Source organism: Carboxydocella sporoproducens DSM 16521, from assembly GCF_900167165.1.
Classification (GTDB): domain Bacteria; phylum Bacillota.
The window spans coordinates 1-46,369 of the sequence record NZ_FUXM01000015.1 but is presented as its reverse complement, the minus strand read 5'-3'; the positions used below and the strand labels follow the sequence as shown (position 1 = coordinate 46,369).

The window sequence follows — 46,369 nt, the reverse complement described above, 5'->3', positions numbered from 1 at the left end:
TGTGAGAACCATGACCGATAGGAGTCGTCCTGCTCGCCCAGGACTTCCTGAGCAGACTGGGAAGGCAGGAGCCTGTACCAGCGGTTGATTTTAAGCTCCCGGCACTGCTCGGCGAAACCGGGTATTCTACCAGTTACGTTCCAAACAGTGCGCCGGTGGTGGTTAGCTACGTTCCACAGCTTGGTGGCGAAAAAACCCAGCAGGCCCAGGAGCAGGGCGTCCCGGTCGGAAAGGTTGATGACTTTGGCCCTGGCTGTGAGAGTCTGCGTTGGCATGCCGTTACTGGACTTCTTTTTGCGTGCCAGCTCAATCACCCCCTTAGATGGATATACATTTGTGTCTATATTTTTATTCCATAGCTATATTATACCAAATTTATACAATACAAGGAAGACATTCCGGCAAAAACTTAGCCGGGCTTTCATCCCACGGGTGAACCCGTGGGATGAAAGCCCGGTTTTTGTAATAATGACCTCTTCCAGGTTAGTATCCAGAGGGTGAATACAGGCAAAGGGAATGAATTGCGAATACTGCTGACATACTTCTCGCACCCAGCGATTTAACTCCAGGGAAATATCCGGTTTATGGGCATAAGTGAGCAAAAAAGCCCGCTCCATCCCCATTTTCTGCAAATAAGCCACATATTGTTCCAGCTCCCAGTTGGCAAAGGGTATTTCCCAGCCAGCTTGAGCAAACCAGCGCCAGATCGCCTTAAATATTCGCTCCGGGAAGAGATGGACATGGGCATCCCAGAATTTTTTCATCTCTGGTACTCCTTTTTCTAGCTCTATTAAAATTATTATATTATATCAAATATTTCCATTCAAGATTAAAACCTCTATCTTGCCTCCTAACCAAACCGGTGTTGAATCCAGCCAATACACTGTTCCCGGTTTCACCTGATAGAGCCACCGGCCACTGCTAAGCTGCCCCTCCCCCTTTAGACCGACCAGGAAAAACCAGGAACCGCCGGGGGATAGTTGCATCTGCCCTTGCAAATTGAGTTTCTGTAATCTGAAAGCCGGACAATGCAATTCCGTCAGCTGCCGTTCCAGGGTAGACACCACGATATTTTCTTCTACAGCAGCAGTGTTAAGCAGCGCCAGTCCTTTCTCTATCTGCAGTTTCCTGCCCCGTCCCCAGTCGTACAGCCGGTAGGTCAGGTCTACCGCAGTTTGTACTTCCACCAATCTTACCCCGGCGCCAATGGCATGGATAGTCCCGGGAGGCACAAAGATCATATCCCCGGCCCGCACTTTCACTTTTTTCACCAGTTTTTCCAGCTGGCCCGCGCGAATAGCCGCTTCCACCTCTTTTTTTTCCACTGGACGCTGAAACCCATAATAGATATACGCTCCTGGTTCAGTGGACCAGATATACCAGGCCTCCGTTTTACCCCTTTTGCCCTCACGCTGCCAGGCCTGGGCATCGCCCGGATGGACCTGCAGGGAAAGGGGTGCCGCTGCATCGATAAATTTCACCATCAGGGGCATACCCGGTACCGTATACCACATTTCCCCTATCCGTCTTCTCCCCTCCTGGTGCAGTCCCTGGCGCCAGAACCAGGTACCGCCCCACAGGGTTTCCTTTAACTCAGGCTGGACTGGAAGAATGCTCATTCACTGTCCCCTCGATTGTGCTGTGTGTGATTGTGTAATATACTATCGGGGACCAGGAATCCGGGTGCCAGTCCCATTGCTTTTGCCCGGTTAATCAGTCATAATAGAAGTGTGAAGAAGTCCCAAAGGAAGGAGACGCTCATGAGAGAAAAAGCTAAAAAGCTGTTGCGCCTCAGCCTGGGCCTGATTTTTCTAATCCTGGGCATCGCCGGTCTCTTTTTACCAGTTCTGCAGGGAATTCTGTTTTTGCTGCTGGCCCTCTATTTGCTGGCCCCCGATTGGCCCTGGGCCCGGAAATGGCAAAAAAAATTACAGGCCAGATATCCCGGCCTGGCTAATAGATTGCGTTTCTGGAAGGGACGGCTGAAAGGCATTTACGGCAAGTAACAGCTTTCCCCCCATTCCACCTGCAGCTGTCCCTGCCCCAGTTCCGCCACTTCCTTTTCCAGCTTGTTTTGCAGCTCAGGGAGTAACCAACCCCTTACCTGCACTTCTGCTCCATAAAGCGGTTCTTCCAGTTTACCCTCCAACTTTTCCAGCAGATGGAGGATGGAGCCCAAAAGCGGGTAAGGAACTATAATGGTAAATCGCCGATAAAGGTGATAGGTAACAATCCCGGCTGCCTCCAGCCCCTTAACGGCACTTTCCGTATAAGCCCGCACCAGGCCCCCTGCTCCCAGCAAAGTGCCGCCAAAATAGCGGGTCACTACCAGTACGCAGTTGGTTACCTCCTGTTTGCGCAATACCTCCAGTACCGGCATGCCGGCTGTTCCCGCCGGTTCGCCATCATCACTGAACCTTTCTGCCGGTACCGGCATTCCCACCCGCCAGGCTGGAACATTGTGAGTAGCATCCCAGTGTTTTTTGCGAATAGCCTCGACAAATTCCTGGGCTGCCTCGGCAGTTTCCACAGGCTTTACATAACAGATAAACCGGGATTTTTTGATCACAATTTCCGCCACCGCTTCCCGGCCTACCGAACGATAGCTGTCCATCCCTTGTCCTTCCTTTCTCTTTCTGTTTTCCTATGGCCAGAGACTGAGAAAATAACGTCCTTCCCGCAACAGATGTTCCGGCCAGTCAGCCGGAAAAACCGCCAGCAACTGACACCGTCTGGCCCGCCGCGCTACTTTTTGTTTGTATTTCAACACCGCCAGCACCGTTTCCCGGCTATCCGCCAATGCCTGGCCCAGGGTGAGGGGGAAATCTCTATCCTGCCCCACCAGAGACTCCCAGTTACTCAGAGTCAGGCGACATCGTTCCAGTCGCCGCAACAACAGGGCTGCTTCAGCCTGAAGTAACTGTTCCGTAGGATCCAACTGCTGGCTGAGCAGTTGCAGGTGTTCAGCAAAAATACGTAACCAGAATAAACTCTCCCTTAACTGTCCCAGGCGGGCATGGGGGTTACCGGTGGCACTCAACCGCAATAACTGACAGAAAAAGCGGGTCTCCCGGGCCCAGTGGTCCACCAGCAGGGGATACAGGCTGGCCTGCACCTGACAGCGCAACATGCGATAAAGCAAACGCTGCAGCCAGCGGCAGGTTTCCCGGGCCAGAGCCAGAATATCTGCCTTGCTGACAAAATAGCCTCCCCGCAGCTGGTCCTGCACGGCCTGGAGGCGTTGTTGAATTTGTTCCGCCTCCTGCCGCCAGGCTTTTTCCCCTTCCGCCAGCCGGTTTTTCGCTGTCTGCAGATGTTCCTGTAATATTCCCAGCCAGAAGATTAGTTCTTCCTGTGGCATTTTCCTCCCCCCAGTACCTGTCTTCTGCTTCAATGTATGCACCCCTGGGCAGGATAGTGCATATATTGCCAGTGTAAAGGGGAGTAGTTGGTGGTATTAACCTGCCACAGGCAGAATCGACATACTGGTAGCAATACCCGGTTCTGCCACCGTCCAAACCCGGGGACGGGCAACGAGACCTTTACCTCGACTGCAGGTCGGGGTAAAGGTCTTTTTTCTGTGAAAAGGGGAAATGGGGGGCTCACCCCCCAAAACCGCTCAATAATAGTATGCCGTTAAAAGCCAGCACCACAGTCACCACACTCCAGCCCAGCAGCTGTTCCCAGGGCCGGTCCGCCAGTTCCCCCAGTAAATCCCGGCGCCGGGTCAGCAGAAGCAGCGGCACAATCGCCCCTGGCAGGGCAAAACTCAAGACCGCCTGGCTGAACACCAGGGCCTGCAGGGGATCGGCTGCCCAGAGCAAAACCGCCAGAGCCGGGCCCATGACCAGAAGCCGTCGCCAGGTCACAGGCAGGTCAAGGCCGATAAAGCCTTTTAGCACCAGCTGGCCACTCATCGTCCCCACCACAGAGGAGGAAAGGCCGGAAGCCAGCAGGGCAATGCCAAACACCAGCTGGGCCAGACTGCCCAGCATTGGCTGTAAACTGTGGTAAGCACCGGTCAGACTGTTTACTGCAATCTCCTGCCGGTGGAAAACTGCCGCTGCCACCACCACCATGGCCCAGTTGATGAAAAAGGCGGTATTCATGGCCAGGGCAATATCCCGGCATTCCCAGCGAAACAGCTGGCGTAAAAAATCTGCAGATGCTCCCTGGGGGCGTCGGTCCAGCACCAGCTGAGAATGCAAAAACACTACATGGGGCATTACCGTTGCCCCCAGCATAGCCACCGCTACCAGAATCGAGCCGGCAGGCAAACGGGGAATTACTGTATGGGCCAGCACCTGCGGCCAATCAGGTTTGGCCAGAAACAATTCTATCACATAACAGAACCCAATTAAAGCTACAATGGTGCCTATCACTATTTCCAGCAGTCTTTGCCCATAGCGTTCCAGGGCCAGAATGGAAACAGTCACCACCGCTGTCAATAGCCCGGCCAGCCAGAGGGGAACCCCCAGCAGCAAATAAAACCCCAGGGCCGCTCCCAGAAATTCAGCCAGATCAGTAGCCATAGCGGCGATTACCGCCAGTAACCATAACAGGCGATTGACTCCTGGCCGAAACTGTTCCCCGCACAGTGTGGCCAGGTCTTTCCCGGCGCCAATCCCCAGTTTGGCTGACTGGCGCTGCAGAAAAATTGCCATTAAATTGCTGAGCAGCAGTACCCAGAGCAGGCTGTAGCCGAAACGGGCTCCCCCTTCCAGGTTGGCAGCAAAATTGCCTGGATCGACATAGGCCACCGCTACCACCACGGCCGGGCCCAGGCTGGATAGCCAGCTGCGGCGGGCAGGTACAGCTGCCAGATATGTCGCTGTCTTCAACCGGCATCACCCCCCGTTCTGTCAGGACTTCATTTCAGCCTATGACAGAGGGGGTAAAAGGGTGCTATTGCCTACAAAATAACAATCGTTATTCCCGGATTACCCCGGTCCAGGTCCCGGTCCCCTTTCAGTTCCGGCACCAGTTCCAGAGCCCTCCGCCCTTCCGGCGTAAAGATGGACCATTTATCACCGGAAACAAAGTGACGAATTAAGCCTGAGCGGCGGTGAGCAGCCAGGGCTTTTTGCATTTCCCCCCGCAAAGTGCCACCCACCCCACTGGAACCGTAGCCGTGGATTACTTTTACTGCCTTGGCCCGCCGGGCTTTGGCACCCCGCAGGGCCTGCAGCAAGCGCAGCCGGGCCTGCTCCACCGTGGGCATGCCTTGCTCAATATTGGCTGTTTCCAGAATCGCCATCAGTGGTCACCTCGTGTCATAATATCTCCCCTAACATTATTTTAACTCTAAAGAGTCGTAGTGTCTTCTTTTTTTTTGCAATATCATACCTAAGAACTTTGAACCTTAGCAAACATTAAAAAGTGTTAGTTATCTAAAATAGAAGACTTCTCAAAAACTTCATGCTTCAGCGCTGACTTTTCAATAAATGATTGACAAAGCGAATTTAGTGAATTATAATAATAAAAGAATACATATACGGGGTATATGTAATAACTTAAAATACGGATTAAGTAGTATGATAAAGTTTTCCCTGCGTCAAATAATTTATGAAAACAAAAATATAAAGTGACGGGGGAAATTTATTAAAACTTACATAATACCAATCTAAGATGTATCAAGGTGGTGAGAATCTCAAAAAGGTAAGAAAATTTTTCAAATAAAAAAGCGGTTGAAAAGATTCACAAAACTAAACTAAAAAAGGAGAGAAGATAAAATGGAACAACCAAAATTAACTGTTATCCTTATTTCCGGAGAAATGGAAAAATTACATGCAGGTTGCTTGGTGAGTTCAGTAGCTGCCGTATCCGGCATGGAAGTAAACATTTTTGTAACAATGGATGCACTTAAAGCTTTCCGCAAAGATGTAATTGAATCCAAAAACTTCAAAACCGGTGAAATTGGCCAGGAGATGCTCAATAAGAACGTTGAACTTTTTTATCAGTTGTTAGAAAATGCAAGAGATATGGGCACCTGTAATGTATACGGTTGCGCAATGGCAATGGACTTAATGGAATGGAAGAAAGAAGATTTAGTAGACGTATTTGATGATATTATCGGTGTCACTGCTTTCCTTGGTAAAGCTGTAGGCAGTCAAATTATTGTAATGTAAATTGAAGGAGGTTAATAATATGTCTGAAGTACAAATTACAAAAACTATTGATGCTCGTGGTGCATTTTGTCCAGGACCATTGATGGAGTTAGTAAAAACAATTAAAAGAGGTAACGTTGGCGAAGTATACGAATTGTTATCCAGTGACAGTGGTTCGGCTAAAGATGTTCCGGAATGGGTTAGCAAGATGGGACATGAGCTTGTTTACAGTAAGCAAGACGGGAATTTTTGGCGTATAGCTGTTAAAAAATTGAAGTAATTTATTTTTTATTTTCGCACAGGGAGGTGAACCTGATGGCCAAACGCATTATCGTTTTAGGGAGTGGCGTGGCTGGTAGCATGGTGGCCAACCGCTTGGCAAAATCCATGCAAAAGGAAATATATAGTGGCGAAGTAGAAGTGTTGGTTATTGGGAACAAAAAACAGCACCTTTATCAACCTGGTTTTTTATTTATGTCCTTTAACGAAGGCACATTAGAGCAATTTTCCAGGGAACAAAAACATCTTTTACATCCAAAGGTTAAGTTTATACTTGAAGAAGCAACAAAAATTGATACAGCCAACAACACTGTAACCACTACTAAGCAATCCTATAATTATGATTTTCTGGTGATTGCAACGGGGTCGTACCCGGATTTCAATTCAGTTCCCGGGCTGGCTGAGGCTTCACATAATTTCTATACGCCTGAAGGTGCTGCGAAGTTACGTGATGAACTCTTCAAATTTAAAGGTGGTACAATCTTAATGACCATAGATGTTCCACACAAGTGTCCTGTTGCTCCGCTTGAGTGGATTTTTATGGCAGATGAACTGTTCAGAGATTTAGGAATTCGCGATAAAGTAACACTTAAGTATACTTATCCTATTGGCCGTATTCATTCTCTGGAACCTGTTGCCGAATGGGCAGAGGCGGAATTTGAAAAACGCGGCATCGAGTATGAAGTTTTCTTTAATCTTGAAGAAGTTGATCCAAACAAAAAACTGGCATACAACATGGACGGAACCGCGCATCCTTATGATTTGCTTATCTCCGTACCGGCGCATGTCGGAGCAAAAGTGGTTAGGGATTCCAATATTGGAGATGAAGACGGATTTATTCCCACTGACCGTTACAGTTTAAAAATGATTGGTCAAGACAATGTTTATGTTTTAGGTGATGCAACCAATCTTCCAGTAAGTAAAGCTGGTTCTACTGCCCATTATCAGGCGGATGTAGTTGTTAAAAATATTATTAGCCAGATAAAAGGACTCCCTGCTTCTCATCGTTACAGCGGTAAAGCGTTTTGCTTTATTGAGTCAGGTTTGAATGAGGCAACCTATATTTGGTTTGATTATAAGACACCACCTCAACCTATGCCATCTTCTGAAATGTTGCACTGGTTTAAGCTTGCTTACAATGAATTGTACTGGTTATCCGTTCGTGGGATCATGTAAAGGGGGTGGTGAACCATGTCCCAACCCGCACAAAATGTTGTACACACCGTTCAAAATGACTCTGAAGCAGCAGGAAAAACCAATCAGCTGTTAGGCCTTATCAATGCCGCCATTGATTCAATGGATGCTTCGGTAGTGCAAAACCTGGTCAGTACCGTGGTTCAAATCGGTGAAGTTGCCGATGAATTAAATACGCCGGAAATGATTGAGCTTTTGCGAGAGGTTCAAAAGGCCGGTAAAAACCTCCAGTCTTTAATTGCTGAAGTAAATAAACTGCAGGAATCAGGCGCATTTGATGTTTTAATTGAACTAGTAGGAATAGTAAAATCTGTAAAAGATTCTTCTACAGCAGGGGTTGTTACTGATATTCTGAAACAAGTAGTGGAATTAGTTTCGATGCTGGACCAAGTACTGGCTTTAGGTGGCGGCAAGCTTTTACTGGGTATGATAAATTCTTTGAATGAAGCCATAGAAGAAAACAAAAACAAACAACCCAAAAGCATGTTTGCTATAATACGGCAGTTGAATTCAGATCCTGATATCAAGAAGAGTGTGAATGTGCTGGTTTCATTCCTGAAAAAGTTTTCAGCTCATTTGAATCTGGAAAGGTAAGATAAAAATAAAACGTGTAATTGACCTTACCATAATTTTGCGGACCCTTATAACAGACAAAATACTAAAAACCCCCACCGGTCCAGTAAACCGATGGGGGTTTTCCTGCTTAGCCAAGAATCGCTTTCAGGTCTTCTTCCGGAGTTGTGATCAGCTGCAGGTTGTAGTTTTCCTGCAAGACCTTGAATACATTCGGAGTCACAAAAGCCGGAGGAGTAGGACCTAAGCGCATATTCTTGATACCCAGGTAGAGCAGGGTGGTCAGGATAGCAACGGCCTTCTGTTCAAACCAGGACAGCACCAGGCTCAGAGGCAGGTCGTTGACTCCGCAGTTAAAGGCATTGGCCAGGGCCAGAGCGATCTGGATCGCAGAGTAGGCGTTATTGCACTGGCCGATATCGATCAGGCGGGGAATACCATCGATATCCCCCAGATCCAGGTGGTTGAAGCGATATTTACCACAGGCCAGGGTGAGGATAACGGTGTCCTTAGGAGCCTTTTCCACGAATTCAGTGTAGTAGTTACGTCCCGGCCTGGCACCATCGCAGCCGCCTACCAGGAAGAAGTGCTTGATTTTGCCTGCTTTCACCGCTTCAATGATCTTATCGGCCAGGCTCAGTACCGGCACATGATGGAAGCCGGTGGAAAGAGTGCCTTTAGGCGCTTCCGGCAAGGGCGGCAGGGATTTGGCTTTTTCAATTACCTGAGAGAAATCCCGGTTCTGAATATGGGGTACACCGGGCAGCTTCGCTACACCACAGGTGAAAATCCGGTCTTTATAGGCTTCAGCTGGCAATAGCACACAGTTGGTGGTTACCAGGATAGCGCCAGGGAACTCGGACCATTCTTTTTTCTGGTTCTGCCAGGCAGTGCCCCAGTTGCCCACCAGGTGGGGGAATTTCTTCAGTTCCGGATAAGCATGGGCCGGCAGCATTTCACCATGGGTATAGATATTGATCCCGGTGCCTTCAGTTTGCTTCAACAGCTCATACAGATCCAGCAGGTCATGGCCGGTGACCAGGATACCAGGGCCAGGCTTGCTGCCGGTTTCAACAGTGGTAGGTACGGGAGTACCAAACCGTTCGGTATTGGCCTTATCCAGCAGCTCCATAGCCTTCAGGTTAATACGACCAGCTTCCAGTACCATTTCGATATGATGGTTCAGGTCAAAGTCCACGTTGGTAAGAGTAGTGAACATTGCTTTTTCCATAAAAGCATCAATTTCTTCATCGACATAACCTAATTCCCGGGCATGATAGGCATAGGCAGCAATTCCTTTGAGGGCAAAGACCAGCAGGTCCTGCAGAGCCGCAATATCTTCGTTCTTGCCACAGACCCCTACAGTGGTGCAGCCTTTGCCGCCAGCGGTTTGTTCACACTGGTAACAGAACATGTTTCCATCATCCTCCTCTTATCTTTTCTTGTAGTGGTAAGCTCTGGCTAAATTGTAACACAGTCCAAATAAAAAAAGTGTGACCGTAGCCACACTTTGAAATGTTTTTTCGCACTAGATGTTTTTACTGATATTATCGATCACAGCATCCAGGAGATCTGCATCATCGATAATTCGCGGCCGGGCGATATTTGGATCCTTCAACTCGCCACCTTCCTGGCGTAGCAGCTGGCGCGCCTCTTCTGCTTTGCCCTCTTCTACCTCCACAATTACCTTGCAGTTAACATCAGCTATTTCCTCGAACCGCCCATAACCACTGGCCATGGGGCTGGCCGCTGCCAGGGGAGATTTGCTCATATCCACCGCATGAGCGGCAGAGCGCAAAGTCAGGCCAGCCAGACTGGGTGCTCCCTCAGCACCGGCCAGATTGGTGTCCACATTTAGGTCTTCATTGTAATGGTCATTGATATCCATATAAACTTTGTTAAAGCCAGCAGCTTTCAAGCGGGCTACCGTTTCACTGGCCCGTTTGAGATTGCCAAAATAGGCCTCAATTTGCATACACACCCCTCCAGCATTGCTGTTTAATGATAGTGTGGCCGGAGGGGTGTAGAAAGATACTAAAGGGAAATTTTTCCCTCGGTCATTATATCTGCCCCCCATCGCGGAACAAAATCCGCCTAGCGCAGCTTGCCACCAAACTCCGCAGCTACAGCAGTCAGGATCCGCTCCTGCCGGGCATTTACTTCTTCATCGGTCAAGGTACGGTCAGCCGCCTGGTAATAGAGGCTGAGAGCCATGCTCTTCCATCCCGCCGGCACCTGGGTCCCCTGGTAGACATCGAAGATTTCCACCCGCTCCAGGATTTCATCGCCCTGTTCCCGCACTACCCGCAACAGTTCTTGCGCCGGGGTTTCCACCGGTACCAGCAGGGCCAAATCCCGGGCAATGCCGGGGAAGCGGGCCAGGGGCTGGTATTGTTTCACTCCACCTGCAACAGCAAAGAGATTTTCCAGATACATTTCGCCAGCTACAATCTCCCCGCTCAATTCATAGTTTTCAACCACATCAGGGTGAAGCTGCCCGATCAAGGCCAGTTCCCGGCCGCCAGCTACTGCCCGAGCCGTACGGCCCGGATGGAAGGTGGGCAGGAACTCCACCGGCTGCCAGCGTACATCAGTAATACCTAGCAGTTGAAATAATCCCTCGGCAATGCCTTTGGCCCAGTAGAAATCATAGGGCTGGCCTGCCCCCAGCCAGCTGCGAGGGCTGCTGCCCAGGCCCAGGAAGGCCAGCTCCAGGCTTTCCCGTGGCAATTCCCCTTCTCCCCGGGGCAGGAAAACATGACCCTGTTCAAAAATGGCCATTTCCCTGAGCCGCCGGTTATAATTGCGTCGCGCTGTCTCCAGCAGGCCCGGCAGGAGAGTGGTCCGCATTTGTGATGCTTCCTCACTGAGAGGATTCTGGATTACTACCGCCCGGGCCAGGGGACTGCCCTGGGGCAGGTTCAACTTCTCCAGCTGGCCGGGATTGGCAAAGCTGAGATTGATCACTTCCGTCAGGCCCGCTCCGACCAGATAGTCCCGCACCCGGGCCGCCAGGGCCTGTTCCCGCTTCAAGCGTCCCTGGGTGGTAGCCATTACCGGCAAATCAGTAGGAATGCGGTCGTAGCCATAGAGCCGGGCTACTTCCTCAATCAGATCAGCTTCAATGCTCAGGTCCTGGCGCCGGCTGGGAACTGTTACTACCAGTACGCCCGGTTCCGCTTCGTTCACGGTCAAACCCAGGCGTTCCAGCAGCTCAGCAATTTCTGCAGAGGTCAGCTGCAGCCCCAGATAGGAATTAACCCGCTGGGTTTTCAGCCTGATCACCGGTGCCTGCCACTTTTCCACCTGTACATCAACCATACCGGCTGCCACTTGCCCACCAGCCAGCCGTTCCAGCAAATGGGCCGCCCGCCGGGCAGCTAATGGTGCCAGCTCAGGATCCAGTCCCTTTTCAAAGCGCAGGGATGCTTCTGACCTCAGCCCCAGTTTGCGGGAGGTCCGGCGCACAGTGGCTCCGGCAAACCAGGCCGATTCCAGCAGAATATGGCTGGTAGCCGCTGTTACCTCAGTATCCAGTCCACCCATGACCCCGGCCAGAGCCACGGCCCGCTGGCTGTCGGCAATGACCAGGTCATCATTGCTCAGCGTCCGCTCTTGCCCGTCCAAAGTGGTCAGCTCTTCGCCCTCTGCTGCCCGCCGCACCACAATCCGCTGTCCCTGCAAGGTATCATAATCGAAAGCATGCAGGGGTTGGCCTAGTTCCAGCATGACATAGTTGGTAATATCCACCACATTGTTGATGGGACGTACTCCCGCTGCTTGCAAACGATTTTGCAGCCATAGGGGTGAAGGCCCCAGCTTGACTTCCCGAATAACCGTTGCTGTGTAGCGTTTACATAGATCAGCAGCAACGATATCCACCTGGACCTGTTCCGCTGCCCCCGGCTGGTATTCCCGGTAATCCAGGGCCGGCAGGCGCACTTCCCGGCCCAGTAAAGCCGCCACCTCATAGGCTACTCCCAGCATGGACAGGCAATCCGACCGGTTGGGGGTGAGTTCCAGCTCCAGAACCACATCATTTAAGCCCAGAATTTCCTTGATATCTGCTCCCAGGGGGATGTCCGGAGGCAGAATCAGGATCCCGTCCTGTTGTCCTTCCGGCAGCAATCGTTTTTCAATCCCCAGTTCTTCTCCGGAACAGAGCATGCCATTGGACTCTATCCCTCTGAGTTTGCCCCGCTTGATTTTGATATCCCCCGGAAGCCGCGCTCCCACCAGGGCCACGGGCACCACATCCCCGGCCTGGACATTGGCAGCCCCAGTCACGATTTGCAACCACTCAGCTTCCCCGACATTGACCTGGCAAATCCGCAGCTTATCGGCATTGGGATGGGCTTCAATCTTTTCCACCCGGCCCACGACTACCTTTTCGATCCCTTCCCCCCGGTAGTGCAGGTTCTCCACTGCTACCCCGGAACGGGTCATTTTTTCTGCCAGTTCCTCGGGGGTAATCCCCGTCAAATCCACATATTCCTGTAACCAGTTAAAGGAAACACGCACTCTCTCTTCCCTCCAGTCTAAAATTGTTGCAGGAAACGCAAGTCATTATCAAAGAGCAGGCGCAGGTCATCGATACCGTATTTCAGCATGGCAATCCGCTCTACCCCCATTCCAAAGGCAAAGCCAGTCACTTCCTCGGGATTATAGCCGGACATGGCCAGTACATTGGGGTGAACCATCCCGGCCCCTAAAATCTCCAGCCACCCTGTCCCTTTGCAAACCCGGCAGCCCGCACCGCCGCACATCATACAGGAAATATCCACCTCGGCACTGGGTTCCGTAAAGGGAAAGAAACTGGGGCGGAGGCGGATTTCCCGCTCCGGTCCGAACATTTGCCGGGCGAACAGTAGCAGCGTACCCTTGAGATGGGCAAAAGAAATATCGCGATCTATCACCAGCCCCTCCACCTGGTGGAACATGGGAGAATGGGTAGCATCATCATCGCGTCGATAGACTTTGCCCGGAGCGATAATTTTCACTGGCACCTGGGGCCGCATAGCCTCCATGGTACGTACCTGTACCGGTGAGGTGTGGGTGCGCAGCAAGATCTCTCCGGTAACATAGAAGGAATCCTGCATATCCCGGGCCGGGTGGTCCTTGGGCAGATTGAGTGCCTCGAAATTGTAGTAGTCATATTCTATCTCCGGGCCCTCCGCCACGGCAAAGCCCATACCCATGAAGATTTCCTGGATTTCCTCCAGCACCTGGGTGAGAGGATGCTTATGGCCTCTTAATACCGGGCGGCCGGGTAAAGTAACATCAATTTTTTCCCGGGCCAGCCTTTCCTGTTTGGCTTTTTCCTTCAGCTCAGCGGTTTTGCTTTCCAGAGCTGACTCCAATCGCTCCCTTACCGTATTGGCCAGCTGGCCGATGACCGGCCGCTCTTCCGGGCTTAGTGTTCCCATGCCGCGCAGGATTTGAGTCAGTTCCCCTTTCTTGCCCAGATATTTTACCCGTATTTCATTTAAGGCGTTCAGGTCCTGAACCCCGCTGATTTCCTGCAGGGCCGTCTGTTCCATTTGCTCCAGTTGTTGCTGCACAGTCGCTTTCCTCCTTATGCCAAACTTTTTCCAACCGCCCTCGCCACAGGCTCCAGTTCCTGTAAGAGGCGGGCAAATTGCTCGAAATTGAGGGATTGTTGCCCATCACACAAAGCCTGGTCAGGCTCCGGATGCACTTCAATCAAAAGCCCATCAGCACCACAGGCTACCGCTCCCCGGGCCAGCGGCCCCACCAGCCGTCTTTGCCCGCTGGCATGGCTGGGGTCCACCACTACCGGAAAACCCACTTCCTGTTTGAGCCAGGCTACCGCCCCCAGGTCCAGGGTATTGCGGGTAGCCGGTTCAAAGGTGCGAATCCCCCGTTCACAGAGAATAATCTGATCATTGCCTTCCGCCAGAATGTATTCGGCTGCCGCTAACCATTCCTGCAGGGTGGCCGCCAGGCCCCGCTTCAGGAGTACCGGTTTACCCAGGCGACCGACTTTGCGCAAAAGGCTGAAATTCTGCATATTGCGAGAACCGATCTGGATGATATCCAGCACTTCTGCTCCCGCCCGCAGGGAATCCTCATCGATTACTTCCGAAACCAGCAAAAGTCCGTATTTCGCTTTTACTTCAGCCAGTAATTCCAGGCCAGCTTCCCCCAGGCCCTGAAACCCCCTGGGACTGGTACGGGGTTTAAAAGCACCCCCGCGCATGACTTTTATTCCTAATTTTTGCAGCGCTTCAGCACAGGCCAGAACCTGTTGACGGCTTTCCACGGCGCAAGGACCGGCCATGGGTACCACCTGGCTGCCGCCAAAAAAGATCTCACCCACCTTCACCGGTTTAGGATTGGGGTTTTTCAATACCTGCATTTCCATCCCATGACCCTCCTTTTGCTTTAGAAATAAAATAAGCTTCGTCCCAAAATAATGGGACGAAGCCTGTGCTCCGCGGTACCACCCAGTTTCCGGCTGATAGCCGGCACTCATTAAGCATACGGGACCGTAAGTCCGATATGCCCCCCGGGATAACGGTCAGGGTGACCGGCCGCACCTACTGGCCGAAATGGCGTTCAGCTGGCTGCTCAGGAGGGAACTTCGCTACGGCTAACCTGGCAGGGCTTCCAGTCGCCGACCCCGCCTCCCTGGGAGGTATGACCCGTGCTACTTTTCTCCGTCATCGCTTTTTATTACTTTGTTTGCTAAGTATTATATACAGTTTATGCGGTCAATGTCAATGTTATAAGCAAAATTTATCACCAGCTCAATCTGATAAAAAACTTTAATTGGACGAAAAAAAGTAATTTATGCTATAGTAACCATGAAACAAGATTAGCTTGAAGGAGATGAGGGTTGTGATCAGAAAAGCACTCACCCTGTTGATCATACTGGTGGCCTTGCTGTCCGCAGCTTGCAGCCAGCAAACAGCCACTACCAGTGAGAAGAAAGAGCAGCCCAAGGTATTACGGGTCGGCCTCATACCCAACCAGGCCCCGGAGAAAATTAAAGCCAAATATGAGCCTTTCCGCAAATATCTCGAGGAAAAGCTGGGCATGCCGGTAGAGCTGTTTGTTGCCACCAACTATGCCGGTGTAGTAGAAGCAATGGCTGCAGATAAACTGGATATGGCCTATTTCGGCGGTCTCACCTATGTACAGGCCAAACAAAAAGCGAAAATTCATCCTATCGTCACGGAGATTGACAGTGAAACCAAAACTACCAAATACTACAGCCTGATTATTACCCCGGCCAATAGCCCTATTAAAACCCTGCAGGATTTGAAAGGCAAAACCTTCGCCTTCGGGGATATTAACTCCACCTCCGGTTCCCTGTATCCACGGATTATGCTCGACCGGGCCTGGCTGAAGGTACCGGATGATTTCGCCAATATCATCTATACCGGCAAACATGATGCCACTGCTCTGGCTGTTCAGAATGGCAAAGTGGATGCCGGTGGCCTGGAGGGCCGAATTTTGAACAAGCTAATTGAAGATGGCAAAATCGACAAAAACAAAATCCGCATTCTGGCCAAATCTGACCCCATTGAAGGGTATCCCTGGTGTGTCCAGGACAGCATGGACCCTCAGCTGGAAGCAAAAATAGTGGACGCTTTTCTCAGCATCAAAGATCCGGAGTTGCTCAAGCTTTTACGGGCTGAAGGCTTTGCCAGGGTTAAAGCCGAAGACTACGCCTATGTAGAACAGGAAGCCAGACGACTGGGGTTGTTAAAACAATGAAGCCGATCATACAGGTAGAGAATGTCAGTAAGGTCTATGGCAATGGTACCAAGGCCCTCAAAGAAGTGTCTTTTTCAATCAAGGCGGGAGAACGGGTGGGAATTCTCGGGGCCAGCGGCTCAGGGAAAACCACCCTTTTCCGCCTTTTAAACGGCTCGCTTTTACCCACTTCCGGCAGGGTCTCGGTGCTGGGTCAGGACCTGGCAGAACTCAGCCACCGCCAGCTGCGCCAGCTCCGCACCCGCATCTCCCTGGTCTATCAAAACTATAATCTGATTCCGGGACTCAGTGTTGCCCACAATGTCTATATGGGCCGCCTGGGCAGTATCTCTCCCTGGCAGGTTATGCGCTCCCTCGGCTGGCTAACCGTTCGGGAACGGGAGGAGATCCAGGCAGTACTGGCCAGTGTCGGCCTGGCCAATAAACTGGAAGTGAAGGCCAGTGAACTTTCCGGAGGTCAGCAGCAACGGGTAGCTATTGCCCGTACCATCCTGGCCCGGCCGGAGATCATCCTGGCCGACGAGCCCATTGCCTCGGTGGATGTCCATACCGCCCATCTCCTGCTCAATATCTTTAAGGAACTGAATGAAAAACAGGGAATAACTTTAGTGTGCAATTTACACCAGGTGGATTTTGCTCTAACTTACTGTCAACGTTTACTGGTGCTACAGAAGGGGCAACTGATCTATGATGGCCCACCGGAGGCTTTCCCCGGACCGGGGAGGTGGGCTGATGCTTAAGCGAATGATCCGCCATCTGACTCTGATCCTCTTTCTGCTGCTGCTGGTCAGCTGGAGTTTCAGCTATACTAAATTCCAGCCCGCTGCTTTCCGGGAAGCCGGTAACCTGAAGAACATGCAGGCCTTTCTGCTGGGCCTCTGGCCCCCGGATTTCAGCCCGGAATTTCTCAGAACTGTGGGCAAACTTCTGCTGGAAACCCTGGCTATTTCCACTGCCGGTACCGCCCTGGCAATCATGGGAGCCATTCCCCTGACTATCCTGGCTACCCCGCCCCGGGGTGAAGAGCTCTCCCGGGTCGCGCAGGGAACCCTGCCCTGGCTGCTGCGCTGGGAATTGTATTATCTCAGCCGCTCGCTTTTGAATCTCTGCCGGGCCGTCCCCGAGCTGCTCTGGGCCCTGATTTTTATCACAGCTGTCGGTCTGGGCCCTTTTCCCGGGGTGCTGGCCCTGGCCACCCACAGTCTGGGCATTCTGGGCAAGCTCTATGCCGAAATTCTTGAGGCGACTGACCAGCGGCTGGTGGATACTGTTCGGGCTACCGGCGCCTCTGAGCTGGCGGTGCTGCTTTATGCCCGCATTCCTGTGAATCTGCCGGTACTGCTCTCCTATACCCTCTTTCGCTGGGAATGCAACATGCGAGCTGCTACCGTCCTGGGTTTTGTGGGAGCCGGCGGGATCGGTACCCAGCTAACCCTCAGCATGCAGTTGTTTGCCTATCACGAAGTAGCTACTCTGGTGCTGATTATTCTCCTCCTGGTTCTGGGGCTGGATTTACTGGGACAATTTATCCGCAACAGCCTGCTAAACCAGCCAATCACCTGCAAAGACGAACTGGAATAGAATAATGTTTTTCGCCTCTAGAAAAACTAATGCTGATCAAGGAGACAGGAGGCGAGAAACTTTGCAGTACCAGCAACAAAAAACCCTGCCCAGGGTAGCATATTTTTGTATGGAATATGGTCTTCACCCCCAGCTCCCTATTTATGCCGGTGGACTGGGAATTTTAGCCGGTGATTATCTCAAGGCGGCCCGGGACATGGGCTTGCCGGTAGTAGGTATCGGTATCCTCTGGGCTCAGGATTATACTGAACAATACATCGGGGCCGATGGTCGTCCCTATGATGTTTTCCCGACTTATGACTACAGTTTCCTGCAGGACACAGGTGTAACGGTTACCGTGAATGTGCGGGGCGAGGAAGTGGTTTGCCGCATCAAAAAAGTGGACCAGTATGGCAATGCTCCCCTATACCTGCTGGACACCAACTATCCCGGCAGCCGTCACGGCTGGATTACCTCCAAACTCTACGGCGGCAGCAACCAGGACCGGGTGGCCCAGGAAATTGTGCTGGGTATCGGCGGAGTGCGGGCTCTGAGGGCCCTGGGCATAGAAGTGGATATTTATCATTTCAATGAAGGCCACGCCGTTTTTGCCGGGCTGGAACTGGTCCGGGAAAAAATGGCCCAGGGCCTCTCTTTTCAGGAAGCCTGGCGGGCCGCCCGGCGGCAGATAGTGTTTACCACCCATACTCCGGTGCCGGCAGGCAATGAAATCCATGATCACGGCCTGTTACAATATATGGGGGCATATAATGGCCTGACTTATGAGCAAATGAAAATGATTGGTGGCGATCCCTTCGGGATGACGGTAGCCGGTTTGCGGCTCTCCTGTATTGCTAACGGAGTCTCCCGTATCCACGGGGAAGTAGCCCGCCGGATGTGGAAGGAGGTAAGCAATTCTGCCCCCATCATTTCCGTCACCAATGGAGTACATGATCGCACCTGGCAGGATCCGGCCATCTGGGATGCCTATCAGAAGGGACAAAGTCTCTGGCCGGCCCACCAGGCAGCCAAACAGCGCTTAATCGATTTCATCCGCCAGCGTACCGGTACGCCTTTAAATCCCAGTGCCCTGCTGGTAGGATTTGCCCGGCGGGCTGCCCCGTATAAACGCTCGGACCTGATTTTTCGCAATACTTCCCTGATCGAGCCCCTGCTGCTGAACGGCAAATTGCAGCTGGTCTTTTCCGGTAAAGCTCATCCTGCTGATGAACATGGCAAAAATATTATCGCCGACCTGGTCAAAATGGACCGCCGCTTTGGCGATGCCGTCGTCTTCCTGGAAAACTACAACATGGAAGTGGCCAAATACCTGGTTCAGGGCTGTGATGTCTGGCTCAATAACCCCAGGCGGCCCTTAGAAGCCAGCGGTACTTCGGGCATGAAGGCTGCCATGAATGGAGTGCTGAACCTGAGTGTCGTGGATGGCTGGGTAGCCGAAGGTCCCCAGCATGGTATCAGCGGCTGGCTGCTGGACCATGTAATTGAGAAAAATGCCGCCCACTGGGATCAGGACGCCGAGGATCTGAAGGCCCTCTATCATATTCTGGTCAATGAAGTAATCCCCACCTACTATGAAGACAAGGACCGCTGGGGCCGGATGATGCGGGCCAGTATCGAAATGTCCCGGGAAAAATTCTCCGCCCATCGTATGATCCGGGAATATTATGAACAGCTCTACAGCAAAGGTGGGCGTGACCCTGAACGACGCACCTTTATCCATATCACTTCCGAAGGTATGGATGTTTTTCAGTCTGTGCTGCCGGAAGCCGCCCATTAAAAAAGAGCCCATCTCCGGGCTCTTTTTTACAGTCCTTTACCTTTTTCCCTGGCTATGCACAGCATTTCACCCACCGAGACCCGACAGGCAAACCCCCGCCTAAACGGCGGAGTTCTGACGAATGGTTTCATACATCAGGATACCGGCAGCCACAGCCACATTCAGGGATTCGGCCCCTCCCGGCATGGGAATGGTTACCCGCTCCCGGGCCAGAGCCAGCAATTCAGGACTCAACCCCCGGCCTTCATTGCCCAGCAAAAGCAAGCGGGGCTGTCGCCAGTCTAACCGGTAATAGGGCACTGCTCCTTCCAGGGCAGTAGCTGTTACCCACCAGCCCAGTTCTGCTGCTGCCCGAACAGCGGCCAGGCTGTCGGTCAACTCCCGGCAGGGCAGGTGAAAGATGGCGCCCATGGTGGCCCGTACCGTTTTAGGATTATACAGATCGCAGCTATCCGGGGTGGTCCAAACCTCCCTGATACCGGCGGCAAAGGCAGTGCGAATGATGGTCCCCAGATTACCTGGATCCTGAATCCCATCCAGCACCAGTATTATTCCCCGCCCAGGCCGGGGGAGGGCAAAATCCTGCTGCCGTACCGGCACCACCGCCACCAGACCCTGCGGCGTCTCAGTGGCGCTGAGTTTGGCCAGCACCCCTTCACTAACCTCCTGGCAAGGAATGGCTCGTTCCTTTAACTGCCGAAACAGGGCCTGTCCCCGCTCTTTACCAATCCCGGCAGCTGTATAATAAACTTTAGTAACCGGATAATCGGCTTTCAGGACTTCTTCCAGCAAGCGCACTCCTTCCACCAGAAAAGCTTGCTGTTCGCGGCGCCCTCTGGCTGTCAGCAGGCGAGCCCGCTCCTTGATTTCCGGATTGGCTGTGGAGGTAATTATCACTTTTAGCCCTCCATCCGCAGTTTTTTCAGGGATTTGTTATCTCCGATCACTACCAGGATATCATTATTCATAATCATGGTCTGACCGCCGGGAGCGACGATGATTTCCTCCCCGCGCTTAATAGCCATGATGTTAACTTTGTACTTGTTACGAATATTGGACTGCGCCAGTGTCTTCCCCACCAGGTCATCGGGGGCAATGATTTCCAGGATACTGTAATCCCGGGAAAGTTCAATATGATCCAGCACATTGCAGGAAACCAGGTTTTGCGCTACCCTGACGGCCATATCCCGTTCCGGATATACCACCTGGTCAGCTCCTACCCTGGCCAGCACCTTGCCATGCAGTTCATTCTGGGCTTTGGCGATTACTTTTTTTACTCCCATTTCTTTCAGCATGACAGTAACCAGAATGCTGGCCTGCACATCGGCCCCGATCGCCACGATAACCTTGTCGAAGTTGGTCAGGCCCAGTTCCCGCAAGACAGCTTCATCCAGTACGTCCGCTTCCACAGCATGGGTAACAAAATCGCGGATTTCCTGCACCCGGTCTTCATCCTTGTCCACCGCCAGTACCTCATGCCCCATAGTCGTCAGTGTCTTAGCCATTGCGGTGCCGAAACGCCCCAAACCAATAACGGCAAATTGTTGCATTTTGCCTGCCTCCTTTTAACCCACCAGAATCTTCTCTTCTGGATGTCTGATCAGATTCGGCTTTTCCATCTGGGCCAGAGCCATAAACATGGTCAGGGGCCCCAGCCGCCCGATAAACATAGTCATGGTGATCAGCAGTTTCCCGGCCAGAGATAGTTTAGGAGTAAGCCCCAGGGTTAACCCCACAGTGCCGAAAGCAGACACTGTCTCAAACAGGACAGTAAGATAATCCGCTTCCTCTGTGACGGTCAGAATCATGCTGACCAAACTGACTACACCAATGGCCAGGGCAGTGATGGCCATGGCCCGGTAGATTATTTCCTGGCCCAAACGGCGTTCAAACACTTCCACTTCCGTTTTGCCCCTTACCACAGACCAGACTGCCGCAGCCAGGGCTCCGAAGGTAGTGGTCTTGATCCCGCCCCCGGTCGACCCCGGGGAAGCCCCGATAAACATCAGCATAATCAGGATGATAACCGTAGTCGGACGGATATGGGCCAGATCCAGGGTATTAAAACCGGCAGTACGCGGGGTAACTGCCTGAAAGAGACTGGCCAGAATTTTGGTATCCCAGGCCAGGGGCCGCAAAGTAAAGGGGTTACTGAATTCCAGAAAATATACGGCAACCGCACCAATGATCACCAGAGCCGAAGATATAGCAAAAACCATTTTACTGTGCAGGGACAACTGTTTCCATTTCCGGTGTTTCCCCCGGTGAATTTCAGCAATAACAGCAAAGCCCAAACCGCCCAGGGTAATCAGAGCCATCACCGTCAGATTGAGGCCCCAGTTACCCACTTCACTGGTAAGACTGGAAAAATTGCCGAACAGGTCAAACCCGGCATTGCAAAATGCGCTTATACCATGAAAGATGCCATACCAGAGAGCTTGTCCCCAGCCCAGGCGCTCATGCAGAAAATACGCAATCAAAAGGGCACCTGTGCCTTCAATGATAATTGTGGTAACCAGCACATACCGGGCCAGCTTGACCATCCCCTGTAATGACCACTGGTTCAGAGATTCCCTGATCAGGATCCGTTCCTTTAACCCAATTTTCCGCCCCAGCAAAACAAAGATGTAGGCGGTCATGGTCATAAAGCCCAGTCCCCCTATTTGAATGAGGCTGAGCAACACAATCTGCCCAAACAGGGTAAAGGTGGTGGCTGTATCCACCACTACCAGTCCAGTTACGCAAACGGCTGAAGTGGCTTCAAACAGGGCATCCACAAAAGCTAAGCCCTGCCCGTTTTTAGTGGCAATGGGTAAGGTAAGCAGGAAAGCACCCAGCAAAATAACAGTTGCAAAACCAATTACCAGTACCCTGGCCGGAGCTGTCAGCCAGGTCCAAATCCTTCGCATAAAATGCGCCTCCCCGGTTTTTTCAGGGTTTTTCGTCAAAGATGTAAAGGGCATGGCAATGCCATACCCTTTTCTATTCTTACCCGGTATTCAGCTTGCAATTACAGGCTGGCCTTGGCTTTTTCCACCAGCTGGCTGAAAGCCTGCATATCATTGACAGCCAGGTCGGCCAGCATCTTCCGGTTGATTTCGATACCGGCCTTTTTCAGGCCATTGATCAAGCGGCTATAGGAGATGCCATTCATCCGGGCAGCAGCATTGATCCGGGCAATCCACAGTTTGCGGAATTCGCCCTTGCGATCCTTCCGGTCCCGGTAGGCATACATCAGGGACTTCATCACCTGCTGGTTAGCCATGCGGAATTTCTTGGACTTAGCACCCCAGTAGCCTTTGGCCAGTTTCAAAATCTTTTTATGTCTTCTCCGTGTTACGGTACCACCTTTAACGCGCGGCATTGACCTTTACCTCCTTTAGTAGGGCAACAAGACCCGCAGTTTTCTTTCATTGGTTTTGTCAACTACTGTAGCAGTGCGCAAACGGCGCTTGCGAGCCGGAGCTTTCTTCTCCAGAATATGGCTGTGGAAAGCTCTTCTTCTTTTGAACTTTCCAGTTCCGGTTTTCTTGAAACGTTTAGCTGCACCGCGGTGGGTTTTCATCTTCGGCATAGCAGGATCCTCCTCCCTAGTCGTGTTGTTTTGGTGCAAGAATCATTATCATATTCCTGCCTTCCACTTTGGGGGCCCGTTCCACAACGGCATAGTCCCGGACATAGTCGGCCAGCCGTTCCAGCAGCTGTTGGCCCAGCTCGGGGTGAGTGATTTCCCGGCCCCGGAACATGATGGTGGCCTTGACTTTGTCGCCATCCTTCAGAAAGCGCAGGACATGATTGGCTTTAACTTCAAAATCATGCTGCTCAATACTGGGACGCAGCTTAATTTCCTTAACACTGATCACTTTCTGTTTTTTCCGGGCTTCCTTTTCCCGTTTAGACTGCTCATAACGGTATTTGCCGTAATCCATAATCCGGCACACCGGCGGTTTGGCAGTAGGAGCCACCTCCACCAGGTCGAGATTACGCTCGGCCGCAATGCGCAGGGCATCCTTGATAGGCATGATGCCCAGCTGTTCCCCGTTTTCATCCACTACGCGGACTTCCTTGACCCGGATCTCCTCATTGATACGCAATTCCTTGCTAATAATCAGTCACCTCCTGCTGAAATTACAAAAAGGCGGATGGATATCCATCCGCCTGAAAGTCCTCACTCTACGGCCAAGCCGTAATGTTCGACCCTATCAACCTCAGTGACCCGCTGTCCTGAGGTGAGAAGCGGATGGCTTCTGCTTGGTTGTCTCACTCAGCATAGTATAACATCCAGACCGGGATTAGTCAAGAGCTTTTTCCCGAATTTCCAGCAAGACCCTTTCCTGCAGTTCTTCCGGAGTCATGCTGCCCAGATCTCCCTGGCCCCGACGCCGTACGGCAACGGTACCAGCTTCCACTTCCCTGTCCCCCAGTACCAGCATATAGGGGACTTTCTCCAGCTGGGCCTCCCGGATTTTGTAGCCAATCTTTTCATTGCGGTCATCCAGCTCTACCCGGATGCCAGCCCCCTGCAGCTGCTGATACAGTTTCACGGCGTAATCCCGGGCCCGGTCGGTTACAGTCAACAGCTTAACCTGAACCGGTGCCAGCCACACCGGGAAAGCCCCGGCAAAATGTTCGGTCAGAATGCCAATAAAACGCTCGATAGAGCCAAAGACCACCCGGTGAATCATTACCGGCCTGTGTTTTTGCCCATCTTCACCCACATAGGTCAGGTCAAATTTCTCCGGCATCTGGAAGTCCAGCTGAATGGTACCGCACTGCCAGGTCCGGCCCAGGCAATCCTTGAGGTGGAAGTCAATTTTAGGTCCGTAAAAGGCGCCATCCCCTTCATTGACCTTGTATTCCATCCCTCTGGCCTCCAGCGCCTCCCGCAGGGCACTGGTAGCCAGCTCCCAGATCTCATCTGACCCCATGGAGTCCTCCGGTCGGGTGGACAATTCCACTTTGTATTCGAAGCCGAAAGTGGAGTAAAATTTGTCGATTAACTCGATTACTCCCAGAATTTCGTCCTTAATCTGCTCTGGCAACATGAAGATATGGGCATCATCCTGGGTAAAACAGCGCACCCGCATCAAGCCATGTAATACCCCCGATTTTTCATGGCGATGGACCAGCCCCATTTCCCCATAGCGCAAGGGCAAATCCCGATAGGAATGGAGCTGGGACCGGTAGACCAGAATAGCTCCAGGACAGTTCATCGGTTTGACAGCATAATCTTCGTCATCGATTTTAGTAAAATACATATTTTCTTTGTAGTGGGCCCAGTGGCCAGAACGCTCCCAGAGCTGCCGGTTCAGGATGATAGGAGTACGGATTTCCTGATAACCCGCCTTGCGATGCTCTTCCCGCCAGAAACTCTCCAGTTCATTGCGAATTATCATCCCTTTGGGGAAGAAGAAAGGAAAACCAGGGCCTTCATCCATAATATCAAACAGCTTCAATTCCTGGCCGATTTTGCGATGATCCCGGCGTTTGGCCTCTTCCAGCCGGAACAGATACTGTTCCAGGTCTTCCTTTTTGAAAAAGGCAGTAGCATAAAGGCGCTGCAGCATCTTGTTCTTTTCACTGCCCCGCCAGTAGGCTCCGGCAATGCTCATGATCTTGAAAGCCTTGATCCGGCCACTGGAGGGCAAATGGGGCCCGGCACAGAGGTCAACAAAATCCCCCACCTGGTAAATGCTGATCACCGCATCTTCCGGCAGGTCATTGATGATCTCCACCTTGTAGATTTCTCCCCGTTTCCCGAACAGGGCCAGCGCCTCCTCCCGGCTGATTTCCTTACGGATAAAGGGCAAATCCTCTTTGACCAATCGGGCCATTTCCGCCTCGATAGCGGCAAAATCCTCGGGAGTAAAGGTATGGGGGCTGTCAAAGTCATAGTAAAAACCATCGGCAATGGCCGGACCAATCCCAAATTTAGTACCAGGGTAAAGTTTCTGCACGGCAGCCGCCATAATATGAGCGGCACTATGGCGCAGGATTTCCAGCGCTTCCGGGCTCTCAGCTGTGATAATCTCCAGCGCCCCCGAACCAGGTAAAGGCTGATGCAAATCGATAATCCTGTCATTCATTTTCCCCGCCAGAGCGGCTTTGGCCAAACCCCGGCCGATACTGGCCGCTACCTCTGCTACTGTAGTTCCCTGCGGATACTCTCGCACTGAGCCATCTTTCAAAGTAATCTCTAACTGTTCAGCCATTGATTAAACCCCCTTTTTCTGCAAACCAAAAATAAAAAGCTTTCATCCCTATGGGACGAAAGCTCTGCTTCCGCGGTTCCACCCAAATTGTTTTGCCAGCTGGCAAAACCTCTCCATCCCGATAACGGCGGGCGCCGTCCGTCACTACTCACCAACCGGTTTTGGCAACGGCACTCCGGGGTGGTTTCATCTGCTCCTCTCCTTAGCAGGGCTTGCAGCCGGTGACCCCGCCTCTCTGGAAGGAGGTAAGAGAGACTACTTGTCCCCATCCTCGCTTTCACTTGATTATACATTATATCCTAAATAAACAGAATCTGCAAGAGCCCGATAAAAAATCCCAGCACTCCGCCCAGCACTTCAATATGCCGCAATTCCTGGGCGGCAATCTTCAGGATCAGCTGTTCCAGCTGGTCCAGGTCCAGGGCCAGCACTTTCTCCTCCACCAGCCGGGCCAGCTCCAGGTCCTGCACCACCTGGCCCTCCAGCTTGTCCAGGGTTTTGCCCAGTAAGGCCGGTATCTCTTTATCCACCAGCTCACCGATTAACTCCACCGCCACTGTCCGCATGGCTAAAGGCAAAAAGGAAGGCAATTTTTCCAGCGCCCTCTTTTTCACCCCCTGATTGATCGCCTGCAAAACCGAAGGTTTCAATATAACCTGACGCAATTCCTCCGCCAGTTTCTCCGCTGTCAGCAGCTCTTCCGCCACAATCTGGCCGATCACCCGGGCCAGTTCCGCCTGACGCTTGGGGATCAGTCCCTGCAGAGTAAAATTGATCAGGGGAAAATGCCAGGCCCGCCGTGGTCGGAATAACATGCGCACTGCAATGTAGTTAGTAGCATATCCGATCAGAGCCCCAATCAGGGGCAAAACTACCCATTTCGGTAACAAGCCAAGCCCTCCTCGTTTAATGGACCAGACAGCGATGGCAGCCTGAGCACTCCTGCAAGCGGGTGCCGAAAATCTCCTTCAGCATCCCCCTGGTTTTGAGCCGGTTGGCCGGGGTTTTGTGGATAATTAGCCGTTCGGGAGCCAGTGTAATCAAGGCACTAACCAGGATGTCATCCAGGTTTATTTCACTGGGCGGCTGGTATTGCAACCAGTCATCCACGAAATCCTCCGCCAGGGCCCCTCCCTCCCTGTCTTCCAGGCGGAACTGGCGGTCGAGGGGAAAAAAAATATGGACTTCCGGGGTGCGCGGTTCCTGGATGTCGACAAAGTAGCGCAACAGGCGGATGAACTCCTGGTACTCCCGATCCAAAAGAAAGGCATCAACGGCATTTTCCACTGCCTGTTCCAGTTCCTGCAAATATTCCTGTAAACGAAAACGCAAAAAGCCATCTACTACCAGTTCTTGATTGGTAGCCAGATAATCCAGCACTTTGGCGGTAATCCGGTTCTTACGTAACAGCTTGCGCACCACCAGCTGCTCCTGTCCTTCCCCATTCAGTTCCCGCCAGGCCAGGGCAAAGATGCGATGCTGTTCTTCCGGGGCAAAGTAATAGTAGTTGCTGTGAATATAGCCCCAGAGCAAATCCTCTTCCCAGCGGTCCACAATCAGGTCGGCCACGGCCCCGGCCACAAAATGGCGGATGATCTGGCGAATTTCCTTGTCGGCATAACCTAACTGGCCAGTATCGTGGACCGATAAACCCAGGAAGGTATATTCTCCGGATGTAAATTCATTCAGGGCAAAGCGAAAGCCTTCTTCTTTCAGCCGGTCAAACTGCTGTAACAGGTGTTTTTTCAACAGGTTGGTATCACTGGCTGAGCCAATGGCATAAGGTTCCACGGTCGGCCACCTCCTTATGGATAGTGTCCGACGGGAAAGGTCCCCTTATGCAGAAAAGCTGAGTTTCGTAAATCTTACGAAAACTCAGCTTCAGCAGTCAGATGGAGGCGGCGGTCGGAATCGAACCGACGCATCTCGGTTTTGCAGACCGCTGCGTTACCACTTCGCCACGCCGCCGGATTGCATGTTCTATGTTACACAAAAAGCGGGGTTTTGTCAATAGTTAATTTGGTGATTGCGTAAAAGGAATGTCTCCATCTTTTTATATAATTATTGACACATATATATTGATAACATTATAATGTTAATAACATATATATGCATTTAATATCGAAAGGGTGAAATGCAATGTCAAATGGTAAATGTGGTCGTCATGTACCTGCATTCGTTTTATTGTTGTTAGCAGAAGAACCAGCCTATGGTTCAATGCTTTTAAATAAGATGAACGAAAGACTACCTTATAACAATATTGATGGTGCGGCCTTGTATAGAGCTTTAAAAGACCTTTTAAAAATGAATGCAGTTACTGCCTATTGGGATACAACAGAACCAGGCCCTCCAAAGAAATGGTACAAAATAACTCCTCTGGGATTAGAAAAACTAGCAGAATACAACGAAGATATTCAGCAAAGAATTAAAAATTTACAGTTTTTTTTATCCCACTATAAAAAAATGTTTGTTCAGGAGGAAAAATAAATGGATAATTTTATTCTTTATATAGCTTCTATAGGTTTACTTTTTTCGTTTATTAAAGATAAAAAGAAAACAAGACAAGCCTTAATTAAGGCAAAAAATTCTTTTTTAAATTTATTACCTGAAGTATTGTCTATTATGTTTTTTGTAGGAATATCCTTATCCATCATCAATCCTCCTACTGTTTCTAAAATCATTGGTAAACAGTCAGGAATACTAGGTGTTATCATTGCTTTGTCTATAGGCTCCATTACATTAATTCCAAGCTTTATCGCCTTTCCCCTTGGGGCTACTTTATTAAGCAATGGTGCCGGTTACACTCAAGTTGCTGCCTTTGTATCAACCCTTATGGCGGTAGGAATTGCAACCCTTCCTGCCGAGATCAAATATTTTAATAAACCTACTGCAATACTGAGAAACGGGTTAGCCCTTATCATATGTATACTCTTTACTTTTTTGATAAGTCAGGTGATGAATAAATGATTATAGTCAAAAAATACAAATGGGCCATCTTTTTATTTATTATTACAATTGCTATTTATTTTTATGATAAACCTACAGGAACAAAGGCCTTTAGCATTTTTCTTTCAAACATAATAACCATGCTCAAAATACTTCCTCCTACCTTTGTCCTCGTTGGACTATTAGATGTATGGACACCAAAAGAAACTATGATAAAATACATGGGACAGCATTCAGGAATAAAAGGAATAGCCGTTGCATTTTTCTTAGGCACAGCAGCTGCTGGACCCTTATATGCAGCCTTCCCTATTGCTGCCCTTTTATTAAAAAAAGGCGCTCGTCTAGCTTATGTATTATTTTTTTTAGGAGTATGGTCAAGCACAAAACTCCCTATTGTACTTTTTGAAATTGCCTCTTTAGGCTACAAGTTCACTTTCCTACACATTGGCATAAGCCTCCCTGCTTATTTAGTTTCTTCATTCTTTATAGAGAAGATACTCTCTTCTAATTCTAAAAACGAAATTTATAGAAAAGCAGTTACTCTTTAAATAGATTATGACGAGGTAATTAAAAAAGCCAGGCCTGACCGGTTTACCGGCAAGGCCTGGTTTCTCATTTCTTCACCTGTTCCAGCTTCCCCGTAGCCAGGGACCATTTCCAGATTCCTTCTGCCCCCTGCTGGGGTACAGTCCCCTGAGCCGCCGTCACCCGGAAATAAAGCTCCGGACCAGTCGGCAGCCAGTAGAGGAAATTCAAATCATAGTTAGTCCAGGGAAACTGCTCATCAAAAGGGGTTTTCAACACCTTTTTCACTCCCGGCTCATAAATTACCAGACGCCGGGTCCCGGCAGGCGTATCCAGATTGGCTGCCAGATATTTGCCCTCCGGTGACCAGGCCAGAGCCGCCACTCCTCCTTCAAAGTACAAATCCAGGGGCTTTAAGGCCGGCCTGGCAGCAGCTTCAGTCGGCAGCAGGGCAATAAAGGCATGGAGGCCGCGGGTGGACAGGGCCAGCTCCTTCCCATCCGGCCGCAGGGCCAGGGGGCCAAAGCCTTCCCGCCCAACACCGAATTCCGTCCCCGGCTCCGCCCCCAGGGGAGAAGCTACATTGGGCAATTGTTCCAGGGACAGCAGGGTACGGGCCTGCCCGCCCTTTTGCTGCAATACCAGGGCAATATCCCGGGCGGTTACCAGCCAGTCGGGGGTCAGGTCCTCAATGCCATCTACCCGCCACTGGCCTTCCTCTTTTTTCAGTTTGAGCCGGCTTTGATAGACCCGGGTATAACTGCGGTCGGAGTAGGTTTCCTGCCAGCGGACAGTCACTGTTTTTTGCTCTGTATCCACTGCTCCGATTTGATAGCCGACCCAGTGGGGATTAAGGGGGCCTAAGATTTCCGCTATCTGACTCCGTCGGGCCGTGGTCAGGGTATTGCGCAAACTCTGTTCCTCCCGGCTCAGGCGGGCTTCAGCAAACTGGCTTGCTGCTTTGCTCAAATCCTCGGCAGCTGGCCCCATACCGGGCAAGCTGCATCCGCCGAGCAGCAAGGAGAAAAACAGCAGCCAGCTCCAGCACTGCCGTTTTTTCATCATACCACCCCGTTAATTTCGTAGCGATAATTGATTTTAGCTACCCCTTTGACGGTGTTAGAAGCACTGCAGTATTTATCCAGGGACAGTTCAATGGCCTTGACCAGCTTCTCCTCTGGAATTTCGCCCCAGACCCTGTAAACCAGGGTGATTTCAGTAAATACTTTGGGGTGATCAGCAGCCCGCTCCCCTTCAACCTCTACGACAAAATCCTGCAAATTGAGGCGCATTTTCTCCAGAATGGAGACAATATCAATGGCGGTACAGCCCGCAACCCCCATTAGCAATAACTCCATGGGCGAAGCGCCTTTGCCTTCACCACCGGCAGCCGGAGCAGCATCGATGGGAATATCCACCTCCTGGGCCCCCCGCCCTAGAAAATGCATTTTCCCCTGCCATTTAATGTTTACCTTCATGTTAATTACCTCCCTCTCTATGCTAGCTGACGCTCCCGGGCCAGCAGCCGGGCCAGGAACTGGCCGGTATAACTCTGAGGCTGGGCCGCCACTTCCTCCGGAGTGCCCTGGGCGATTATCTCTCCGCCCTTATTGCCTCCTTCCGGCCCCAGATCGATGATATAATCGGCGGTTTTAATTACATCCAGGTTGTGTTCGATCACCACCACCGTGTCACCGTTTTCCACCAGCCGGTGTAGTACCTGTAATAGTTTGTCCACATCAGCCATATGCAAACCGGTGGTGGGCTCATCCAGAATATAAAGAGTGCGGCCGGTGCTGCGGCGGCTGAGCTCGGTAGCCAGCTTGACCCGCTGGGCTTCCCCGCCGGACAGGGTGGTGGCCGGCTGCCCCAGTTTGATATAGCCAAGGCCCACATCCTGCAGGGTCTTGAGTTTACGGTGGATTTTGGGGATATTCTGGAAAAATTCCACCGCCTCATCCACTACCATTTCCAGCACATCAGCGATGGTTTTGCCTTTGTACTTCACTTCCAGCGTCTCCCGATTATACCTCTTGCCTTTGCATACCTCACAGGGGACATAGACATCGGGCAGGAAATGCATCTCAATCTTGATAATCCCATCCCCGCTGCAGGCTTCACAGCGGCCCCCCTTAACATTGAAACTGAATCTTCCGGCCTTATAACCTCGCACCCGGGCTTCCGGAGTCTGGCTGAAAACCTCCCGAATAGCGTCAAAGACCCCGGTATAGGTAGCCGGATTGGAGCGGGGAGTACGGCCAATAGGGGACTGGTCGATATCGATTACTTTGTCGATATGCTCCAGGCCCCGGATTTCCTGATGGGCACCGGGCTTATCCTTGGCCCGATAAAGATGGGCAGCAACTCCCTTGTAGAGTATTTCATTGACCAGAGTGGATTTGCCGGAACCGGAAACCCCGGTGACACAGACAAATACCCCCAGGGGAATGCGGACATTCAGGTTTTTCAGGTTATTCTCCCGGGCCCCGATGATCTCCAGATATTTGCCATTGGGGGGCCGACGCAGGGCCGGCACCGGAATGCGTTTTTTGCCACTCAAATACTGACCGGTCAGGGAGCGGGGATTGGCCATGATTTCCGCCACTGTCCCCTGGGCCACCACTTCCCCGCCATTGGCCCCGGCTCCAGGGCCGATATCGATGACATGGTCGGCGGCCAGAATGGTATCTTCATCGTGTTCCACCACCAGCAGGGTATTGCCCAGGTCCCGCAGCTGTTTCAGGGTAGCCAGCAGGCGGTCATTGTCCCGCTGGTGCAAGCCGATGCTGGGTTCATCCAGAATATAGAGCACTCCTACCAGGCCGGAACCGATCTGGGTGGCCAGCCGGATGCGCTGGGCTTCACCTCCGGATAAGGTATGGGCCGCCCGGCTCAGGGTCAGGTAATCCAGACCCACATTATTGAGAAAACCCAGGCGCGCCTTGATTTCCTTGAGGATCTGACGGGCAATCAGCTGTTCCCGCTCAGTCAGCGCTAATTCCTCAAAGAAGCGCAGGGCCTCTTCCACCGAAAGGTCAGTCACTTCCCGGATGTTCTTGCCTCCCACCAGCACGGCCAGGGCTTCCGGCTTCAGGCGGGCTCCCTGACAGGCCGGACAGGGTTTGGTGGTCATGTATTCCTCAATTTCCGCCTTGACGCTCTCGGAAGTGGATTCCCGGTAACGCCGCTCCAGGTTGGGAATGATCCCCTCCCAGACCGAATCCATGGTATGTTTGCGACCATAACTGCTGTAAAAGGTCCAGTGGATTTTCTGCCCCGGAGCACCATAAAGGAGGACCTGTTTTTGCTCAGGGGTAAAGCGACTGATGGGGGTATGGAGATCAAAACCAAAGTGTTTGCCCACCGCCGCCAGCAGTTGCCACATCCACTGGTTAGTGCTGCTGCTATATGGGAGGATCGCCCCTTCAGCGATGCTTTTTTCCGGGTCCGGAATCACCAGCTCCGGATCGATTTCCATCTTCTGCCCCAGCCCCGTACATTCCGGACAGGCCCCAAAAGGGGAGTTGAAGGAAAACAGCCGGGGCGCAATTTCCTCGATACTGATACCGCAATCGATACAGGCGAAATTTTCACTGAAAGTTAGTTCTTCGCCGCCAATTACATCCACCACTGCAATCCCTTCCCCCAGCTTCAGGGCCACTTCCAGGGAATCGGCCAGGCGCTGGCGAATGCCTTCCTTCAGCACAATCCGGTCCACCACCACCTCAATGGTGTGCTTTTTATTCTTTTCCAGGCTGATGGGTTCATTCAGGTCATAAATCTGCCCATCTATCCGCACCCTGACATATCCCTGTTTGCGAATTTCCTCCAGCAGTTTGGCATGTTCCCCTTTACGCCCTCGTACCAGGGGAGCCAGGATCTGCAGGCGGCTGGCTGACGGCAGGCCCAGAATCTGGTCCAGCATCTGGTCCAGGCTTTGCTGTTGAATGGGCTGGCCGCAGCGGGGGCAACGGGGACGACCGATGCGGGCAAACAACAGCCGCAGGTAGTCATAGATTTCCGTCACCGTACCCACCGTGGAACGGGGGTTGCGGCTGGTGGTTTTCTGGTCAATGGATATAGCCGGGGATAGTCCCTCAATGTAATCCACATCCGGCTTGTCCATCTGACCCAGAAACTGCCGGGCATAGGCGGAAAGGCTTTCCACATAACGGCGCTGGCCCTCGGCATAGATGGTATCAAAGGCCAGAGAGGACTTGCCGGAACCGGATAAACCGGTGAGCACCACCAGCTTGTCCCTGGGGATGGTAATATCTATATTCTTCAGATTATGAACTCTGGCACCTTTTACAACAATATCTTTAATCAATGCTGTTAACCTCCTGTTTAGCTCAGGTATTCTGCGCGCAATTCCAGGATAGCATCCCGCAATTCCGCTGCCCGCTCAAATTCCAGGCGCCGGGCAGCCTCTTTCATTTCTTTCTCCAGTTGCCGCAGCAGTTTGTCTACCTCTCTTTTGTTCAGCTTTTTCTTCTTGCCAGTGGATTCACCATATTTAGCCGCTGCTTCAGCTACCGCCTGGGTGGCCTCAATTACATCCCGGACCGCCTTGCGCACCGTCTGGGGCACGATGCCATGGGCCTGGTTGTAAGCCATCTGTTTACTGCGGCGGCGGTTGGTCTCCTGGATGGCTCTGGCCATGGAATCGGTGATGCGGTCAGCATACATGATCGCCTGACCATTGGCATTGCGAGCCGCCCGGCCGATGGTCTGAATCAAGGACCGTTCAGAACGGAGATAACCTTCCTTGTCAGCATCCAGAATGGCGACCAGGCTTACCTCCGGCAAATCCAGGCCTTCTCTGAGTAAGTTAATGCCAACCAGGACATCGAAGACCCCCAGGCGCAGGTCGCGCAAAATCAACATGCGCTCCAGGGTTTTAATATCCGAATGCAGGTAACGGACTTTGATGCCCAGTTCCCGCAAGTAATCAGTCAGGTCCTCCGCCATTTTCTTGGTCAGGGTAGTGACCAGCACCCGCTCATCCCGTTCCACTCGTTGCCGGATTTCCCCTACCAGGTCATCGATCTGCCCTTTAGTGGGACGAACATGAATTTCCGGATCCAGCAAGCCGGTGGGACGGATGATCTGTTCCACTATTTGCGCACTCTTTTCCAGTTCGTAGGGACCGGGGGTAGCGGAAACGAAAATAATCTGATTGATTTTCTGCTCAAACTCGCTAAACTTCAAGGGTCGGTTATCAAAGGCAGAGGGCAAACGGAAACCGTGATCCACCAGGGCCTGTTTGCGGGAGCGATCCCCTTCATACATGGCTCCGATCTGGGGAATAGTGACATGGGATTCGTCCACCATAATCAAAAAGTCATCCGGGAAATAGTCCAGCAAGGTATAAGGCGGTTCCCCCGGCGCCCGCCCTGTTAAATGCCGGGAATAGTTTTCAATCCCCTGGCAAAAGCCCATTTCCCTCAGCATCTCCAGGTCATGCCGGGTCCGCTGCTCCAGCCGCTGGGCTTCCAGCAGTTTATTCTGAGCCCGCAGTTCTTCCAGCCTTTCTTTCAGCTCTGCTTCAATGGAAGCCAGGGCCCGCTCCAATGTCTCACGACCGGTCACATAGTGAGAGGCCGGAAAAAACACCACATGCCGGCGCTCCCCGAAAATTTCTCCGGTCAGGGGGTCGAACTCCACTATGCGCTCCAGTTCATCCCCGAACAGTTCCAGCCGAATGGCCCGCTCACTGGAGGCGACCGGGAAAACTTCGACTACATCTCCCCGCACCCGGAATGTACCCCGGGTAAAATTGAGGTCATTGCGATTATACTGCATGTCCACCAGGCGGCGTAAAATCTGCTCCCTGTCCCAGATCTGCCCCGGCCGCAGGGAAAACATGCTTTCCCGGTATTCCTGGGGGGAACCCAGGCCGTAGATACAGGAAACACTGGCCACAATAATGACATCCCGCCGCTCAAACAGGGCTGCCGTGGCCGAATGGCGCAATTTGTCGATTTCATCATTGATAGAGGCATCTTTTTCGATATAAGTATCAGTCTGAGGAATATAGGCCTCTGGCTGATAATAATCATAATAGCTGACAAAATACTCGACCGCATTGTCCGGGAAAAATTCCTTGAACTCACTGGCCAGCTGGGCTGCCAGGGTTTTATTGTGAGCAATCACCAGGGTCGGCCGCTGTACCCGGGCGATTACCTGGGCCATGGTATAGGTTTTGCCGGTGCCGGTAGCACCCAGCAGGGTCTGATAGCGATAACCTTTATTTAACCCCTCTACCAGCCGGGCTATAGCCTCCGGCTGGTCCCCTTTGGGGGTAAACTCGGATTTTAGCTTAAACTCCATCTGCCTTCAACTCCGTATATTTGTTCTCACATAGTATATGATACAGCGAAATTGTCTCCGAGTAAACAAAAAGCCCGGCCAAAACCGGGTTAAAAGACTTTGACATTAAAATATATGCTGTCATCCATCCCCCGCACCACCAGCCAGAGCAAGTTGCGGAAGTTTTCCGCTGCCGGTCCGGAAGGAGTACGACCCTGACCGGGGACTTCCGACCAGCCGCTCCAGAGGTCCCGACGCAGGATATTCTGGTAAATACCATTATCCGTGCCTCTGACAAATAGGTTCAATTCCGAGCGGAATACCACCGCCTCCGGTTCCGCCAGGGTCAAGCCGCCGCCGGGAACCTCTGACCAGCCGCTCCAGATCCCCAGGGGTGACAGGCGGTTGAGATAAATGCGGTCATCAGTACCGCGAACAAACAGGTAGAGATAGCCGCGATAACTGGCTGCACCGGGCCCGGACAAAGTACGGCCATTGCCAGGCACCTCCGACCAGCCGCTCCAGATTCCATCGCGGTTGAGCCGATTAGAGTAGATACGGTTGTCAGTTCCGCGGACAAACACCCAGAGGAAACCGCCATAGTTCACAGCCTCCGGGCTGCCCGTCGTGCGGCCACCGCCGGGCACTTCTATCCAACCGTCCCAGTCTTCATCATCATCCATCCGGTTATACCAGATCCCATCATTTAAGCCCCTTACTACCAGGTAAAGGCGATTGCGATACACCGCCGCTCCTGGTCCACTGCGGGCCCTACCGCCTCCTGGCACTTCCCGCCAGCCGCTGAAAGGGCTGGGATTAAAGGGCCGCAGGCTATTTATCCAGAGGCCATCATTAAGCCCACGAACAAAGAAAAAAAGGCGATCATCAAATTCCACCAATTCCGGTTTATCCGGAGTTTTTCCTCCTCCGGGCATTAAGGTCCAGCCAGACCAGTTATTGACCATATGCCTGGCTACCAGGTCATAGGGATGATAAAACATGGCTCCTCCCCCGCTTTGCTTCGGGTTACTGCTTTATCTTATGTTCCCTGACCTGATTCTGTGCCTCCCTGCTGTCCTTCCTGTTCTTCTCCTTTCCCCCGTTTCATGGCCTTGATTTCCCCATCTATCTCCAGCTCCAGGCTCTCCCCGGGTTTCAACTCCAGTTCCAGGGTTTTGCCTTCCTTGCCTTTTATCTTTATTTTACTGGGCGTGCTTTCCCCTGCACTTTGACCTTTCTTTTCGCTTTCTCCGGATTTAGAATCTCCCTGGCTACCGGAGCCGCTTTTGACGGCAAGGGGTTTAATCTTACCCCAGCGTTCTTCCAGCAGATAGAGATTATCCTTGCGAATCAGGCGTACCGGAATAACTTTGACCGGCACATCCGCCCCATCATTTTTGATTTTCTGATCATATTCCAGCATTTCCTTTTTGGCCAGTTTGCTGGCCCCCGCCAGAGCATAATAGGCCAGTAAATCGGGCCGGGTGTCTACGTCTGCTGTCAGCAGGTCGCCGGCGATAGCTGCCGCCCCTTCTTTGCTGGCCCCCAGGGCCACCGTCACTGGCAGAGTTTCCTGCTTTTCCTTTTTCTCCTTGAGGTATTTGATCAGTCCTGGGACCAGCAAACTATGCTGAACCACTATACCCTGAATGCCTGTCTGGCTTTTTAATGCCTCATATGCCCGTGTGGCTACATCTTCCGGCTTACCAGTTACATCCAGCGGGGCTTGTTTTACCTTTATTCCCGTTAGCCCCTGCAGGCTGCGTTGCAAGCCAGCAAACAGGGCTTCTTCCACCATGGAAGGCTGCGCTGCTGTCAAAACCAGGAGATTGCCTTTGAATTTTTGCTTTACTAACAGCTCCCCCTGCAATTCCCCTGCCCGCAACCAGTCTGGAGACAAAAAACCATCGGCATTGACGTCACGGGGCAAATTCTCCAGGATCAGAACCTTAACCTTTTTCTGCGCAGTTTTGCTGACTATATCTCTGGCAATGGCGGCATCCGCCGGCAGCAGAACCAGGGCCTTGATTTTTTTCTCTAATAGTTTTTCCACCTGTACTGCCTGAGTCGGACCATCATTTTTGGCATCCTGCCAGAGCAGCTTGACTTTGGCAGGCTTTGCTCCTTTGTCCATCTCCTTTTTGAAAAAGGGATAGCCATCCCCCGCCATGTTAGCCATGGCGACTCCGATGGGAATTTCATTTTCTTTTTTGCTGAGTGGCTTTTTGGCCTTTTTCAACAAACCACAACCGCCCGTCAACACGACCAGGAGCACAAGCGAAAAAGCAACAATGCGACGGCCCATGTTCATCCACCCCATTAAAAAAGACTTCATCCTTAGTATGAATTAGGATGAAGTCCCATATACTCCAGGGCGGCCATCACCTGTTGTAAATCCTGCCAGCATTCTGCCTTTTTGGCCGGATCCCGCAGCAAAGCAGCCGGATGATAGGTGGGCATAACCCAGATACCGCGTTCATCAACAAACCAGCGCCCGCGATATTGAGTAATAGCCGCCCCGGGTTTGATCAGATTTTGCAGAGCTGTACTGCCCAGCAAGACGATAATTTTCGGCTGCACCAGGTCGATTTGTTGATATAGCCAGGGCAAACAGGCCCGGGCCTCTTCCGGTTTAGGGACGCGGTTGCCCGGCGGCCGACATTTGACGATATTGGCGATATAGACCTGGTCCCGCCGCCAGCCCATGGCACTAATCATCCGGGTCAGCAGCTGACCCGCAGCCCCGACAAAGGGTCGCCCCTGCCGGTCTTCTTCCGCTCCCGGCCCTTCCCCGATAAACATCAGATCAGCCCGGGGATTGCCTTCCCCGAAAACCACCTGGGTAGCCTGTTGCCTCAACCCGCATTTATTGCATGCTAACGCCTGTTCCGCTAACCGGGTCAAATCCATCGGGAGTCCTCCTTTTGCCGGAACAGTTTTTGCCACAACCTTTTCGCCAGTCCTTCAAAGGAAAGCCGCACTTCTGGCTGGTCTTCCGCCCGCGGGGAAAGAGTCATCCCCCACTGATGGTGCTGAGCCAGAAAGCCGATTTTGCGCTGCCATTGGCCCTGAGCGGTAATAAAGTCCACCGTCACCCAGCCCCTAACTGCTAGCAGATCTTCCCCCACCGGCTGCCCGTTGATATTCAACAACCAGTCACCCTGGCGCAGGCCCAGCCACTCGGCAAAACTGCCCGGCTGGGTGGCCAGTACCTGCCAGCCCCGTTCCGCAGTGGATTGCCAGCGCGGTTTGCCTGCCATTTCCTCCCGGGGACTGGCGTGCACCACCAGTTCATGTCCCAGGGGACTGAACAGGGCTGCCAGCGGCAATAGCCCGGGATAAAAACTGGCCAGCCAGGTCAAACCGCCCAGCACCAGACTGAAACCGGCTAACTGCCAGGCTGTACGCCGTGCCCGCTGCCAGGGCAGCCGGGTCAGAGCCAAATCGCTATAGCCAAGAGCAGCCAGCAATGGTAAAAGATAGAAATCAGCGCCGGATTGAACCCAGATCACCAGGGGAATGGGCCAGAAAGCCTGAAGATAAAAGCCTCCCACCGTACCCTGGCGGGGATGGGCCACAGTAATGGGCGCCGCATAACGGGCCCCGGTAAACCAGATCAGCACTGCCTCCAGCAGATGCAGGACAGCTACCAGGTACATCAACTGGACACCATTGACTTCAGGCCAGCCCCAGAGCAGGTTGCTCAGAGTTAGTATCCCGGCAGCATAGGAAAAACATAAAAAGCGGTGATGGAATAACATCAGAATCAAAGCCAGGGGCCAGAGCCACTGTACTCCCAGACTATCAATATCAATGCCCAGGCCCAGCAGCAACCAGCTGCCCAGGATTCCGCCAGCCAAACCCCAGAGGGCCTGGCTGGCCAGGGCTTTGCTATAGGCCAGTAAACCGGCCCTATCCCCGAAATATCGTTTAAATTGCTTTTTTTGGAGAAGAAAGAGGAGAACCAGGATAATCAGTACTGAAGCGGGGGCTTCAAAAGGGATGAGCAAGACCTGTTTGGCAATAACCCACAGGTCAGATACATCAACCAGCATCAAAATGCCCCCTTTCCCCTCGTAAATTAATACAGTTTAGCCCGGATTATTTCCTTGGCTTTGGCTAGCTGCAGGTCCTCCCCGTTTTCCGGCTGTTCTACAACTATATCAGGAGTGATTCCCTTTTTGTGAATATCTCTGCCTTTGGGAGTAAAATATTTGGAAGTAGTCAATTTAAGACCAGTGGTGTTATCGATGGGATAAATAGTCTGAACAACCCCTTTACCAAAGGTCCTGGTCCCAACCAGTACCCCAGCTTGATAATCCTGGATCGCACCAGCAACTATTTCCGAAGCACTGGCACTGTTGCCATTGACCAGTACCACCAGAGGTAAATTGAGTTTGCCGGCATCGGATTCCTCGACCTGTACTACTCCCTTCCGGTCACGGATGGTTACCACCGGCCCCTTGCCAATAAACTGGTCAGCAACTTTGACAGCAGCGGTCAACTCACCCCCGGGGTTATCCCTGAGGTCGAGAATTATGCCTTTATAATCCCCTTCGGTTTTCAGATCATTCAGGACCTTGACCAGCTCATCACCGGTATGCTCATTGAACATGCTGATGCTGATATAAGCCACCGGCAGGTCTGGCAATAATTTACCATCCACACTGGGAACATTGATAATCTCCCTGGTCAGAGTAAACTCCAGGGGTTTGCTTTCATTCTTGCGTACAACCGTGATTTTTACCGTTGTACCAGGCTTGCCCCGCAACAGCTGCACAGCCCGCTCAATATCCATATCCAGGGCATCTTCTCCGTTAATTTTGGCAATCACATCCCCGGCCTTAATGCCAGCCCGGTAGGCAGGAGTCCCTTTAATGGGCGCAATTACTGTAATATGTTTGTCTTTTACGGCCACCTGGATACCGACCCCGCCAAATGCCCCGGAAATCTGTTCCTGCAAATGTTTAAAAGTTTTGCTATCCATGTAAACGGAATAGGGATCATCCAGCGCCTCAACAATGCCTTTGGCTGCTCCCTCCACCAGACGCCCGCTATTCACTGGTTCAATATAATTTTCTTCTACCAGGTCAACTACCTGTAATAAATGGCGTACTTCTGTCCAATTCTGCACTATGGCAAACAGAAAGGGCAATGCCACCAGACCTACCACACTGAGGAAGACCATGATAATCAGAATTATTCTTTTCAGCGCTTTCAAGAACCAGTTCACCTCCAATACTTCACAACTACTATACTACAATACCGGGCAAGAAAAAACAAGAAAGGGCCAGATTTGACCCTTTCGCAAATTCTTACACATATCCCAGCGGATTGACCGGTTCTCCATTTTTTCGCACTTCAAAATGCAGATGGGGACCTGTGCTGCGGCCAGTACTGCCCACCAGACCAATGGTTTCGCCCTTACTAACCTGCTGCCCTACACTGACACTGCGGGCTGACATGTGGGCATAAAGGGTGCTGATGCCACCCCCATGGTCGATGATCACCACATTGCCATATCCGCTCATCCAGCCTGAATAAATCACTTCCCCATCCTGGGCCGCTACAATGGGTGTGCCCTGGGGAGCGCCGATGTCAATACCCCGGTGGAAACGGGCTTCCCCGTAAATGGGATGTACGCGCCAGCCGAAACCGCTGGTAATCCGCCCATGCCCAGGCACCGGCCATTTCATTGCCCCTTCCCCGCGCGGGGTATTCTGCTGATTTTCCTGCCGCTTTCTTTCTTCCCGAATGCGGATAATTTCCGCTACCTTGCGGCTTTCTTCCTCCTCCAGGCGCTCAATTTCCTCCTGGAACTTGTCCAAATTGGCTTCTGCCTGTTGTTTTAACTGTTCATGTTCCGCCTCTTTGGCCAGGCTTTCTTCTTTCTTAGCTTCTGTGGCCTGTTTTAATTCAGCCACTTTTTGTTTACGCTCCAGCAAACTCTTTTTCTTGGCCTTAATCTCATTTTGCCTGGCTTCAATCTGTTCCACCAGCTGCCCGTCCTGCTGGATAATGGCCTGCATGTAGTCAACTCTGGTTAAAAAGTCAGAGAAATCCTCAGCGGATAGTAGCACTTCCAGATAGCTGACCGCCCCGTTTTCATAAAGGTCCCGCAAGCGGTTGTTAAGCTGTTCCACCTGTTCATTCAGTTCCTGGTTGGCCTGAGCCAGCTCCTCTTCCGCTGCCGCTATCTGCTCTTCCAGCGTCCGGATAGTCTTCTCCTTGGCCTGAATATCTTCCTGGAGATTATCTATTTCCGATTTAACCCGGTCGATAGCATCGGCCAGGCGTTTGATTTCTTCTTCAGTGGCATCCTTTCTCTTTTCTAATGTCTTTTTCTGGGCCCTGATTTTATTAAGTTCCTTGATGGCCTTTTGCTCCCGACTGCGGCTGCTGTCAGCCCCAAAAGCACTGCTTACCGTAGTAAGAGTCAGTACGGATATTAGCAGTAACGAAACCAGACGACGCAATTTAATCCCTCCCCCATCAGACATGTAGATAGCGGCGAACAGCTATAAAGCTACCTGACACCCCCAGTAAAACCCCTGCTCCCAGCAGGCCCTCAAACACCAGGGCCAGCTGCCGCCAGTCCCGGGTCAGGGGCAAGGTGGGCAGGGAAACAGTTACCGTTTCCAGCAAAGAGGTATAGGAAAAATAAAGAATTCCCACAGCTACTCCGGCCCCAATCAGCCCGATTACCAGCCCTTCCAGAACAAATGGCAATTTGATAAACCAGTTGGTTGCCCCCAGGTATTTCATGATATTGATTTCCTTGCGGCGGGCGAAAACAGTCAACCGAATAGTAGTGTAAATCAGAAAGACTGACGCCAGGGACAGGAGTCCGATCAAGACTGAACCGGCCACTCGAACCCAGTTAGTAATAGCAAACAGCTTTTCTACTACACCCTGGCCATATTTAACCTTGTCCACTCCAAACATGGTCTCTATCTCCTGGGCCGCTGGCTTAACCTGCTCGGGTTTTTGCATCTTCACCCGATAAACATCAGGCAAAGGATTTTGTCCCTTGATCGCTTCCAGCACCCCGCGGCGATCGGAGAAATTTTCTTTAATCTTCTCCAGGGCCTGTTCCTTGGAAACAAAATCCACTTCCTTGACTCCCGCCAAATTTCGTAATCGCGTCCCCAGTTCTTCCACCTGTTCCCGGGGTAAATCTTTTTTGACAATTACCGAAATTTCCACCTGAGATTCCAGATGGGTGGCCACCGAATTGGTATTCAACACAACCAGCAGAGCCGCCCCTAAAATCAGCAAAGCGATAGCAACCGTACCGGCAGAAGCCGCTGCCAGCCAGGCGTTACGGCGCAGGGAGACCATGGCTTCCCCGGCCAGGTAGCCCATGGTCCTAATCTTCATAGCCATATACTCCTTTCTCCTCATCGCGGACAATCTGCCCGTTTTCCAGAGCCACCACCCGTTTTTGCATCATATTTACCATTTCTTTATCATGGGTGGCCATGAGAATGGTTGTCCCCAGTTTGTTGATATCAGCCAGCAGTTTCATAATCCCCAGCGATGTATCGGGGTCCAGGTTACCGGTAGGCTCGTCTGCAATAACCATCAGGGGGTTGTTGACCATGGCCCGGGCAATAGCTACCCGTTGCTGTTCTCCACCGGACAATTCCCGGGGAAAGGAATTTTCTTTTCCCTTCAGGCCCACCAGTTCCAGCATGCCTGGTACCAGCCGCTTGATTTCTTTTCCGGACGCCTCCGCCACCCGCAAGGCAAAGGCCACATTTTCAAAAACCGTTTTATCCTGTAACAGGCGGAAATCCTGAAAAACCACCCCGATTTTCCGCCGCAAATAAGGCACCTCACTGTTTTTCATGCGCACAATGTTTTTACCATTGATATAGATCTGGCCCCTGGTGGGATTTTCCTCTCTGGTCAACAGTTTCAGTAAAGTGGATTTCCCCGCCCCGCTGGGTCCGACCAGAAACACAAACTCCCCTCTGCCGATTTTAAGGGTCAGATCATGCAGGGCTTTGACACCATTAGGATAAATTTTGGATATATTGTAAAGTTCAATCACCTAATTTCCCTCCTACAGGCATTCCCTGAAAAATATTCGACACCGGGTAGCAAATTCCTTCCCGGTGTCGATGAAATAAATTTCCTGTGTTATAATGATATTATTATAATTAATATTTTCAATTAAGATGTTCAGGAGTGGTCGAACTTTGCTGCAATCCAACCGTTCCATCAAAATACTGGCATTGCTTTATTTTATAATTGGTATTATTTTTCTGACCCAGCATCTGTCCTTCTGGTACCAGCCCCTGAGCAACGAATTGCTCCTATTATTCCTGGCTGCAGGAATTACCACTTATTTATCTGCCCTTAATCTGGGGGTAACATTCAACCTGGTGAGCGGTCTGGATTTTATCTGTTTTTACTTTTTCGGTCCGGCAGCCCTGGTCTGGCTGGGAACAGCAGAAGTTGTTATTGACAATATCAGCCGCAGGGATGGCTGGGTCAAACTGTTGTTCAATCTGGGACAGACGGCAATCTTCCTGACCCTGACAACTACCATCCTGCAAACCCTGAATCAACCTTTCCAATTACCGATATTCATTAACTTTCTATTCTTTTATTTAATCTCTACTGTATTAAATGGACTGCTTTACCTGCCATTGCTTTTACTAAGCGGGCAATATTATTCTTCCTTGCTCGGGAATATTAGCTCAACTTTGTTATTTTCCTTACCCTTTTATTATCTGATTTTTGCTGCCTATCAGGCCGGTCCTACGGAAACCCTGATCCTGGTACCTGCTTTCCTTTATCTGATCAAAAAACTGTTACAACCCACTTTGCCTACAACTCAGCCTGAAGTTCTGGATAATAATGTACTCCTTTATTCACGAAAACACTTATTCTATACTCTGGCCCAATTAGCCCAGAAGAAGCAGTCTTCCCACTGGATTACCCTGCTGGAATTGCCGGACTACAGGGATATTGAAGAAATCCACGGCAGTCTAGCCGCTGAAGATGGATTGCGCCAGTTTGTCCGCTCCCTGTATAAGTCCAATACCAGAATAACTGTCTACCGCTATACCAGCAATCAGCTGGCTATTTTGAGTATGGACCAAATAAAACAACCAGCTGCTGAACCTCCTTGTCTGGTAGCCACGTTAGCTTTCACTCCCGCTTTGATTTCAGTAGAGGAAATTCTGGATCAGCTGGAACAAAAGCTGGGGGAGTTGCGTCAGGAATATCAGCAGGAAAAAGAAAAACAATTGCAACAGTCCATTCGCCTGGCCACTATTGGCCAGCTGGCCGCCGGTATTGCCCATGAAATCCGTAATCCTCTGACCACTGTCAGCGGCTTTTTGCAGTTACTGGAATGGGGCAGGGAATTACCTGCTGATACGATTAAGATGATGGAGGAAGAACTAGACCGCGTTAACCAGCTGGTTACAGGATTACTTTATTTATCCAATCCATCCCTGGAACATAAACAAAGGGAAAAGCTGAATTTGAATGAGCTAGTGACCTCAACAGTAGAACTGGTTAAGCCGGAACTTTTACTGCGGGAAATCGAATTGAAAATAGAACTGGATCCCGGTCTGCCTGAGCTTTATCTAAATGCTGCCCAAATTCGGCAGCTGCTTATCAATTTGCTGCAAAATAGCTACCTGGCTGTGGAAAGTAAAGGCTGGATTAAAGTGAAAACCGGTCAGGACCAGGCCCATGTTTTTCTGACCGTACAGGATAGCGGACCTGGCATTGAGCCTGATAAGCGGGAGCTGGTTTTCCAGCCATTCTTTACAACCAGGCCCAATGCGATTGGACTGGGCCTGACTATTTGCCAGCAAATTGCCGCCAATCATAATGGTCAACTGGAGCTGGCATCTGAAAGTGACTATACTACATTTATCCTTAAGTTGCCACTGTTTTTAAACATTGTTAGCTAGTGGAGGCTATTTAGCGATGAAATTAGCCTGGTATGCCAAGTTGTATATTTATTTAGTTTTTTGTTGTAGCTTAATTGTATTATTTTTTTATTTTGATCCATACTCTATAAAAAATCCATATTTATATTTTGCTATTGTTTTATCATCTATTATTTCATTTATTAATATGGTAAACTTGAAATTTTCATTTAATCTATTAAGCATCTGGTATCCAATATTATACTTTGATTTCGGTTTTTCTGCTGCATTAGGTTATGCGATACTGGATGGTTATGTTTGCCATTTAATTAGAAAAGAACAGTTTTATAAACTCATTTTTAACTTTGGTCAAATAATTCTTTCAATTTTTTTTACACATTTAATTTTTATTAATATTAAAAGCTACTTACCTTCTGTCCAATTCATTTCATATATTATTTTTCATTTTTGTTTTTTCTTTACAAACTTCCTATTTTTAGTTTCTATTTTAATTATAGCAGATATATTTAATAAGAAATTAATTAAAGAGGCTTTATCTATTCAAATAATTACTTTTCCCATTTATTATTTAGCTTTTAATGCTTTTCATACAAGTCCAATAATTACTATGTTTTTAGTTCCAATAGTAATTTATTTATATAAGAAAAAAATAGATGAACACTTACTTAAATATTTAGATGATGATTATATAGATTATCAGACTTATGTGTATTCCCGTAAATATATTTTTGAACATTTTTCTACAGAAATCTCTCATTACCCCGTTTGGCTTTATCTTGTAGAACAATCACAAGGAAATTCATCCAATGACTTTATTATCTTCCTTCGCAACCTTTGCGGCTCACAGCTTTTTTGCCGTTACTCTTCTAATCGTATTTTAATTATCAGTCAAGGCCAGATTTGTGATCGTCTAAAAACTGCTAAAATACCTTTTTCTATTAAAATGATAGAAACAGACACTTTTAATCTGGAAGCCGCCCTAACAGATCTTGAACAAGAACTCAATAAGATCACCAGAAAATCCGCCAAACAACGGGAAATTGCTCTCAGCAATTCAGTACGCCTGGCCACCATCGGGCAACTGGCTGCTGGCCTGGCCCATGAAATTCGCAACCCCCTTACTGCTGTTAAAGGCTTTCTACAGCTTTATAGCCTGGGCAACAAACTGGATACTGAAACTATACAGCTAATGAAAACCGAACT

Annotated in this window: 46 protein-coding genes, 1 tRNA gene, 1 pseudogene and 2 other annotated features; of the genes and pseudogenes, 14 read left to right on the top strand and 34 right to left on the bottom strand. The window is 51.0% G+C overall.

From position 1 onward, the window contains the following. The 3 genes and pseudogenes from B5D20_RS07280 to B5D20_RS07270 all read right to left on the bottom strand — a co-directional run. A pseudogene (locus B5D20_RS07280) lies at positions 1 to 314 on the bottom strand (hypothetical protein); the annotation flags it as partial. A 45-nt stretch (positions 315 to 359) separates the two neighbouring features. After that, positions 360 to 764: an amidohydrolase family protein gene (locus tag B5D20_RS07275; protein WP_078665572.1), complete on the bottom strand. Its 405-nt coding sequence runs from the start codon at positions 762 to 764 to the stop codon at positions 360 to 362. A 45-nt stretch (positions 765 to 809) separates the two neighbouring features. Continuing rightward, positions 810 to 1,619, bottom strand: coding sequence for a class I mannose-6-phosphate isomerase (locus tag B5D20_RS07270; protein WP_078665571.1), 810 nt, complete (start codon positions 1,617 to 1,619; stop codon positions 810 to 812). Between the two features lie 141 nt (positions 1,620 to 1,760). Here B5D20_RS07270 and B5D20_RS07265 point away from each other — a divergent pair, with 141 nt between their 5' ends. Next, positions 1,761 to 2,006 (top strand): PGPGW domain-containing protein, encoded by a 246-nt coding sequence (locus B5D20_RS07265; RefSeq protein ID WP_078665570.1) that lies wholly within the window; start codon positions 1,761 to 1,763, stop codon positions 2,004 to 2,006. Here the strand turns inward: B5D20_RS07265 and B5D20_RS07260 are convergent. The 4 genes from B5D20_RS07260 to B5D20_RS07245 all read right to left on the bottom strand — a co-directional run bounded on the left by B5D20_RS07260 (position 1,994) and on the right by B5D20_RS07245 (position 5,257). Continuing rightward, a complete protein-coding gene (locus tag B5D20_RS07260; protein ID WP_078665569.1) occupies positions 1,994 to 2,614 on the bottom strand; it encodes a YigZ family protein in 621 nt (206 codons plus the stop codon). The genes B5D20_RS07265 and B5D20_RS07260 overlap by 13 nt on opposite strands. Before the next feature lie 30 nt (positions 2,615 to 2,644). Then, positions 2,645 to 3,361, bottom strand: coding sequence for a DUF2935 domain-containing protein (locus tag B5D20_RS07255; RefSeq protein WP_078665568.1), 717 nt, complete (start codon positions 3,359 to 3,361; stop codon positions 2,645 to 2,647). Positions 3,362 to 3,602: 241 nt separating this feature from the next. After that, a complete protein-coding gene (locus tag B5D20_RS07250; protein ID WP_078665567.1) occupies positions 3,603 to 4,841 on the bottom strand; it encodes an Nramp family divalent metal transporter in 1,239 nt (412 codons plus the stop codon). 71 nt (positions 4,842 to 4,912) lie between these two features. Further along, complete coding sequence (locus B5D20_RS07245; protein WP_078665566.1) at positions 4,913 to 5,257, bottom strand: Smr/MutS family protein; 345 nt, start codon at positions 5,255 to 5,257, stop codon at positions 4,913 to 4,915. Between the two features lie 475 nt (positions 5,258 to 5,732). On the opposite strand from B5D20_RS07245, the gene B5D20_RS07240 reads away from it, so the two are divergent. The 4 genes from B5D20_RS07240 to B5D20_RS07225 are packed head-to-tail and all read left to right on the top strand — an operon-like array spanning position 5,733 to position 8,174. Continuing rightward, positions 5,733 to 6,128 carry a DsrE/DsrF/DrsH-like family protein gene (locus B5D20_RS07240; RefSeq protein ID WP_078665565.1) on the top strand — a complete coding sequence of 132 codons (396 nt, stop codon included), beginning with the start codon at positions 5,733 to 5,735 and terminating at the stop codon, positions 6,126 to 6,128. Positions 6,129 to 6,147: 19 nt separating this feature from the next. Next, a complete protein-coding gene (locus tag B5D20_RS07235) occupies positions 6,148 to 6,387 on the top strand; it encodes a sulfurtransferase TusA family protein (protein ID WP_078665564.1) in 240 nt (79 codons plus the stop codon). Between the two features lie 35 nt (positions 6,388 to 6,422). After that, a complete protein-coding gene (locus B5D20_RS07230; protein WP_078665563.1) occupies positions 6,423 to 7,562 on the top strand; it encodes an NAD(P)/FAD-dependent oxidoreductase in 1,140 nt (379 codons plus the stop codon). 15 nt (positions 7,563 to 7,577) lie between these two features. Further along, positions 7,578 to 8,174: a helical membrane plugin domain-containing protein gene (locus B5D20_RS07225; protein ID WP_078665562.1), complete on the top strand. Its 597-nt coding sequence runs from the start codon at positions 7,578 to 7,580 to the stop codon at positions 8,172 to 8,174. Positions 8,175 to 8,283: 109 nt separating this feature from the next. Here the strand turns inward: B5D20_RS07225 and hcp are convergent, their stop codons facing one another. The 5 genes from hcp to aroF all read right to left on the bottom strand — a co-directional run bounded on the left by hcp (position 8,284) and on the right by aroF (position 14,538). Next, complete coding sequence (hcp, locus tag B5D20_RS07220) at positions 8,284 to 9,567, bottom strand: hydroxylamine reductase (protein ID WP_078665561.1); 1,284 nt, start codon at positions 9,565 to 9,567, stop codon at positions 8,284 to 8,286. A 114-nt stretch (positions 9,568 to 9,681) separates the two neighbouring features. Beyond that, positions 9,682 to 10,128, bottom strand: a complete 447-nt coding sequence (locus B5D20_RS07215) for a hypothetical protein (protein WP_078665560.1) — start codon at positions 10,126 to 10,128, stop codon at positions 9,682 to 9,684. A gap of 119 nt (positions 10,129 to 10,247) precedes the next feature. Beyond that, a complete protein-coding gene (gene pheT / locus B5D20_RS07210; RefSeq protein ID WP_078665559.1) occupies positions 10,248 to 12,674 on the bottom strand; it encodes a phenylalanine--tRNA ligase subunit beta in 2,427 nt (808 codons plus the stop codon). A 17-nt stretch (positions 12,675 to 12,691) separates the two neighbouring features. After that, complete coding sequence (pheS, locus tag B5D20_RS07205) at positions 12,692 to 13,693, bottom strand: phenylalanine--tRNA ligase subunit alpha (RefSeq protein ID WP_423230534.1); 1,002 nt, start codon at positions 13,691 to 13,693, stop codon at positions 12,692 to 12,694. Positions 13,694 to 13,728: 35 nt separating this feature from the next. Continuing rightward, entirely contained in the window at positions 13,729 to 14,538 is an 810-nt protein-coding gene (gene aroF, locus B5D20_RS07200) for a 3-deoxy-7-phosphoheptulonate synthase (protein ID WP_159071927.1), read from the bottom strand. A gap of 49 nt (positions 14,539 to 14,587) precedes the next feature. Beyond that, positions 14,588 to 14,849: a binding site (T-box leader), on the bottom strand. 165 nt (positions 14,850 to 15,014) lie between these two features. On the opposite strand from aroF, the gene phnD reads away from it, so the two are divergent. From phnD to glgP, 4 genes are all read left to right on the top strand, one after another. Further along, entirely contained in the window at positions 15,015 to 15,896 is an 882-nt protein-coding gene (gene phnD / locus B5D20_RS07195; RefSeq protein ID WP_159071928.1) for a phosphate/phosphite/phosphonate ABC transporter substrate-binding protein, read from the top strand. Continuing rightward, complete coding sequence (locus B5D20_RS07190) at positions 15,893 to 16,636, top strand: phosphonate ABC transporter ATP-binding protein (protein WP_078665555.1); 744 nt, start codon at positions 15,893 to 15,895, stop codon at positions 16,634 to 16,636. Before phnD ends, B5D20_RS07190 begins: the two co-directional genes overlap by 4 nt. Next, positions 16,629 to 17,477 (top strand): phosphonate ABC transporter, permease protein PhnE, encoded by an 849-nt coding sequence (phnE, locus tag B5D20_RS07185; RefSeq protein ID WP_200803480.1) that lies wholly within the window; start codon positions 16,629 to 16,631, stop codon positions 17,475 to 17,477. The genes B5D20_RS07190 and phnE overlap by 8 nt, the downstream gene beginning before the upstream one ends. Positions 17,478 to 17,538: 61 nt before the next feature. Next, positions 17,539 to 19,254, top strand: coding sequence for an alpha-glucan family phosphorylase (gene glgP / locus B5D20_RS07180; protein ID WP_423230533.1), 1,716 nt, complete (start codon positions 17,539 to 17,541; stop codon positions 19,252 to 19,254). A 99-nt stretch (positions 19,255 to 19,353) separates the two neighbouring features. Here glgP and B5D20_RS07175 read toward each other — a convergent pair whose 3' ends face one another. From B5D20_RS07175 to B5D20_RS07130, 10 genes are all read right to left on the bottom strand, one after another. Then, the gene (locus B5D20_RS07175) at positions 19,354 to 20,151 is read right to left on the bottom strand and encodes a TrmH family RNA methyltransferase (RefSeq protein WP_078665553.1); all 798 of its coding nucleotides are present in this window, start codon (positions 20,149 to 20,151) and stop codon (positions 19,354 to 19,356) included. 2 nt (positions 20,152 to 20,153) lie between these two features. Continuing rightward, positions 20,154 to 20,804, bottom strand: a complete 651-nt coding sequence (locus B5D20_RS07170) for a potassium channel family protein (RefSeq protein WP_078665552.1) — start codon at positions 20,802 to 20,804, stop codon at positions 20,154 to 20,156. Between the two features lie 15 nt (positions 20,805 to 20,819). Beyond that, positions 20,820 to 22,163 carry a TrkH family potassium uptake protein gene (locus B5D20_RS07165; protein ID WP_078665551.1) on the bottom strand — a complete coding sequence of 448 codons (1,344 nt, stop codon included), beginning with the start codon at positions 22,161 to 22,163 and terminating at the stop codon, positions 20,820 to 20,822. A 101-nt stretch (positions 22,164 to 22,264) separates the two neighbouring features. Continuing rightward, on the bottom strand, positions 22,265 to 22,618 hold the full coding sequence (gene rplT, locus B5D20_RS07160) for a 50S ribosomal protein L20 (RefSeq protein WP_078665550.1): 354 nt from the start codon (positions 22,616 to 22,618) through the stop codon (positions 22,265 to 22,267). A gap of 15 nt (positions 22,619 to 22,633) precedes the next feature. Next, on the bottom strand, positions 22,634 to 22,828 hold the full coding sequence (gene rpmI / locus B5D20_RS07155) for a 50S ribosomal protein L35 (protein WP_078665549.1): 195 nt from the start codon (positions 22,826 to 22,828) through the stop codon (positions 22,634 to 22,636). 16 nt (positions 22,829 to 22,844) lie between these two features. Next, complete coding sequence (gene infC / locus B5D20_RS07150) at positions 22,845 to 23,360, bottom strand: translation initiation factor IF-3 (RefSeq protein ID WP_078665548.1); 516 nt, start codon at positions 23,358 to 23,360, stop codon at positions 22,845 to 22,847. 186 nt (positions 23,361 to 23,546) lie between these two features. Then, the gene (gene thrS / locus B5D20_RS07145) at positions 23,547 to 25,466 is read right to left on the bottom strand and encodes a threonine--tRNA ligase (protein ID WP_078665547.1); all 1,920 of its coding nucleotides are present in this window, start codon (positions 25,464 to 25,466) and stop codon (positions 23,547 to 23,549) included. A 48-nt stretch (positions 25,467 to 25,514) separates the two neighbouring features. Next, positions 25,515 to 25,747: a binding site (T-box leader), on the bottom strand. A gap of 18 nt (positions 25,748 to 25,765) precedes the next feature. After that, the gene (locus B5D20_RS07140; protein ID WP_078665546.1) at positions 25,766 to 26,356 is read right to left on the bottom strand and encodes a DUF445 domain-containing protein; all 591 of its coding nucleotides are present in this window, start codon (positions 26,354 to 26,356) and stop codon (positions 25,766 to 25,768) included. A 16-nt stretch (positions 26,357 to 26,372) separates the two neighbouring features. Continuing rightward, a complete protein-coding gene (ytxC, locus tag B5D20_RS07135) occupies positions 26,373 to 27,257 on the bottom strand; it encodes a putative sporulation protein YtxC (RefSeq protein WP_159071929.1) in 885 nt (294 codons plus the stop codon). Positions 27,258 to 27,359: 102 nt separating this feature from the next. Beyond that, positions 27,360 to 27,434: transfer RNA gene (locus B5D20_RS07130), tRNA-Cys, on the bottom strand. 171 nt (positions 27,435 to 27,605) lie between these two features. Between B5D20_RS07130 and B5D20_RS07125 the strand changes: the two genes are divergently transcribed. Genes B5D20_RS07125 through B5D20_RS07115 form a run of 3 tightly spaced genes read left to right on the top strand, consistent with a single transcriptional unit; the run spans position 27,606 to position 28,960 of the window. After that, positions 27,606 to 27,953 carry a PadR family transcriptional regulator gene (locus B5D20_RS07125; RefSeq protein WP_078665544.1) on the top strand — a complete coding sequence of 116 codons (348 nt, stop codon included), beginning with the start codon at positions 27,606 to 27,608 and terminating at the stop codon, positions 27,951 to 27,953. After that, complete coding sequence (locus B5D20_RS07120; RefSeq protein ID WP_078665543.1) at positions 27,954 to 28,433, top strand: VIT1/CCC1 transporter family protein; 480 nt, start codon at positions 27,954 to 27,956, stop codon at positions 28,431 to 28,433. Then, complete coding sequence (locus B5D20_RS07115; protein WP_078665542.1) at positions 28,430 to 28,960, top strand: permease; 531 nt, start codon at positions 28,430 to 28,432, stop codon at positions 28,958 to 28,960. Before B5D20_RS07120 ends, B5D20_RS07115 begins: the two co-directional genes overlap by 4 nt. A 64-nt stretch (positions 28,961 to 29,024) precedes the next feature. On the opposite strand, the gene B5D20_RS07110 is transcribed toward B5D20_RS07115, so the two are convergent. From B5D20_RS07110 to ftsE, 12 genes are all read right to left on the bottom strand, one after another. Further along, positions 29,025 to 29,999 (bottom strand): hypothetical protein, encoded by a 975-nt coding sequence (locus tag B5D20_RS07110; protein ID WP_078665541.1) that lies wholly within the window; start codon positions 29,997 to 29,999, stop codon positions 29,025 to 29,027. Continuing rightward, positions 29,999 to 30,415: an OsmC family protein gene (locus tag B5D20_RS07105; RefSeq protein WP_078665540.1), complete on the bottom strand. Its 417-nt coding sequence runs from the start codon at positions 30,413 to 30,415 to the stop codon at positions 29,999 to 30,001. Before B5D20_RS07105 ends, B5D20_RS07110 begins: the two co-directional genes overlap by 1 nt. Positions 30,416 to 30,432: 17 nt before the next feature. Next, positions 30,433 to 33,267, bottom strand: a complete 2,835-nt coding sequence (uvrA, locus tag B5D20_RS07100; RefSeq protein WP_078665539.1) for an excinuclease ABC subunit UvrA — start codon at positions 33,265 to 33,267, stop codon at positions 30,433 to 30,435. Between the two features lie 17 nt (positions 33,268 to 33,284). Next, on the bottom strand, positions 33,285 to 35,270 hold the full coding sequence (gene uvrB, locus B5D20_RS07095) for an excinuclease ABC subunit UvrB (RefSeq protein ID WP_078665538.1): 1,986 nt from the start codon (positions 35,268 to 35,270) through the stop codon (positions 33,285 to 33,287). An 89-nt stretch (positions 35,271 to 35,359) separates the two neighbouring features. Next, a complete protein-coding gene (locus B5D20_RS07090; protein WP_078665537.1) occupies positions 35,360 to 36,250 on the bottom strand; it encodes a DUF8189 domain-containing protein in 891 nt (296 codons plus the stop codon). 38 nt (positions 36,251 to 36,288) lie between these two features. After that, positions 36,289 to 37,554 (bottom strand): sugar ABC transporter substrate-binding protein, encoded by a 1,266-nt coding sequence (locus B5D20_RS07085; RefSeq protein ID WP_159071930.1) that lies wholly within the window; start codon positions 37,552 to 37,554, stop codon positions 36,289 to 36,291. Between the two features lie 32 nt (positions 37,555 to 37,586). Further along, positions 37,587 to 38,159: a uracil-DNA glycosylase gene (locus B5D20_RS07080; RefSeq protein WP_078665535.1), complete on the bottom strand. Its 573-nt coding sequence runs from the start codon at positions 38,157 to 38,159 to the stop codon at positions 37,587 to 37,589. After that, on the bottom strand, positions 38,150 to 39,304 hold the full coding sequence (locus B5D20_RS07075; protein WP_078665534.1) for a hypothetical protein: 1,155 nt from the start codon (positions 39,302 to 39,304) through the stop codon (positions 38,150 to 38,152). Before B5D20_RS07075 ends, B5D20_RS07080 begins: the two co-directional genes overlap by 10 nt. A gap of 26 nt (positions 39,305 to 39,330) precedes the next feature. After that, complete coding sequence (locus tag B5D20_RS07070; protein WP_242952052.1) at positions 39,331 to 40,470, bottom strand: S41 family peptidase; 1,140 nt, start codon at positions 40,468 to 40,470, stop codon at positions 39,331 to 39,333. A gap of 94 nt (positions 40,471 to 40,564) precedes the next feature. After that, positions 40,565 to 41,725, bottom strand: a complete 1,161-nt coding sequence (locus B5D20_RS07065; RefSeq protein WP_159071931.1) for a murein hydrolase activator EnvC family protein — start codon at positions 41,723 to 41,725, stop codon at positions 40,565 to 40,567. 16 nt (positions 41,726 to 41,741) lie between these two features. Further along, positions 41,742 to 42,629 carry a permease-like cell division protein FtsX gene (gene ftsX / locus B5D20_RS07060; protein WP_078665573.1) on the bottom strand — a complete coding sequence of 296 codons (888 nt, stop codon included), beginning with the start codon at positions 42,627 to 42,629 and terminating at the stop codon, positions 41,742 to 41,744. Beyond that, complete coding sequence (ftsE, locus tag B5D20_RS07055; protein ID WP_078665532.1) at positions 42,619 to 43,305, bottom strand: cell division ATP-binding protein FtsE; 687 nt, start codon at positions 43,303 to 43,305, stop codon at positions 42,619 to 42,621. The genes ftsX and ftsE overlap by 11 nt, the downstream gene beginning before the upstream one ends. Before the next feature lie 148 nt (positions 43,306 to 43,453). On the opposite strand from ftsE, the gene B5D20_RS07050 reads away from it, so the two are divergent. Continuing rightward, positions 43,454 to 45,187 carry a two-component system sensor histidine kinase NtrB gene (locus B5D20_RS07050; RefSeq protein ID WP_159071932.1) on the top strand — a complete coding sequence of 578 codons (1,734 nt, stop codon included), beginning with the start codon at positions 43,454 to 43,456 and terminating at the stop codon, positions 45,185 to 45,187. A gap of 16 nt (positions 45,188 to 45,203) precedes the next feature. After that, a partial coding sequence (locus B5D20_RS14355) for a histidine kinase dimerization/phospho-acceptor domain-containing protein (RefSeq protein WP_278308369.1) occupies positions 45,204 to 46,369 on the top strand: 1,166 nt, incomplete at its 3' end.

Excerpts from the sequence above, each read along its gene's own strand:
- B5D20_RS07075 (WP_078665534.1), bottom strand. The coding sequence starts at position 39,304 with ATGCTGGTTGATGTATCTGACCTGTGGGTTATTGCCAAACAGGTCTTG.
- thrS (WP_078665547.1), bottom strand. The coding sequence starts at position 25,466 with ATGGCTGAACAGTTAGAGATTACTTTGAAAGATGGCTCAGTGCGAGAG.
- B5D20_RS07170 (WP_078665552.1), bottom strand. The coding sequence starts at position 20,804 with ATGCAACAATTTGCCGTTATTGGTTTGGGGCGTTTCGGCACCGCAATG.
- ftsX (WP_078665573.1), bottom strand. The coding sequence starts at position 42,629 with ATGAAGATTAGGACCATGGGCTACCTGGCCGGGGAAGCCATGGTCTCC.
- B5D20_RS07235 (WP_078665564.1), top strand. The coding sequence starts at position 6,148 with ATGTCTGAAGTACAAATTACAAAAACTATTGATGCTCGTGGTGCATTT.
- B5D20_RS07120 (WP_078665543.1), top strand. The coding sequence starts at position 27,954 with ATGGATAATTTTATTCTTTATATAGCTTCTATAGGTTTACTTTTTTCG.
- B5D20_RS07230 (WP_078665563.1), top strand. The coding sequence starts at position 6,423 with ATGGCCAAACGCATTATCGTTTTAGGGAGTGGCGTGGCTGGTAGCATG.
- uvrB (WP_078665538.1), bottom strand. The coding sequence starts at position 35,270 with ATGGAGTTTAAGCTAAAATCCGAGTTTACCCCCAAAGGGGACCAGCCG.
- B5D20_RS07215 (WP_078665560.1), bottom strand. The coding sequence starts at position 10,128 with ATGCAAATTGAGGCCTATTTTGGCAATCTCAAACGGGCCAGTGAAACG.
- hcp (WP_078665561.1), bottom strand. The coding sequence starts at position 9,567 with ATGTTCTGTTACCAGTGTGAACAAACCGCTGGCGGCAAAGGCTGCACC.
- rplT (WP_078665550.1), bottom strand. The coding sequence starts at position 22,618 with ATGCCGCGCGTTAAAGGTGGTACCGTAACACGGAGAAGACATAAAAAG.
- B5D20_RS07225 (WP_078665562.1), top strand. The coding sequence starts at position 7,578 with ATGTCCCAACCCGCACAAAATGTTGTACACACCGTTCAAAATGACTCT.
- B5D20_RS07270 (WP_078665571.1), bottom strand. The coding sequence starts at position 1,619 with ATGAGCATTCTTCCAGTCCAGCCTGAGTTAAAGGAAACCCTGTGGGGC.
- B5D20_RS07110 (WP_078665541.1), bottom strand. The coding sequence starts at position 29,999 with ATGAAAAAACGGCAGTGCTGGAGCTGGCTGCTGTTTTTCTCCTTGCTG.
- B5D20_RS07165 (WP_078665551.1), bottom strand. The coding sequence starts at position 22,163 with ATGCGAAGGATTTGGACCTGGCTGACAGCTCCGGCCAGGGTACTGGTA.
- B5D20_RS07080 (WP_078665535.1), bottom strand. The coding sequence starts at position 38,159 with ATGGATTTGACCCGGTTAGCGGAACAGGCGTTAGCATGCAATAAATGC.
- B5D20_RS07240 (WP_078665565.1), top strand. The coding sequence starts at position 5,733 with ATGGAACAACCAAAATTAACTGTTATCCTTATTTCCGGAGAAATGGAA.
- B5D20_RS07260 (WP_078665569.1), bottom strand. The coding sequence starts at position 2,614 with ATGGACAGCTATCGTTCGGTAGGCCGGGAAGCGGTGGCGGAAATTGTG.
- B5D20_RS07190 (WP_078665555.1), top strand. The coding sequence starts at position 15,893 with ATGAAGCCGATCATACAGGTAGAGAATGTCAGTAAGGTCTATGGCAAT.
- B5D20_RS07115 (WP_078665542.1), top strand. The coding sequence starts at position 28,430 with ATGATTATAGTCAAAAAATACAAATGGGCCATCTTTTTATTTATTATT.
- B5D20_RS07090 (WP_078665537.1), bottom strand. The coding sequence starts at position 36,250 with ATGTTTTATCATCCCTATGACCTGGTAGCCAGGCATATGGTCAATAAC.
- B5D20_RS07245 (WP_078665566.1), bottom strand. The coding sequence starts at position 5,257 with ATGGCGATTCTGGAAACAGCCAATATTGAGCAAGGCATGCCCACGGTG.
- phnE (WP_200803480.1), top strand. The coding sequence starts at position 16,629 with ATGCTTAAGCGAATGATCCGCCATCTGACTCTGATCCTCTTTCTGCTG.
- aroF (WP_159071927.1), bottom strand. The coding sequence starts at position 14,538 with ATGGAAATGCAGGTATTGAAAAACCCCAATCCTAAACCGGTGAAGGTG.
- rpmI (WP_078665549.1), bottom strand. The coding sequence starts at position 22,828 with ATGCCGAAGATGAAAACCCACCGCGGTGCAGCTAAACGTTTCAAGAAA.
- pheS (WP_423230534.1), bottom strand. The coding sequence starts at position 13,693 with ATGGAACAGACGGCCCTGCAGGAAATCAGCGGGGTTCAGGACCTGAAC.
- B5D20_RS07105 (WP_078665540.1), bottom strand. The coding sequence starts at position 30,415 with ATGAAGGTAAACATTAAATGGCAGGGGAAAATGCATTTTCTAGGGCGG.
- B5D20_RS07085 (WP_159071930.1), bottom strand. The coding sequence starts at position 37,554 with ATGGGCCGTCGCATTGTTGCTTTTTCGCTTGTGCTCCTGGTCGTGTTG.
- B5D20_RS07125 (WP_078665544.1), top strand. The coding sequence starts at position 27,606 with ATGTCAAATGGTAAATGTGGTCGTCATGTACCTGCATTCGTTTTATTG.
- B5D20_RS07265 (WP_078665570.1), top strand. The coding sequence starts at position 1,761 with ATGAGAGAAAAAGCTAAAAAGCTGTTGCGCCTCAGCCTGGGCCTGATT.
- B5D20_RS07255 (WP_078665568.1), bottom strand. The coding sequence starts at position 3,361 with ATGCCACAGGAAGAACTAATCTTCTGGCTGGGAATATTACAGGAACAT.
- B5D20_RS07275 (WP_078665572.1), bottom strand. The coding sequence starts at position 764 with ATGAAAAAATTCTGGGATGCCCATGTCCATCTCTTCCCGGAGCGAATA.